This is a genomic window from Synechococcus sp. CS-1332 (assembly GCF_025127995.1).
In the GTDB taxonomy this organism is placed as follows: Bacteria; Cyanobacteriota; Cyanobacteriia; order PCC-6307; family Cyanobiaceae; genus Cyanobium.
Genome location: NZ_JAHLYP010000049.1, coordinates 54,708 through 101,944 on the forward strand (window position 1 = coordinate 54,708; position 47,237 = coordinate 101,944).

Sequence of the window (47,237 nt, forward strand, 5' to 3'; positions counted from 1 at the left end):
ATCACGCCGTCCTCGAGGTCTTGCGCAGCGGCCAGTACATCGGGGGGACCACCATCAGCGGCTTCGAGGCCGCCTTCGCCGACGCCTGCGAGGTCCCGCACTCCATCGGCTGCAACAGCGGCACCGATGCCCTGGTGCTCGCCCTGCGGGCCCTGGGCATCGGTGCCGGTGACGAGGTGATCACCAGTTCCTTCAGCTTCTTCGCCACCGCCGAAGCGATCAGCGCCGTGGGCGCCACTCCGGTGTTCGTGGACGTTGATCCGGACACCTACCTGATCGATCCGGACGCGATCGGGGCCGCCATCACCCCCGCCACCCGCGCCCTGATGCCGGTGCACCTGTTCGGCCGGCCCGTGGACATGGAGCAGATCATGGCCATCGCCGCCGCCCACGAGCTGCGGGTGATCGAGGACTGCGCCCAGGCCAGCGGCGCCAGCTGGGCCGGGCGGCCGGTGGGCGGCTGGGGCGACGCCGGCTGCTTCAGCTTCTTCCCCACCAAGAACCTCGGGGCCGCCGGCGACGGCGGCATGGTGGTCTGCCGCGATCCGGCGCTGGCCCAGCGGATCCGGGAACTGGCGGTGCACGGCATGCCCCGCCGCTACCTGCACACCGACCTCGGCTACAACAGCCGCCTCGATGCCATGCAGGCCGCTGTGCTGATGGTGAAGCTGCCGCACCTGGCCGGCTGGGTGGAACGGCGGCGGGCCATCGCCGAGCGCTACCAGCGGGAACTGGCGGGGCTGCCGGGCCTGCTGCCCGCGGCCCCCGGACCGGACGGCCACAGCTGGAATCAGTTCGTCGTGAGGGTGCCCCACTGCCCGGCCGCCACCATCGCCTGTGGCGGACGCTGCACCCCCGCCGCCGACAGCGCCAGCTACGGGCTGCCCGAGGCCTGCTGCCGCGACTGGCTCAAGCAGCAGCTGCAGGAGGCCGGAGTGACGACGATCATCTACTACCCGATTCCCATCCACCGCCAGCCGGCCTATGCCTCCCTGGGCTACGCCCCCGGCAGCCTGCCGATCACCGAACGGCTCTGCACCGAAGTGCTCAGCCTGCCGATCTTCCCCGAACTCAGTGCCGAGCAACAGGACAGCGTCATCGCCGCGGTGCGCAGCCTGGTGGGGGTCGCAGCGGTCGTCGCCTGAGGCCCTGGCGGCCTAGCCCCTGGGCAGGGCGGCATGCAGGGCCTTGAACCGGGCCTGCTGCACGTTGTGGCTGACGATCGGCGCGGGGTAACCACGTCGTTCCAGAGGCGTGATCTGGCCGCTGATCAGGTCGGCGGTGGCCACATGGGCCAGTTCCGGCAGCCAGTGGCGGATGTACACAGCCTCGGGATCGAAGCGGGCCGCCTGCGTGAAAGGGTTGAAAATGCGCAGCGGCTTCGGATCCATGCCGCTGCTGGCGCTCCACTGCCAGCCGCCGTTGTTGGCCGCCAGATCACCGTCCACCAGGCGGGTCATGAACGCCCGTTCGCCATGGCGCCAGTCGATGATCAGGTCCTTGACCAGGAAGGACGCCACCACCATGCGGCAGCGGTTGTGCATCCAGCCGCTCTCGTTCAGCTGGCGCATGGCGGCATCAATGATCGGCAGTCCGGTGAGGCCCTGCTCCCAGGCCTGCAGCCGGGTCGGGTCGTTTTCCCAGGGGAAGTGGCGCCACTGCGGGCGGTAGGGACCATCGGCCAGCTCGGGGAAATGGAACAGGGCCTGCTGGTAGAACTCGCGCCAGGCCAGCTCCTGTTCCCAGACGCCGATGGAGCCGAGAGTCTCCTCGCTGCGGGCGAGGGCCCGAGCCCCCTGGGCGGCGGCCCAGGCCTGGCGGGGGCTGAGGCTGCCGAAACTGAGGGCGGCGGACAGCCCGGAGGTGCCGACCTCACCAGGAAAATTACGTCCCGGCTCGTAGGCAGCCAGGGGACCGCCGTTCGCCCCGCCGTCGGCGAAAACCTGCAGCTGGGCCAGGGCAGCTGCCTCCCCAGGGCGGCAGGGACAGAGATCAGCCCCAGCGAAGCTGAACCCCAGCGACTCCGCTGTGGGCGCCGCCTCCAGCCTGGGCAGGGCGGCCCAGAGGGCGGACTGTTCCGCCTGCATGGCGGCGAGATCGAGATCCAGCAGCCCGATGGGGGCGTCCACCGGCTCGAGGCTGTCGGCCCGTCGCTCCACCTGGCCGCGCCAGTTGCGCAGGAAGGGCCCATAGACCCGGTAGGGATCCCCGGCTCCGGTGCGGATCGTCTCCGGGGCCACCAGCAGCTGGTCCCAGTCGACCAGCACCCTGGTGCCCTGGCCCTTCAAGGCGGCCGCCACCTGTCGGTCGCGCTCCCGCCCGTAAGGCTCCACCTCACGGTTCCAGGCCACCACGCTGGCGCCCACCGCCCTGGCCGCCAGGGGGATCAGGTCGGCCGGCTCGCCCTCCAGGATCAGCAGCCGGCTGCCGGACGCCCGCCAGCGATCCGACAGCTCCCGCAGGCTCTCGCACAGAAACCAGACCCGGGCCGGCGCCATCAGCGGGTCGGCAAGGATCGCCGGATCGAGCACATACACGCCGGTGACCGCCGGGGTGGCGGCCGCCGCCGCCGCCAAGCCCAGGTTGTCGGCCAGGCGCAGGTCGCGGCGATGCCAGAACAGCCAGCGCTCCTGAGCCATCAGAGTCCCAGCAGCTGACGGGCGCGGTACCAGGCCGTCACGGTTTTGCCGTCCAGGGCCTCATCGCCACTGGCCAGGAGCGCATCCAGCTGGGCCGGCTCCAGCAGCAGCACCTCCATGTCCTCATCGTCGTCACCGGGGGGCCGGTCCTGCAGCAGGGTGAGGTCGCGGGCCAGGAAGAGGTGGATCACCTCGTCGGAGTAGCCGGGGCAGGGGTGCATGGCCCCCAGGGGATCCCAGCGACTGGCGCTGTAGCCGGTCTCCTCCTCCAGCTCCCGCCGCATCGAGCCCAGTGGCTCCTCCCCCTCCTCCAGGGTTCCGGCCGGGAACTCCAGCAGCCTGCCGGCCACGGCGAAGCGGTATTGGCGCAGGATCACCACCCGGCCGTCCTCGAGCACCGGCACCGCCAGGGAGGCGCCCGGATGGCGGATCACGCCATAGGTGCCCTCGATGCCGATCGGCAGCACCACCCGGTTGAGCTCGAAACGCACCTTGCGGGCCTGCAGGGCAGCGGTGGTCTCCAGGTGGGTGCAGGGCTCGGGGGGCGGCAGGGGAGCCATGGGGCAGGCCATTGGGGCCCCCAGTGTGACGGGCGGGGGCCGACGGTAGCAGTTCAGGGACGTGGTTCAGGGGCCCTCGGGCCAGCCCGGGACGCCGGCCAGGGCCAGGGGCGGCAGCTCCCCAGGCCGCACCGGCAGGGCCGCCAGGGCCTCGGCGGCAGCGACGGGCCGGCCGGCGGCCACCGCTGGAAGGAGCAGGTGCGGATCGATGGCCGCCAGGGGAGCCAGCACAAAGGCCCGCTCCCCCAGGCGCGGGTGGGGCAACACCAGCTCCGTGCTGCAGCAGGTGATGGCGCCGCACCAGAGCAGGTCGAGGTCGAGGCGGCGGGGCCCCCAGTGCTCGCGGCGCTCGCGGCCGAACCGGGCTTCGAGCTGCTGCAGTTGTTCCAGCAACGCCACCGGATCGGGCCAGGAGCCTTCCCGCGCAGCTCCCGCGCCACCCTGCACCAGCAGAACGGCATTGAGGTAGGGCGGCTGCCCCGGCGGCCCCCCCACCGGCGCCGTGCGGAACCGGGGCGACCAGTTCAGCTGCAGCGGAGCAACGGCCCAGGCCTCCAGCGCCGCCGCCAGCAGGGGCCGCACGGCCGCGAAGCTGGCGGCCGGATCGCCCAGATTGGCCCCAATGGCGATGGCCAGGCTGGAGCGGGTGCGGCAGGTCATCGCGGTCAGGCCAGGCCTGGCGGGCAGGGTATCGCTGCCGCCTTTCCGCCAGACTGCCCCGACCCCCACCCAGCCTCTGCCCCATGGTCGTCAGCGGGTCCCCTGCCGCGCCCGCCGGTGCCGCCCCCACCGGCAGCTTCCCGCTGGCCGCGATCACCGGCCACGGCACTTTGAAGCTGGCCCTGCTGCTGGCGGCGGTGGATCCCGGCCTGGGCGGCGTGGTGATCGCCGGCGGGCGAGGCACCGGCAAATCGGTGCTGGCCAGGGGGCTCCATGCCCTGCTGCCGCCGATCGACGTGATCGACCTGGCGGACGGTCCGGGGCTGCTGCAGGCCGATCCCAGCCGCCCCGACGAATGGGACGCGGCCACCCGACGCCGCATCACCGAACTGGGCGGCGATGCCAGCGGCGCTGATCCAGGCGCCTTGCTGCCCACCCGGGTGATGCCGGCGCCCTTCATCCAGGTGCCCCTGGGCGTCACCGAGGACCGGCTGATCGGCTCAGTGGACGTGGCCGCCTCCCTAAACGCGGGGGCGCCGGTCTTCCAGCCGGGGCTGCTGGCCGAAGCCCACCGCGGGGTGCTCTACGTCGATGAACTCAACCTGCTGGACGACGGCATCACCAACCTGCTGCTGGCGGCGGTGGGCTCCGGCGAGAACCGCATCGAGCGGGAAGGGCTGAGCCTGTCGCACCCCTGCCGCTGCCTGCTGATCGCCACCTACAACCCGGAAGAGGGGGCGGTGCGCGACCACCTGCTGGATCGCTTCGCCATCGCCCTGTCGGCCAACCAGTTGCTCGACATCGACCAGCGGGTGGCGATCACCCGCTCGGCCCTCGACCACGGCAGCTCCAGCACCGCCTTCAGCGCCCGCTTTCAAGAAGAAACCGAAGCCCTGGCCACCCAGCTGCTGCTGGCCCGCCAGTGGCTGCCGGATGTGGCCATCGACCGTGAACAGATCCTCTATCTGGTCACCGAAGCGATTCGCGGTGGCGTCGAGGGGCACCGGGCCGAGCTGTACGCCGTGCGGGTGGCCCGGGCCCATGCGGCTCTCTCCGGCCGCGACCAGGTGGAGGCGGACGATCTGCAGGTGGCGGTGCGGCTGGTGATCGCCCCGCGGGCCCTGCAACTGCCGCCCCAGGATCCCGACCAGCCCATGGAGCCGCCGCCACCACCGCCGCCGCAGGGGGAACAGCCCCCCGAGGAACCGGAGCCGCCCCAGGAGGAGCAGGAGAACGACGAGCCTGAGGATCAGGACGACGACGACCAGGACGACAGCCCGGAGGACCAGGCCCCGCCCCAGATCCCCGAGGAGTTTCTGCTCGACCCGGAGGCCACCGCCATCGATCCCGACCTGCTGGTGTTTGCCTCGGCGAAGGCTAAGAGCGGCGGCAGCGGCAGCCGGGCGGTGGTGTTCAGCGACAGCCGCGGCCGCTATGTGAAGCCGATGCTGCCCCGGGGTCCCGTGCGCCGCATCGCCATCGACGCCACGCTGCGGGCCGCCGCGCCGTACCAGAAGGCGCGCCGCGCCCGGGAGCCCCACCGCAAGGTGATCGTGGAGGAGGGGGACCTGCGGGCCAAGCAGCTGCAGCGCAAGGCCGGGGCCCTGGTGATCTTCCTGGTGGATGCCAGCGGCTCGATGGCCCTGAACCGCATGCAGAGCGCCAAGGGGGCCGTGATCCGCCTGCTCACCGAGGCCTACGAAAACCGTGACGAGGTGGCCCTGATCACCTTCCGCGGCGAGCAGGCCGACGTGCTGCTGCCGCCCACCCGCTCCATCACCGCCGCCCGCCGGCGGCTGGAATCGATGCCCTGTGGCGGCGGCTCACCCCTAGCCCATGGCCTCGCCCAGGCGGCCCGGGTGGGGGCGAACGCCCTGGCCACCGGCGACCTGGGCCAGGTGGTGGTGGTGGCCATCACCGACGGTCGCGGCAACGTGCCCCTGAGCCGCTCCCTGGGGCAACCGGCACTGGAGGGCGAGGAACCGGTGGATCTCAAGGAGGAGCTGCGGCAGGTGGCCGGCCGCTATAGAAGCCTTGGTCTGAGGCTGCTGGTGATCGACACCGAGCGCAAGTTCATCGGCAGCGGCATGGGCAAGGAGCTGGCCGAGGCGGCCGGCGGCCGCTACGTGCAGCTGCCCAAGGCCAGCGACCAGGCCATCGCCGCCATCGCCCTGGAGGCGATCAACGGTTTCTGACGGTGGGCGCCAGCCGGTCCTGGGCGGCCTGACGGGCCGCCTTGGCTTCCTGCTGGCGGGCGTCCTGACGGGCCTTGCGGTCGCGGGCCGCATCCACCTCGGCCGGATAGAGCTCCTCGAAGAACCTGCCCAGGCCGACCGAGACGCTGCGGATGCCGTCGAGGAATTTCGGATCGCCGGTGAGCTTGCTCATGTCGCCGCCAACGGCCGACCAGCGGTCGGTGAGCTGCTTGGCATTGGTGAGGGTGGCCTGGAGGTCGGCCACGGTCTTCGGGTTGTCGAGCGCCGCCGCCAGGTTGCCGACGTGCTTCGTCACCCTGGCGGCATCGGCACTGGCGACGTTGAGGTTGCTCAGGATGGGATCCACCTTGCCCGCCGAGCGGTTCAGCTGGCTGACCAGGACCTGGGCGTCCCGGAGGAACACCTGGCCGCTCTTGGTGAGCAGCTCGGTCTCCTTGGCGGTCTTGGAGAAGGCGGCGGTGGCCGCCACCATCTGCTGCACGAGCTGCTCCTTCTCGGCCTCGTTGAGCAGACCCTGCACCGTCTCGGTCACGGTGTCGAAGCTGGCCGCCGCGATGCCGCTCACCTGGCCGCCGTTGCAGACCATGCGGGTGTTGTTGCAGCCCCGATCCCGCGGCCCAGGCAGGCTGGCCGGCAGCGGGCCGCCACCGACCAGCAGGGACACCTGGGCGTCTCCCCCCAGCAGGGAGGCGGAGGCCACACGGGCCACCAGGGGCCGGGCCAGCCGCAGGCTCGCGTCATTGATCTCCAGATCGGCCACCACGGCCGCATCGGTGACCGTGACCCTGCGCACATTGCCCACCAGCACCCCCCGGAAGGTGACCGGCGATCGCACGGCCAGACCGGCGGCATCGGCGAAGCTGGCCCGGATCGTCCAGGTGTTGCCGCTCAGGGAGACGCCGCGCAACCAGAACCAGAGGCCCATGCCGCTGGTAACGGCCGCCAGCAGGGAAAAACCAACCAGGGCTTCACGAACACTCCGGCGCATGGGCTCAGTTCTCGGCCGGCTGCATCGGTCCTTGCAGACTACCGCTCCGAAACTGGACCACATAGGGATTGGTGCTGACGCGGAAGTCCTCGACCGCACCGATCCAGCGGAAGCGGCCGTCGTAGAGGAGGGCCACCCGCTCGGCGCAACGGTCGATCGTGCTCATCACGTGGCTCACCACGAGGGTGGAGGCGTGAACGATGCGGGAGGTTCGCACGATCAGGTCCTCAATGCGGGTGCAGGCCACAGGGTCGAGGCCGGCCGTGGGCTCGTCGAAGAGCAACAGGGGGGTGCGGGCCGACGCCAGGGTGGGGTCGTCGATCAGGGCGCGGGCAAAGCTCACCCGCTTCTGCATGCCGCCGCTGAGCTCACCGGGCATGCGATCAGCGGTGCCCCCCAGCCCCACGGCCTGCAGGGCCTGGTCCACCCGCTCGGCGATCTCCTTCTCCCCCAGGCGGCTGAAGCGATAGAGCAGGAAGCCGACGTTCTCCCGTACGGAGAGCGAGGCCAGCAGGGCAGGGTTCTGGAACACCAGGCGCACGTCCGGCGGGTGGCGCTGATCCAGACGCAGGTAGGTCTGGGGTTCACCGTGGATGAACAGACGCCCATCGGTGGGCAGCTGAAGCCCCGCCAGCAGTCGCAGCAGGGTTGACTTGCCCGCGCCCGAGGGTCCTACCACCACGAGGCGCTCACCCGGCGTGAGGCTGAGGTCGACCCGATCGAGGACCATGGTTCCGCCCCAGCCCATGCTGAGGCTCTCCAGCTGGGCCACCGGCGGGGTGGCCGGGGAAACGTTCAGCGCCAGTTGACTGAGGGCCAAGGATCCACGGCAAGGGAACCCCGGGGGCCCGACTCCCATCCTGCCGGTTCAGGAGGGGCTTTTCATCCGTACAGTTCGGTTGGTCTGTGCCGCGTTGCCACGCCCTGCCCTTGACGGTTCGAGGCCCCGCTGCAAACGCCCGTCGGCGCCGAGGCGGTACCCGAGCCGGGCGCCCCCGCTGGGTGGGCCGCGGCGATCTGCGCCAGCAGGATCTGATGAGTCGCTCGCGGCGGGCAGCCCGCTGGCTGCAACCCGGGCTGGTGGTGAAGCGCTGGATGATCACCTCGGGCATCGGGCTGGTGATCGCCCTGCTGGGGGCGGCGGTCTGGGCCGACCTGCAACCCATCTACTGGACCCTGGAAACGATCCGCTGGGGCCTCAATCGCCTCACCCAGGTCATGCCCAGGGGGATCACCGGTCCGCTGGTGCTGCTGATCGGCGCCGCCATGGTCTGGCTGGGCCAGAGCCGCAGCTTCGGCGCCATCCAGCAGGCCCTGGCGCCCGAGAAGGACACCCTGCTGGTGGACGCCCTGCTGGCCCAGCGACGACTGAATCGCGGCCCGAACATTGTGGCGATCGGTGGCGGCACGGGTCTGGCCACCCTGCTCAGCGGCCTGAAGCGCTACAGCAGCAACCTCACTGCCATCGTGACGGTGGCCGACGACGGCGGCAGCAGCGGCGTGCTGCGCCGGGAGCTGGGTGTGCAGCCCCCCGGCGACATCCGCAACTGCCTGGCGGCCCTGGCCCGGGAGGAACCCCTGCTCACCCGGCTGTTCCAGTACCGCTTCAAGGCCGGCAGTGGCCTGGAGGGCCACAGCTTCGGCAACCTGTTCCTCAGCGCCCTGACGGCGATCACGGGCAGCCTGGAATCGGCCATCATCGCCAGCAGCCGCGTGCTGGCGGTGCAGGGCCAGGTGGTGCCCGCCACCAACGCCGACGTGCGCCTCTGGGCCGAGTTGGAGAACGGGGAGCGCATCGAGGGCGAATCCCAGATCGGCCACGCCCCCTGCCCGATCGTGCGCCTCGGCTGCACGCCGGAGCGGCCGCCGGCCCTGCCGCGGGCCCTGGAAGCGATCGCCAATGCCGACCTGATCGTGCTGGGGCCCGGCAGCCTCTACACCTCCCTGCTGCCCAATCTGCTGGTGCCGGAACTGGTCAGCGCCATCAGCGCCAGCAAGGCCCCACGCCTCTACATCTGCAACCTGATGACCCAGCCCGGCGAGACCGACGGCCTGGACGTGGGCGGCCATCTGCGAGCGATCGAGGCCCAGCTCGCCAGCCTCGGGGTGGAGCAGCGCCTCTTCAGCGCCGTGCTGGCCCAGGAGGAACTGGCCGATTCCAGCCTGGTGGACCTCTACCGGCTGCGGGGAGCCGAACCCGTCACCTGCGAAGCCTCACTCCTCAAAGAGCAGGGCTACGAAGTGATCCTGGCGCCGCTGCAGGGAGCCCGGCCCAGTGCCACCCTGCGCCATGAGCCCCGCAGTGTGGCCAAGGAGGTGATTCGGTACTACCGGAAGCATCGAAGGGATTAAGGCCGTAAGCTCCCGTCGCTGCAGCAGTGGAATGCATTCACCGGCTCCGGTGAGCGGATCGACGGGTCGGGGGAGGAACCTGTGCATCTGGACCTTGAGTGTCCTGGCGGATGGGCTGCTGGTGGACGACCAAGGGATTGACTGCACGCTCTCCGAGACGACCACAACCCAACAGGCGCCGATCGCGAATGAATCCTGACGCCATTCTTTTCGGTGCTTTTGAACGGCACAATTTTGGCGATCTCCTGATGGGTTTTGCCTTTGAGAGGCTTCTCAGACAGAAAGGAATCAACGCCATTCACGCCAGCATTCTTGACAACGATCTCACAGCATGTGGCGGCACCAAGGTCCACTCCATCTTCAGCCTGCTGACCAACGGCCTAGACCCGACCATCCCGATTCTGCACGTCGGAGGCGAGACAGCATCCTGTTCCTTCAATGATGCCCTGGCCTGTGACTCTCCCGCAGCTCTGCCCTACCATCTCAAGGACATCATCAGCTCCGAAGTCCATCAGGAGCTGGGCACAGATCGGCCCTTCCCCTATCTGACACCACCGAAGGAGCGGATCACCAGAGCGTCGAAGCTCTGGGGACACAGACTCTTTTACGGTATCGGCCTCACCCAACTGTCAGATGACAGGTCGCACAACGAAAGCTTGAGAGCCACATTGGCAGCGGCCAGCATGGTCAGCTTCAGAGATGCGCATTCCTTAAGCAATGCCAGAAGCCTGGGAATCGATCAGGCCACGTATGCCCCAGACATTGTGTTGTCCATCAGCCGATTGATGCCAGTCGTCAGGCCCGTGAAGCCTCGCTATCTTCTCATGCATTTCAATGGCAACTATCTGAGAAGAAACTCCGCCGCGCTGATCGATGCGCTGTCACAGATTGCCCCGCAATTCGAGGGCGGACTGAAGATCGGGCTGGCAGGCACTGCCAACTATCACGATTCACTGGACGAATTCTACCGATTCAGACAACTAGCCAAAGCATCTTCCGTTTTCATAGACGTTCTTCCTTCGGTTGACATCCTCACCATCTGCCAGCAGATTGCCAATGCCGCAGCGGTCGTATCGACCAGCCTTCACTACCGCATCGTCGCCAGATCCTATGGCGTGCCACGACTGACCATGAACGTGCACAAGGTGAACTGCTGGTCAGACAGCAATGATGCCACCCATCCATACGGAATTGAGGCAGGCGAGCTGGCGATGGCCATCAACGCTGTGATGCAATTGGGAAGCGGGGCGGAGGACAGCGGCCAGACGAAGGATCTGGCCATCATCGACAACCATATCGAGACCATCGCGGGGATCATCCACACCGCTGTGCCCAACCCCGAGAGGCCGGGACTGAGCAACTCCACGCCACTGCCCCCGGCACCATCCCCAGACCTGTGGATCGCCTCCATGGTCCGCTGCCTCGATAACCGGGAGACCGCCATCAGGTCGCAGGCCGAAATCATCAGGGGCCAGGACGCCGTCCTGTCCTCAAAGGCACGGTTGCTCAGGCGTCTGCTGAAGCTACTGATGGCGGCGGTTCTGCCAAAACGCCTGTCGGCGGCCTCCAGCACCAGCGGGGCGGAACGCCACGTCCAGGAAGTTCCTGAGGGATCACACGGAGTCGGTGATCCCCATGACCCGATCCACCCCCAGGGGGGCGTCCAGCGCATGGAGTCCTGAAGATGGCCACGTTGAACTCAGAAAGCTCTCCCCAAAGGAGAGACGTCGGAAGTGCCAGCCATTCGTTTCCCGCGCATTCAGCCAAAGCCATTGCCTTCTACCTTCCCCAATTTCACCCAATACCGGAGAACGATCAGTGGTGGGGCAAGGGATTCACGGAATGGCGAAACGTCACCAAGGCACGATCGCTGTATCCCCATCACTACCAGCCGCACCTACCGGCGGATCTTGGCTTCTATGACCTGCGCCTGCCGGAAGTGCGCCAGGCCCAGGCGGAACTGGCCCAGGCGTTTGGCCTGCATGGCTTCTGCTACTACCACTACTGGTTCAATGGCCGGCGCATTCTGCAGCGTCCGTTTGAAGACGTGCTGGCTTCAGGTGAGCCCGATTTCCCCTTCTGTCTGTGCTGGGCCAATGAAAACTGGACCCGGCGCTGGGACGGATCCGATGATGAGATTCTTCTTGAGCAGATCTACAGCGAACAAGACGACCGCGATCATCTGATTTCCTTGTTGACAGCCTTCCGGGATCCTCGCTACATCAGGATCGAGGGCAAACCGTTGTTTCTGGTCTACCGCACAGGCGCCCTGCCCCACCCGGCCCGGACCGCAGAGATCTGGCGTTCGATTGCCCATGCCCACGGCCTGGGAGATCTTTATCTCGTTTCCGTTGAATCCAAGGAGAGTGAGATCCACAACCCCCACGACTTCGGCTTTGATGCGGCCGTGGAATTTCAGCCCTGCTGGCCGATACTGGCTTCGCTCCGCCACCAGACCCCCAGCCTCCGGGAAAGGGTCAAGGGCCTGATCAAGAAGGAATCACCGGGGAAAAGCATCCACCGGGTTGTCAGCTATGCGGAGGTCTGCCAGGCCGCCCTCTCCAGGCCTGTGCCGTCCTACCCCCGCTTCCCCTGTGTCACGCCCTCCTGGGACAACACGGCCCGCCGGCGCTGGGGAGGGATCATCCTCCAGGATGCGACGCCGGATCGCTATGGCCACTGGCTCAGGCAGACCGTGGAACGCCTCCCTTCCCACGGTCTGCCCGAACCGGTCGTATTCATCAACGCCTGGAACGAGTGGGCGGAGGGCAACCACCTGGAACCCGACCAGCGCTGGGGAACCCGCTACCTAGAAGAAACGCTTGCGGCACTCAGCGGCTGAGGCGTTCAGTAGGCATCCTGCATTTCATAGAAGTCAGGCTGCACGTAATCTTTGCGCAGCGGAAAACCCTTCCAGTCCTCGGGCATCAGCAGGCGCTTGGGGTGGGGATGGCCTTCATAGGTGATGCCGAACATGTCGAAGGTTTCACGCTCCTGCCAGTCGGCGCCGCGGAACAGGCCGTAAAGGCTGGGGATCGTCAGGGCACCGTCGCGGGGCAGGAACACCTTCAGGCGCACTTCCTCCGGACGGGCCTCCGCCGGCAGGGGGGCGTTGCCGCCGGCGAGGGTCGTCAGCTGATCGAGCATCGCGCCCATCTTCACCAGGTGATAGAAGCTCACCAGCCGCCCGCCCGGCCCCTCGTCGTAGCCGCCCTGGCACTGCAGATAATCGAAGCCCGAGGCCTTCAGGGCCGTGGCCACCAGGGGCAAGGCGGAAGGCTCCACCCCCAGCATCTCCACGCCCTCATGGTCGGGGCCCAGGGACAGGGCATCGAATCCCTGGCCGCCCAGCCAGGTCCCCACCGGCCCGATGGCGGGCGCCGCGATGGCAGCGGAGTCTGTGGACCCGGAGGTGACCGGGGTGAGAGCGGACTCCTCAGGCATTGGTGCTGGTGGCGGTGGGAACAGTGACGCCGGTGGCGCTACCTGAGGCAGCCATCGGCAGGCCAGCAGCGGCGGCCAGAGCCGCCTGCTGGGTTTCGGCCCGCAGGTAGGCACCGGTGACGATCGGATCGATCCGCTTCATCTGGTGGGGGATGGTGCAGTAGCGATGGGTGGGGCGCAGGTTGCCGCGCTCGGCGAAAGTTTCGTTGCCCACCTTTTTGCGCAGCTTGATCACCGCATCAAAGATCGCTTCAGGCCGGGGCGGACATCCCGGCAGGTAGAGGTCCACCGGGATCAGCTTGTCGACACCGCGCACCGCCGTGGTGGAGTCGGCGGAGAACATGCCACCGGTGATCGTGCAGGCCCCCATGGCAATCACGTACTTGGGCTCCGGCATCTGTTCGTAGAGCCGCACCAGCGCCGGGCCCATCTTCATCGTGACGGTGCCGGCCACGATCAGCAGATCGGCCTGGCGGGGGCTGGAACGGGGCACCAGGCCGAAACGGTCGAAGTCAAAGCGGGAGCCGATCAGGGCGGCGAACTCGATGAAGCAGCAGGCCGTGCCGTAGAGCAGCGGCCAGAGGCTGCTCAGCCGGGCCCAGTTGTGCAGGTCGTCGAGGCTGGTGAGAATGATGTTCTCGGACAGGTCGGCGGTGACACCGGGGGCGCCCACGGGGCCGCAACTGGCTTCACGAAGATCGCGGAGCGCATCGACGGACAGGGAGGCTGCAGGGGGGGTGAGGGTCATGGTGGGGGGTATTGCTCAGCTCCACTCCAGGGCGCCCTTGCGCCAGGCGTAGGCGAGGGCCAGCACCAGGATGGAGATGAAGATCAGGGCCTCGATGAACGCCAGCAGACCCAGCCGGTGGAAGGCCACCGCCCAGGGATAGAGGAACACAGTCTCGACATCGAAGATGACGAAGACCAGGGCAAACATGTAATAGCGGATGTTGAACTGAATCCAGGCGCCGCCGATCGGCTCCATCCCCGACTCATAGGTGAGCTGGCGCTCCCCCTGGCGGCTCTTGGGGGCCAGAAGCTTGTTGGCCACCAGCGCCAGCACCGGAACGGCCGTCGAAATCAGCAGGAAGCCCAGAAAGGCGTCGTAGCCGGAGAGCACGAACATCGGCAGACCCAACCTGGCGCGCATTCTGCCACCTGTCTCCAGGGGCTGGGGTAGCCGTCGATAGACTCAGCTGGTATGGCCAGGCACGGGATGAGCACGGAACCGCCCACGGAACTGCCAACCGAGGCCCCAACCGAGGCCCCGATCGAGGCGCCCGCCGAGGCGCCCGAAGCCGTCGTTGACGACCCCGCCACCCACCGCTTCGAGTGCCGCAGTTGCGGCTTCGTCTACGACCCGGGTGAAGGGGTCAAGAAGCTGGCGATTCCCGCCGGCACCTCCTTCCTCGACCTCGACCCGGTGGGCTTCCGCTGCCCCGTGTGCCGCAGCCGGGTGGGTGCCTTCAAGGACATCGGCCCCCGCAACAAGCCCAGCGGCTTCGAGGAGAACCTCAACTTCGGCCTGGGGGTGAACCGCCTCACCCCCGGCCAGAAGAACGTGCTGATCTTCGGCGGTTTCGCCCTGGCGTTCGCCTTCTTCCTCTCCCTTTACTCCCTGCGTTGATGCCTGCGCCCTTCCCTGCCCTGCCGGCCATCCTGCGCCCGCTGCGCCCCTTGCTCAGCCTGGTGCTGTCCCTCGTGCTCGCCTTCGGTCTCACGGGCTGCGTCACCACGGGTCTGCCCACGGCGGCCGCCAGCCCCTGGCAGTCGGTGCCCCTGGACACCCGCTCCAACCCCCTCGACGTGGCCTTCACCAGCGCCGACCACGGCTTTCTGGTGGGCAGCAACCGGCTGATCATGGAAACCGACGACGGAGGCGCCAGCTGGCAGGAGCGGGCCCTTGATCTGCCCGAGGAGGAGAACTTCCGCCTGATCAGCATCGATTTCAGAGGCGATGAGGGCTGGATCGTGGGCCAGCCGGGCCTGCTGCTGCACAGCGACGATGCCGGCAAGAGCTGGAGCCGCCTATTGCTCGACACCAAGCTCCCGGGGGAGCCCTATCTGGTCACGGCCCAGGGGCCGAAAAGCGCCGAGCTGGCCACCAACGTGGGTGCCGTGTATCGCACCGCCGATGCCGGCTCCAGTTGGCAGGCCCTGGTGGGTGATGCCGCCGGCGCCATCCGTGACCTGCGCCGCAGCCCCGAGGGCGACTACGTCAGCGTCAGCAGCCTGGGCAACTTCTTCGCCACCTGGGAACCCGGCCAGCCCGCCTGGCAGGTGCATCAGCGGGTCAGCAGCCAGCGGCTGCAGTCGATGGGCTTCCAGCCCGACGGCCATCTCTGGATGGTGGCCCGGGGGGCCCAACTGCGCTTCGACGGTGACCCAAGCACCGCTGAAACAACCGAGAGCGGCGACTGGAGCAAGCCGGTGATCCCGATCACCAACGGCTATGGCTATCTCGACATGGCCTGGGATCCCCGCGGCGCCATCTGGACCGGCGGCGGCAACGGCACCCTGTTGGTGAGCAACGATGCCGGCGCCAGCTGGCAGAGAGATCCAGTGGGCAGCGAGCAGCCAACCAACTTCTCGCGGATCGTTTTTGCCCCCGGCGGCAAGGGCTTCGTCCTGGGCGAGCGGGGCGTGCTGCTGCGCTGGGTGGGCTGAACTGCGTCCCTCTGTAACCAACCCCCCGACCCGCTCCCGCCAGCCGCTGGCCGACCCCTAGGATCTTCGGGCTGAACGCTTGTTGCTATGGCTGCCGGCTCCACAGGGGAACGCCCGTTCTTCGAGATCATCACAAGCATCCGCTACTGGGTCATCCACGCGGTGACATTGCCGGCCATCTTCCTGGCGGGCTTCATGTTCGTGTCCACCGGCTTGGCCTACGACGCCTTCGGCACGCCCCGTCCGGATGCCTACTTCCAGGCCCAGGAAACCAAGGCTCCTGTTGTGAGTCAGCGTTACGAGGGCAAGAGCAGCCTTGATCTGCGCCTCCAGGAACCATGACCCAGTCCACCGCTCCCACCACGCCGCGCAACTATCCGATCTTCACGGTGCGTTGGCTGTCCGTCCACGCCCTCGGCATTCCCACGGTTTTCTTCCTGGGTGCCCTGGCCGCCATGCAGTTCGTCCGTCGCTGAGACATCCATGCAGCGCAATTCCAACCCCAACAACCTGCCGGTCGAACTGAACCGCACCAGCCTTTACCTGGGCCTGCTGTTCGTGTTCGTCATCGGCATCCTCTTCTCCAGCTACTTCTTCAACTGATCGGGAGGCACCCCATCCATGAGCGGCAAAAAATCCTCACTTCCTGACGGCCGTATTCCCGACCGCCTTCCCGATGGCCGCCCGGCCGTGGCCTGGAAGAGTCGTTGGACCGAAGGGGTTCTACCCCTCTGGATGGTGGCTACCGCCGGTGGCATGGCCGTCATCTTCGTGGTCGGCCTGTTCTTCTACGGCGCCTACGTGGGCGTTGGTTCGGCCTGATCCAGCCCAGCAGCAAGCCCCGACTAGTCCCCACTAGTGGTCAGCGCTCTCCCCCGCGAGAGCGCTTTTTTATGTCCAGTGATCTGGCCTCTCTGATCTGGTCTCTCTGCCTTCAGGCGTCCAGCTGATCGATGCTGAGCGCCAGGAAGTCCGTCTCGCTCAGGAGTCGGTCCATCTGTATCTCCCCACCCTCGGCTCGCCGCCCGCCGCCGCCCGCCACCAGGAGCATCAGCCGCACGGTGCCATTGGCGGCCTCCTCATCCCCAAGCAGCAGCGCCCAGCGGGCCCCACTGCGGCGGGCTCGCTTCAGCTGCTTGTCAAAGCCTGCGCCCGAGAGATCCACCTGAACGGCCAGCGGCTCCCCGGGCCGATGGCGACACTGACGGGCCAGCCGCATGGCGTAGGCCTCGCCCTCCACCCCCCGGCTCACCACGTAGAGGTCGGGCGCCGCGGTTGGCCGCTGTTCTGCGCTCTCGTCCTGCAGTGCCTGGCTGAGCAGCAGCACCAGCCGCTCCATGCCCAGGGCCCAGCCAACGGCAGGCGTTGGGGGGCCGCCCAACTGCTCCACCAGGCCGTCGTAACGCCCACCACCGCAGACCGTTGCCTGGGCCCCCAGCTGGCTGCTGGTGATCTCGAAGGCGGTGTGGCCGTAGTAGTCGAGGCCACGTACCAGGCGGGGATTGAGCCGGAAGGGGATGGCGAGGGCCTCGAGGCCCTGCCGCACCCGCAGGAAGCGCTCACGGCTCTCATCACTGAGGGCGTCGGCCAGGGTGGGGGCCCCGGCCAGAAGCGCCTGGGTCTGGGCGTTCTTGGAATCGAGCACCCGCAGGGGGTTGGTGCTGATGCGCTGCTGGGAGTCGGGATCCAGATCCTCGCGATGGGCCTCCAGCCAGGTGACCAGATCGCTGCGGTAGCGCAGGCGGTCGTCGGAACTGCCCAGGGAGTTGAGCTCCAGCGACAGGCCGCCCACCCCCAGATCCATCAACAGATCCCAGGCGATGGCGATGGCCTCCACGTCGCTGCGCGGATCGGCATGGCCGAGAAACTCCAGACCGATCTGGTGAAACTGCCTCTGGCGGCCGGCCTGGGGCCGCTCATAGCGGAACATCGGGCCGCCGTACCAGAGCCGCTGGGGCCCCTGGGCCACCAGGCCATGCTGGATGGCGGCCCGCACCACCGAGGCGGTGCCTTCCGGCCGCAGGGTGCAGTGGCGCTCGCCCCGGTCCTCGAAGCTGTACATCTCCTTGCCCACCACGTCGGTGGCCTCACCGATACCCCGGGCAAACAGCTCGGTCACCTCCAGCAGCGGCGTGCGGATCTCCTCGACAGCGGCCCTGCGGAAGTGGTCCCGGGCCGTGGCTTCGATCCGCTGCCAGAAGGGGGTCTGACCGGGCAGCAGGTCGACCATGCCCCGCAGGCTCTGGAGCGGTTTCAAGACGGTGGAGATCAGCGGAAATTCATTGTGCCCGAAGGGGTCGGCTCAGCCGCCGTGGAAGTCCTTGAACCAGGCAGCGAAGCGGGAGATTCCCGCCTCGATCGGAGTGGAGGGGCGGAACCCCACCCAGGCCGCCAGGGCTGTGGTGTCGGCGGCGGTAGCCGGCACGTCGCCGGGCTGCATGGGCTGCAGATCCATGATCGCGGGGCGTCCGAGGGCCTGCTCCAGCAGCGCGATGAACTGCAGCAGGGGCACCGGCTGGGCATTGCCGATGTTGAAGATCCGGTGGGGGGCGGCGGCGGTGGCCGGGTTGGGATGCAGCGGGTCGAAGCCAGGATCTGCTGTGGCGGGCTTGTCGAGGCAGCGGATCACCCCTTCAACGATGTCATCGATGTAGGTGAAATCCCGCTCCATGCGGCCCTGGTTGAACACCCGGATCGGTTCACCCGCCAGGATCGCCTTGGCGAACAGCATCGGCGCCATGTCGGGCCGCCCCCAGGGGCCGTAGACGGTGAAAAAGCGCAGGCCGGTGGCCGGCAGGCCGTAGAGATGGCTGTAGGTGTGGGCCATCAATTCATTGGCCTTCTTGGTGGCCGCGTACAGGCTCACCGGATGGTTCACCGGATCCTGCTCACAGAAGGGCATGTGGCGATTGCCGCCGTAGATCGAGCTGCTCGACGCATACACCAGATGGTCCACGGCCCCATGGCGGCAGGCCTCAAGGATCGTGGCGAAGCCCACCAGATTGCTCTGGATGTAGAGCGAGGGATTATCAATCGAATGGCGCACACCGGCCTGGGCGGCCAGATGCAGCACCCGCGTGGGCCGCTCGGCGGCGAACAGTGCCGTGACCCCTTCAGAGTCCACTAGGTCGAGCTGATGGAAGCGAAAAGCACCTGGCTGGGCCATCCCCTCAAGCCGCTCCAGCCGGGCCCGCTTCAGGGCCGGGTCGTAGTAGGCGTTGAGATTGTCGAGCCCGATCACCCGATCGCCACGGGCCAGCAACGCCTCAGCCACAGCCCCTCCGATGAAGCCGGCGACCCCGGAGACGAGGATCGGTGCCTTGGCCGTCAACGACCGTCCCGCAAGCGTTCCCGGAAGTAGGCGATGGTGGGCTCCAGTCCCTCGTCCAGGCTCACCTTCGGCTCCCAGCCCAGCAGGTCCCGGGCCAGGTCGATCACGGGCTGACGCTGCAGGGGATCGTCCTGGGGCAACGGCTGGGTGGTGAGCTCCAGACCGGGCTGAATTCTGTCCCGCACCCGTTCGGCCAACTGACGGATGGTGAACTCACCGGGATTGCCGATGTTGATCGGGCCGGTGTGGGCGCCATTCATCAACCGGATCATGCCCTCAATCAGATCATCCACGTAGCAGAAGGAGCGGGTCTGGCTGCCATCGCCATACAGGGTGAGGGAATGACCCTGCAAGGCCTGGACAATGAAGTTGCTCACCACCCGGCCATCGTCGGGGAGCATGCGGGGGCCGTAGGTGTTGAAGATGCGCATGACACGGATTTCGGTTCCATGCATGCGCTGGTAATCGAAACAGAGCGTCTCGGCGATGCGCTTGCCTTCGTCGTAGCAGGAGCGGATGCCGATGGTGTTGACGCAACCGCGGTAGCTCTCGGGCTGGGGGTGCACCTCCGGATCGCCATACACCTCACTGGTGCTGGCCAGCAGCAACCGGGCCCCGACACGGCGCGCCAGGCCGAGCATGTTGTAGGTACCCAGGAAGCTGGTCTTGGCCGTCTTGATCGGATTCGACTGATAGTGCACCGGCGAGGCCGGGCAAGCGAGATGCCAGATCCTGTCCACCTCCAGCCGAATCGGCTCGGTGACGTCGTGGCGAATCAACTCGAAGCTGGGGTGGCCCAACCAGTGGCGGATGTTGTCCTTGCGGCCGGTGTAGAAGTTGTCGAGGCAAATCACCTCCTCACCGGCCTCCATGAGCCGGTCGACCAGGTGGGAGCCAAGGAAACCGGCCCCACCGGTGATCAGATTGCGGCGCGTCACTCAGCCCTCACCCACCCGCCAGACGTTAAGCCCCGCTGCGCGGGCGGCGGCGGCATCGGCGATGGCCCTGGCGTCAAATAGCCAGGCCGGGCGACGCATCACCGCCGCGATGGCACCCCAGTCGAGCGTGGCGTAGTCGCGCCACTCCGTGAGGATCAGCACGGCGTCGGCGCCGCTGGCTGCCTCCAGGGGCGAAGACGCGGCCTGCCAGCCGCCATCGGCATCTGAGGGGGGCTGGCCCAGGTCGGCGCCAATCTGGGAAGGCGACACCTTGGGATCCACAATCACCAACCGGGCCCCTTCCTCAATCAGGTTCTGGCAGATGCGGATGGCGGGCGCTTCGCGGGTGTCGTTGGTGTCCGCCTTGAAAGCGAAGCCCAGCACCGCCAGCCGCTTGCCGGTGACCGTGCCGAACAACCGTTGCACCACCATCCGGGCGATGCGGTCCTGCTGCCAGGTGTTGAGTGTCACCACCTGCTCCCAGTAGGCCGCCACCTCCTCAAGGCCGTAATGCCGGCAGAGATAAACCAAGTTGAGGATGTCCTTCTGGAAGCAGCTGCCGCCAAAACCGGGACCGGCCTTCAGGAACTTGGAACCAATCCTGGAATCGGTGCCGATCGCCCGGCCCACCTCCCGCACGTCAGCACCGGTGGCTTCGCAGAGGGCGGCGATGCTGTTGATCGAGGAAATCCGCTGGGCCAGATAGGCATTGGCCGTGAGCTTGGAGAGCTCGCTGCTCCAGAGATTGGTGCGCAGGATCCGATCATCCGGCACCCAGGTGGCGTAGATGCTCGCCAGGGACTCGATCGCCGCGGCGTCTTCTCCGCCGATCAGCACCCGATCAGGCGCTTCCAGATCACCGATCGCCGTGCCCTCGGCCAGGAACTCGGGGTTGGAGAGCACCGAGAAGGTCTTGGTCTCGCGATCGGCTGGGCCCGGGCCGTTCTGCTGAGCAGCCCCGAGGATGGCCTTCACCGCCTCGGCGGTGCGCACCGGCAGGGTGCTCTTTTCCACCACGATCGTGTGGCCATGGGCGGAGGCGGCCACCTGGCGGGCGGAGGCCTCGATCCAACGCAGGTCGCTGGCCTGGCCCGCACCCACACCCCGGGTCTTGGTGGGGGTGTTCACCGAGAGGAACACCATGTCGGCGGCGGCGATGGCCGCATCCACCTCGGTGGTGAAGTGGAGGTTGCGCCCCCTGGCCCTGGCCACCACCGCGTCCAGCCCGGGTTCGTACACCGGCAGGCGCGAGAGATCGGAATCGTTCCACGCCGCGATCCGCTCGGCATTAAGGTCCACCACCGTGACCTGAATGCCCGGGCATCGATCGGCAATCACCGCCATCGTTGGCCCTCCCACATAGCCGGCACCGATGCAACAGATGGTGCGAATCGGCGAAGGGGCCGGATCCATGGGTGATGTCAATGCTCCGGGGACATTACCGCCAATGCCCAGGTTTGGCTGGAGCTGGGTGTTGAGCCGAAGAAGAGGCCCGGCGGTGGGGAAGGTTAAGGACAGGTAAGTTGAGGGCAACAGCCTGAGACGCCATTCGTTGACCAAGGTGCTGCTCACGGGTGGAGCCGGATTCATCGGCAGCCACACCGGCCTGGCCCTGCTGCAAACCGGCCATCAGGTGGTGGTGGTCGACGACTTCAGCAATGGCAATGCCGAGGCCGTGCGCCGCGTGGCCGAACTGGCTGGGCTGGGGCCCTGGGGGCAGGCTGCAGCGGACCACTGGGCTGAGGCAGGGCCTGGGGGCAGCCGACTCCACCTGATCCAGGGTGACGTGCGCTCCCCCCAGGATCTCGATCGCGCCTTCGCCGTCAGCGGTGGCGGCATCGGCGCCGTGCTCCACTTCGCCGGCCTCAAAGCCGTGGGCGAATCGATGACCCAGCCGTTGCGTTACTGGGACGTGAATGTCACCGGCACGGTCCGGCTGCTCGAAGCCATGGTCCGCCACGGCTGCCAGACGCTCGTGTTCAGCAGCAGCGCCACCCTCTACGGCACCACCGACACAGTGCCGATCCCCGAAACGGCCCCCCTGCAACCGATCAATCCCTATGGCTACACCAAGGCCGCCGTCGAGAGGATGCTGACCGACGTGGCGGCCAGTGCCCCGGGATGGCGCATCGCCCTGCTGCGGTACTTCAACCCAGTGGGTGCCCACCCCAGCGGACGCATCGGCGAAGACCCCAACGGCCTTCCCAATAATCTTTTCCCCTTCCTCTGCCAAGTGGCCGGTGGCCGCCGTCAACGGCTGGACGTGTTCGGCGGCGACTGGCCCACGGGCGATGGCACCGGCGTCCGTGATTACCTGCACGTGATGGATCTGGCCGAAGGCCATGGGAGGGCCCTCGACGTGCTCTTGGCGGAACCGCCCCAGCTGCTCACCCTCAATCTGGGCAGCGGCCAGGGCCATTCGGTGCTCGAGCTGGTGCGGGCCTTCGAAACCACCAACGGCCTGACATTGCCCTACGCCGTCGTGGGGCGCCGGCCTGGGGATTCCGCCGTGAGTGTCGCCGATCCCCGCCAAGCCGAACGGCGCATGGGCTGGCGGACTCGACGCTCGCTGGCGGACATCTGCCGCGATGGCTGGGCCTGGCAGAGCGCCAATCCCCAGGGCTACCGAAGCAACGAGTGGCATCCAACCGGAGAGCTCATCGGGGCGCAACAGGTGTCCTGAGGTAGATCCTCAGCCCCCGCTCCTGCTTCACCAGACGAAAACCCACCCGCTGCAACTGGGCCGTCGTCAGGCTGTTGAGCGAGAGGTCGGCATAGCTGGTGATCAGGTCTGGCTGCCAGTGGTTGCTGGCCTGGGCGATCCGGCTCATGTAGGGCGTGTAGGCCTCGCGCAGCACCACCAGATCGACCCCGTGATCATCGAGCCAGGCCCTGAGGGCGGCGGGAGACCCCAGAGCCAGCCGCAGACCCGGATACTGCCCCGACTCCACCGTGAACGCCGCCAGCTTGGTGATGTCCCTGGCCGCCACAGGGGCCAGGCACTGGCGTGTGCCCACCACGGCGCCGACGTAGGGATCGCTCAGCAGGGTCCTGCCGTTGCCTTCCAGCCGTGGGTTCCGATCACACAGCTCCCGCAACGACCCGAGGATCGGTTCGATGGTGGCCCCGTCCGCCTGCCGCACCTCATCCAGGGGGGTGAGCAGATGGGAGACCTTGGAGACGAAGACATTGGGGCGGCCCCGCAGCTCCAGCGGGAACGCCAGCACGGCAATCAGGCCCGCAAGGGTGGCAATTAACACCCCGCGCGCGCGGGACGGCCCCCCGTGACTGCCCACCCGCCACCTCTGGTCAAGCGCCCAGGCCATCGCGGGGATGCTGATCCAGAACAGACTGGTCCAGACCAGCCGGTAGGCGCTGTCCGGCTCGATCAGCTTGAAGACCAGATCATTGACGAAGGGGGCCCACCACTCCATTAAGACCAGTGGCGCCAGCAGGGCCAGGGCCAGCACCGCTCCAGGGGGTCGCCGCCAGCTCCGCCAGAGCCAGAGGCACACCCCCGAGAACGCCAGCGCGACCAGAAAGACCGGTTCCCAGGTGGCCACCGGCAGGCTGGGCCAGAAATAGAAGAAGCGATGGCCCAGTAACCGGTAGTCGTGAACGAATCGCATCGCCTCCGGCCAGGCGTAGAACGACTCAAGCCTTGGGTGCCAGGGCAGCCGGTTGAGGGCCAGCAGGAGCAGGGCGGCCCCAGCGGCGCAGCCCACAAGGCGCTGCCGTGAGGGCCAGAGCGCCAGGCTGGCAACCGTGGCTGTGATCAGCAGGTTGACCGTGAGAAAGGCGGTCACCCCATGGGCGTGATAAGCGATGTACCCAGCCACCAAGAGCACGGCCGTCGCCTGCCCCACCCGGCGCACCCCTGGCCATGTCGCCCCCTGCAGCACTCCCAGCAAGGGCGTGGCGCCCGCCAGCACCAGGGCCAGCCCGGGCAGGGTGCCATTGAGGGCGATCTGATGAAAGAAGGAAAAGTTCTGATGCCCCATTCCCAGCAGGAACAGCAAGGCCGTGAGCCAGCAGAGGGCCACCTTGCCTGTGAGCCGCAGGCTGAGCTGGCAGCTGGCGAGCAGCACCAGAAAGGTGTTCAGGGCCGCCAGCAGGCTGGCCCGCCCCGGCGCAAGAGCCTCGGGGAAGCCGAACAGGTAGCTGGCCGCGGTGAAGAACCAGTTGGCCGGTGCGCTGTAGCGCAACGGGTCGAGGCGCACCGTATCGAGCAGATCGCTGCCGAAATAGGTCGCGTAGTAGACGAAACCATCCGAAGGAAACTCCAGAATCACCCCACGCCAGGCCAGGGCAACCGCGCAGACAAGGGCTGGTGCCAGGACCGCCAGCAACGGCCGCCCCAGGGATCGGTCCGCCAGCCGCTGGCGCCAGCGGAGCGGCCGGACGACCAGGGCCGCCGCCACCAGGACCAGGTCGAACCCCACCAGAAACCCGTAGGACTGGCGCAGGCTTGGCCCCCCAGGCAGCAGGGACAGCCAGCCGATGGCACCCCAGGAGCCCACGCCCAGCACCAGCACCTGCCAGGTGGGACGCCGCCAGCGCCAGCCCCAAAGCAGCGGCGCCGCGATCGCCAGCAGCAACGGAGCAAAGGGATCGGTCAACGCAGCCATTCGGCGCCGGGGAAGCCGCTGGCTCGAGACCCTAAGGGAGCTTCGCCCACCCGCTGAAACGGTTCAGACCCGCTCCCGCTGAAGCCGCTCTCCCCGCAGTTGGCGTAACCGGTCCCCCAGGGCCGGTCCTGGCCGCAGGCCGGAGGCGATCAAGTCGGCCGCCGCGACCGGGGAGGCCAGATGGCGCCAGCGGCACCACCAGCGCAACAGGGGGCGTCGGGGAAGCGCTCCGCTCACCAGCGACAGGGCGACAGCCTCGGGGGACCAGCCCGGCTGCTCCAGAAAGGTGCTCCAGGCCAGGGCCGTGCTGGGCCTCGCCGCGCAGACTTGCCAGGCCTGGCGCAGCAGGGCCAGCTGGGCCAGCAACCGCTGCTGCCCATGGGGCAGCTGAAGCCGCGTCGCCACGGCGGTGGCCGCCTCACTACTGGCCAGCAGCGCCGCCAGGAGCGGCAAGCCGAAACGCTGAGCCCAGCGGAGGCGGCGCCGCCAGCTGGAGTCGGCCTGAAGGGCCGGATCCACCAACACCAGGGCACCCCAGGCCTGCAGGCAGGCCAGGGCCTCCTCCCAGGGCTCCCGATCGAGCAGCAGCTCCAGTTCCATCCGCAACCGGGTGCCCAGGGCGGGGGGCACCCGGCCGGCGCTGCCTTCCCCCCAGGGCCAACGGGCCAGGGTGGAGCGCAGCTGCTCCAGGCTCGCCGGAGCCAGGCTGAACCCCAGCCGGGCGGCGTAGCGGGCGGCCCGCACGATCCTGGTGGGGTCATCCTCCAGGCTCCGGTCATGCAGAAGCCGCAGCTGCCTGAGGGCCAGGTCGGTGCCACCACCGTGGGGATCCAGCAGGCGCAGCCCCGGCCCGGGGATGGCGAACACCAGGGCCATCGCGTTGATGCTGAAATCCCTGCGGGCCAGATCGTCCTTCAGGGAGCCGTAGGAGACGACGGGGTTCTCCCCAGGGGCTGGGTAGGTCTCGCTGCGGGCGCTGGCCAGGTCCAGCAGGATCCCGTCGAGCTCCAGCTCCACGGTGCCGAAGGCACGGTGGAACTGACAGAAGCCCACCACTTCGGCTGGGGCCTCCTGAAGCAGCGCCTCAGCCAGGCGATGGGCCGCCGGTCGCGGGTCGGCCGGATCGGCCTGCGGGGAAAGCTCCACGACCAGGTCAAGGTCAGGCAGGCCCCGGAGGGGATCAAGGTGCAGCCGATGCAGCAGCAGGTCCCGCACGGCGCCGCCCACCACGGCCAGGACGGCACAGTCACTGGATCGATGGAACGCCTCGAGCAGACGGGGGGGCAGACAGAGATCCTGGGGATCGATCGCGGGGACCGTCATCGCAGCTGCCCCATGGAGCGGTGTCCAGAAGGCGCACGGTACACTCACGCTGCCAACATCGTGCGACATCCTGATACTGAATCTTCTGGCAGGTGTCCGCCACTAATAGCCGTTGGCAACCACCTGGCTATCGCCATCAGGTGAGCGGATAGAACCCCAGCAAAGCCCACCAAAAACATTTCATCCGCATGACTGACAGCGCCAAGAAACTGATCAAAGCGCCCCTGGGAATCTGGAAACGGGTCAAGATCAAGATTTTCATCCTGATCGACTTTGTCTATTCACTTGTTGAGTACTGGCTCGGTCCCAACGGACGGCGCAGCACTCCATCCCAACGCCTGATCCCGATTGGGAATCCTCCCATCAGCGGCACGAATCCAGCCAGAATTGCCATCTTTGTTGCCTACTCCAGACGCTTATCACTTTCCAGCAAGGCCTATCTTGCAGCGCTGCGCAAGGCCGGGTTTGCCATTATCTACATCAACAATGAAACCACAGATACTGACGCCATTGCTTCGATCAGCTCGCTGACTTGGCGCGCTTTCGACAGGAGGAATATCGGCCGGGATTTTGGAGCCTTCAAGGATGGCATTCTACTGCTCCTCAAAGAAGGGTCTCTCCAACATTGCCAGGCCCTCTGCATCGTCAACGACTCGATGCAGTTCATCCCCGGAAGGAACGCCAACGCCTTAATCGATTCAATAGAGGTTTTTCTTAAGTCAAGCAAAAGCGCCCTCTTCAGCCATATCAGTCATCAAATTCAGACCCATTACCAATCCTATTTCCAGATCCTCAAGCCTGAAGTCTTTCTCTCCAGACCGTTCATTGGTTTCTGGACGAACTATTTGCCATTGTCCCATCGAGGACACTGCATTTACAACGGCGAGGTCGCCCTGTCCGAAAAAGTGTATCGACGCTGCAAGTCCACCGAGACGCTCTACACAAGCGACAAGCTCCTCGAGGCTATCGAGCAGTCCTGCGACAAGGGCACTGGCGTCCTGGCTGAAGAGGTCTTTCGGCTGATGCCCTCTCCGGCACGGACTTCACAAATGAAAAAGATAGGCTACTCCTTGAATCAACTGATGTTGAAGAGCGACAAGAATGAGCCACTCTCAAAGGTGGAGCTCTTTAGCATTCCCGATTTGATTGAAAATGGAAACCCCAGCCACATTGCGGCCTTCCTCTACCCTTTTTATCTCTACTGTCCATTTGTAAAGCATGACCTCGGAACCGCTGGAACCTATACGATAGCCCAGGCCATCAGCCTTTTCAAAGAGGCTCTTTGCCTCTCTTTGGGAGAAGGCCAAATACTGGAGATCAATGCTCTCACCGACGAGTTCCGCGATCTAATCTATGACCGTGGTGTTCCGATGAGCTACAGCAACCGACTTCGCGAAGCGGCGTTGAAAGGGATCACCGGCGCCTTCGTCTATCCTTCCACCTATCAGTAATCAGACGACTTAACAATGCAACCATGCCTGACACCAAGGCAAGCACTCTTCAAATTCATTTCATCACCGTCAATTACCATTGCAGTGACTTCGTCGCTGGGCTGATCGAGGAAACACTTGCCTCGGACGACTCTGGTCTTCAGTTCACCGTGGTCAATAATTCTCCAGAGGATCATGCCTTGCGGGACTGGATCCTTTCCTATCCTGAACGCCATCGGGTGACTCTGATCGAGGCGGGCACCAATCTCGGTTTCGGCAGCGGTTGCAATCTTGGGCTTCACCATGTGTGGCAGACCGACAGGCAGGCCCTGGCCTGGCTGATCAATCCCGATGCCCGCCTGGATGCTGGCGCGATCGCTTACGTCAGGCAGTGCCTGCGCGACGACGATCAGATCGCCTTGCTCGGCACCCGAATCCGGGATCCCCGGGGTGAGGTCTGGTTCAGCCACGGCAGCTTCAACCGCTGGAGCGGCCAGCTGCGCCATCGCTTTCCAGGCGACGACTGCCGCCCCTCCCCCGTCCGCACCTGGCCCACCCGCTGGATCTCCGGCTGCAGCATGGTCTTCCGGCTTGGGATCTTCCGGGAGTGCCCCCAGTTCGACCCCCAGTACTTTCTCGACTACGAAGACGCGGACATCTCCGAACGCCACCATCGGCTGGGCTATCGCCTGCGGGTCACCCAGGCCGTGCTGGTAGAGCATCAGGTCTCGGCGATCACCCAGCGGGCCCCACGGGCCAAGTACCAGCACGCCACCTTCAGCAAGCTGTACTTCCTGCACCGCCACGCCACACCGCTGGCCCTGTGGCTCAACTTGCTGTACTACGCCCTCAGGCCCCTGAGTTTCTGCCTCTCCGACCCTGCCCGGGCCCAGGGTCGCTGGTGGGGACTCGGGGACTATCTGCGCTGGTGCTGGCGACGGCTGCTTGGGCGCCCGGGTCTGTCCCATCCCCGCACCACCTTCACGGTTTCATCCTGAGAAAACGGCCCCCAAGGGCCCTCAGGGTGGGCCCTCGCTGGGCGGGGGGGCAGTAGCGCCAGAGGATCGCCGCCACCGCCGGCAGATAGAGGTGGGACTTGGGATGGAAAAAAGTGAACAACAATCCCCGCAGGCTGCCCAGGGGCAAGCGCTTCTGTGCGGCGCCAAAGTCGTTGAGAACCACAATCGCCGGGGTCACCTTGGCGGCGATGCCTCGGCGGACCGCCCGCATCACCCACTCGGAATCAGCGTGGTAGTGGGGCAGCCAGACGGCGTCGTAGAGCCCGATGCGCCGAAAGACGTCCTGGCGGATCAGCACTCCGTTGCCGGGCATCGCCTCGGCCTCGAGCACCTCTGCCTGCGCCACGGCGGGATCCAGCTGGCTGGCCAGTTCGTCTTGATACGCCAGCCGCAGGAAGCGTTCCGTACCCCAGTCGGTGCTGGTGCCCAGCGCCCAGATCCGCCCAGGTTCGCCCAGCAGGTCGATGCGGCTGCCCAGGATGGCGCAGCTGTGCTGCTGGGCCACGGCCACCATCCGGGCCACGTAATCGGCTGAAACGACCGCGTCGTCGTTGATGGTCAGCACATAGTCGGTGCCGGCCGCCAGGGCCTGCCGTACGCCCCGGTTGGTGGCGCCAGCCCAGAAATCCCGATCCCCGGCCGCCACCACGGTCACCTGCGGGTGCTGCTGGCGGATTGCCGCCACCGTGCCGTCGCTGGAGTTGGCATCGACCACCACGATGCGCAGGGCGCCATAACTCTGGGCGGCCATGCGCTCGAGGAAACGCAGGCTGAGCTCGCGGCGGTTGCGGGTGGGCACCACGGCGGTGACCAGCGGCAGGCTCATGCCGGTTCGATCGGGGCCAGGCGCGGATCGAGGATCTTCGGCCCCATGCCCTCGAACTTCACAGCGATGGAGGTCTTCTCACCGCTGCCGAACAGATGGGTGACGTGGCCTACGCCGAAGCTGCTGTGCCGCACCCGATCCCCGACCGCCCAGGCGGGGGCCGCGCTGCGGCGCCTCACCGCATTGGCGGGATTGCCGGCCGCCCCCCCGGCCGCCACCCGCTGGCTGTCGTCGCGATCCACCCGCGTGAGCCGCTCCAACCGCTGCTCCCGTCGCAGGGCTGCACCGCCACTGCGGGGGATATCGCCCTGCAGCAGGGCTTCGGGCAGTTCGGAGAGAAACACCGAGGGCACCGCCGGCTCCCGCATGCCGCCCCAGAGCCGCCGTTCGCTGGCGTGGGAGAGGAACAAGCGTTCCTTGGCCCGGGTGATCCCCACGTAGCAGAGTCGTCGTTCCTCCTCGAGGGCGGCGGGGTCCTCCAAGGAGCGGTAGCTGGGGAACAGCCCCTGCTCCAGCCCCACCAGGAACACCACAGGAAACTCCAGCCCCTTGCTGGCATGCAGGGTCATCAGCGTGACCCGATTGGCCTCGGTGTCCTTGCTGTCGGCATCACTGGCCAGGGCAGCGGAAGCCAGGAACCCCTCCAGGGAGCCCTCCTCGTTCTCCTCCTGGTACTGGAGGGCCGCATTCACCAGTTCCTGCAGGTTGCGCCGCCGTTCCTCCGATTCGTCGTTGGCTTCAGCCAGCAACTCGGCCAGATAGCCGCTCTGCTCCATCACCCGCTGCACCAGCTCGGAGGGGGGAGCATCCTGCAGGCGGCGGCTCAGGTCGGAGATCAGCTCCTGGAACTGCAGCACCCCCCGGGCGGAACGGCCGGCGAGGGAGCGCACCGCCTCCGGATCGCTCACCACTTCCCACAGGGGCAACCCCAGCTGGTTGGCCGCATCGGTGAGCCGCTCGATGGTGGTCTTGCCGATGCCCCGCCGCGGCACGTTCAGCACCCGCAGCAGGCTGACGGTATCGGCCGGATTGACCAGCAGGCGCAGGTAGGCGAGCACATCCTTGATCTCGCGGCGGTCGTAGAAGCGCAGGCCCCCCACCACGATGTAGGGAAGCCCCCAGCGCACCAGCGACTCCTCCATGGCACGGGACTGGGCGTTGGTCCGATACAGCACGGCCATATCGCCCCAGCGCAGGTCGGGGTGAGCTGCCTCCAGCATCCGCATGCGGTGCACCACCGCCTCGGCCTCGGCGATCTCGTCGTCGCAGCGGGTGAGGCTGATGGGCTCGCCTTCGCCGCGGGTGGGGCGCAGCACCTTGTCGATGCGCTCACTGTTGTGGGCGATCAGGGCATTGGCCGCCTCAAGGATCGTGGCCGTGGAGCGGTAGTTCTCCTCCAGCTTCACCATCGTGCCGGTGTCCCCGTCGATGGAGCCGTCGCCGAACTCCCTCTGGAAGCCCATCAGGATCGTGAAGTCGGCGGCTCGGAAGCTGTAGATGCTCTGGTCGGCGTCGCCTACCACGAACACCGAGCGTCCCTCCCAGTCGTCGAAGTTCTCGGGCGCCTGGCCGTTGGCGACCAGCAGCTTGATCAGGTCGTACTGGGTGCGGTTGGTGTCCTGGTATTCGTCCACCAGCACATGGCGGAAACGGCGGTGCCAGTAATGGCGGATCTGCTCGTTCTGCTGCAGCAACTGCACCGGCATCAACAGCAGGTCGTCGAAATCGAGGGCATTGTTGGCCGCCAGGGCACGGCGGTAGCGGCGATAGGCCTCGGCCTCGTGCTTGCCGCGGGGACCAGCGTGCTCCTCCTCGAGGCGCTCCGGCAGCCAGCCCTGGTTCTTGGCACTGCTGATCGCCCAGCGCACCTTCTTGGGCTCGAAACGCTTGGGATCGAGCTGCATCTCCTGGGTGACAATCTCCTTGACCAGGCTCTGGGCGTCGCTCTCGTCGTAGATGGAGAACTGGCGCGTCCAGGTGAGTCCCTCGGGATCGCGGAATTTGTCGATGTCGAAGCGCAGCAGCCGGGCGAACAGGGCGTGGAAGGTGCCGATCCAGAGGTCCTTGATCACCTCGCGGTAGATGCGGCTGCGCAGCTGCTTCTGCTCACGGGCCGGCAGGGTGCTCCAGGGCTGGCCGAACTGGCTCTGGGCCAGACGCTGGGCCAGCAACACCTCCAGGCGCTCCTTCATCTCCCGGGCGGCCTTGTTGGTGAAGGTGACGGCCAGCACCTGGGCCGGATCCACCCCGTGGTGGCCGATCAGGTGGGCGATGCGGTGCGTGAGGGCCCGGGTCTTGCCGCTGCCGGCCCCGGCCACCACCAACAGCGGACCGGTGTGGTGATCGACCGCCCGACGCTGGGCCTCGTTCAGACCGGCCAGAAAACTCACAGACTCCGGCGCAGCAAACTCAATTTTGACGTTAGCAGCCCCGTTCCGTTCGATGTGCTGGCCGGATCAGATGCAGGACCAGTCAATAAAATAAGCAAGCCTCATTGCCTCGTTGAGAGTTCTGCAAAAGAGCCAACAAAGAAGACCCAGATCAATCAACCAAGGGGGCTGGAAAGTCTGCGCTCAAAAGAAGCAAGATCATTGAACGTCTCTGAACGCTGTCGCAGCTGGTCGAAGGTACCGAACGCCTTGATTCGACCGGCTTCGAACTCAAAGATGCAATCGGAGCGCATCACGGTGGAGAGGCGATGGGCGATGACCACCAGGGTGCAGCGGCGTCCGATCACTTCGATGGCATCCATCACCTCGGATTCTGTCCGGTTGTCGAGCGCACTGGTGGCCTCATCCAGCACCAGGAACTTGGAGTTGCGATAGAAGGCGCGGGCCAGGGCCAGCCGTTGCCGCTGCCCCCCCGAAAGCCGGATGCCGTTGTCGCCGATCGGCGTGAAGAGACCAAGGGGAAGCTCGGCAACGATGTCGGCCAGCTGGGCCGCCTGCAGGGCCTCCCAGACCCGCATCTGATCGACCTCATCAACCTCCTCGGCAAAGGCGATGTTCTCGATGATGTTGCTGTTGAGCAGATTGATCGCCTGGGGCACGTAAGCGCAGTTCGCCTGCCAGGCCGGCACATCGGCATCATCCACATCAATGCCATCGAGCTGGAGGGTGCCGGAGGTGGGGCGCAGCAAGCAGAGCAGCTGGTTGGCCGTTGTTGTCTTGCCGCTGCCAGTGGCCCCGACGAAGGCCACGCGGGAACCCACCGGGATCGACATCGAGATGTCACGGAGGACATCAGCTTCGGTGCCGGGATACCGATAACTGATGGCCTTGAGGCGAATCACCCGTTTGGGCATCACGCCATCGGGGGAGGGAACCCCTGGAGAGCGAATGGTGAGCCGGGTCTCGGGAAGTTCGATCAGCTTGAGGGTTTCCTCCAGGTCGGGCAGCCCTGCCCGCAAAGAGGTGATCGCCCGAAAACTATCCTGCAGGGGGGGAGTGAGTTTCAGGGAGGTAACAGCCACGGTGGCCAGAAATGGAATGATCTTCAACAGGGCGCCAGGATCGGGATTGGACAACAGAGGCAGCATCCCGGCCGCAAAAATCATCGTGATCCCGAGGGGTTCAATCAGCGCTCGAGGTGTCTCCGGCAACACGTCAGCCTTCCAGATGAACGGGATGGTCTCCCGGCCAGCTTCCTGATAGTGGCGCTCAAAATAGGGCTCGGAACCGGTGAGTTGAACGTCCAAAACGGTTCGCATCGATTCCGAAAGAATGGTGTTGGTTCGCATCTCAAGCAGGATCCTCTGTCGTGCCGCAAAGCGCAGGAAGGGGGTGATGGCTGTGGAGATCAGCAAGTAGCCGGCCAGAAGACCCAGGATCAACCCCACCGCCAGCAACTTGCCGACGAACAACATGCCTGCAGAAAGCAGCGCAATCACGAACACGCCACTAGCCAACTGCAGCAAAGGCAGCACAACGATGTCGGCGACGCGCGACACATTGATCAGTACCGTGGAGGAGATGTCTGCCTTCGATTCACTCAGAAAATAGACATAGGGCTGGGCGATCAACTTGCGCTGAGCCATGTCGGAAAGATCACGCCAGATCGACGCCTTGAGCCGCAACTGGAAAGCTCGCAGCAGAAGTTTCGAGAGCGAGGAAAACCAGGCAGCCGCAACAAAGGCCACAACCAGAACCACCACCTTGACGCGGGGATCATCCGGTACCAGCCCTTCCCAGGGGATGGAGGGACGATTCTCCCCACCGACGACCACCGTGAACAGGCGCGCCACCAAGGCCACCACCACCAGATCGGCGATTCCGGCCAGAATCGCCAGGGGGATCAGCCGAATCAGCGCCCGCTTACGGCGCTTCGGCAATTGGGCCAGAAGTCGCACCAAACTCTTGAAGGTTTGGCTTTTGCGAAACATCTGGTCAGACTTTTGCCGAAATCGTACCCGTGCTCTCAGATGGGTCGCCCCGACGCCAGCCAGTCAATTCAGTGATCGCCACATGGCCCAAAAACGTCGCCACCACTGGTCGATGCGCAGGGCCAGCCGGGGAGGCGAACGCAAGGGCGGTGTCCCCTCCAGCAGCAGGTGGCTCCAGTGGGCGTCGATGGCCTCCAGGGCCGTGTGCCAGCGTTCCTGAAGCACGGGCTCGCTGCAGGCCTCCAGCAGGTTGGAGAGCCGCGCCGGCGGCGGCAGCCACGCCATCGGATCAGCCACCGCCGCCTGGATCCGCTCCAGGTCGTGCTCCAGGCTGCCGCACCCGATCTGGTGACCCACCACCCCAGGGTCAAGGCTGTCGGCCAGGGCATGGTTGAGACTGCTGAACACCACGCAGCCGCAGGCCAGGGCCTCCAGCGGCGGCAAGCCGAACCCCTCGCTCACCCCCCGCCCGCGCCAGTAGTCGGCGGAGTCGTAAAGCACCACAGCGGCACTGTTGAACAGATCGACCAGATCGTCCACCCAGCCGCTCTGGACCTCCACCCTCAGCCCCCGGCGGCGCAGGGCCGGCACCAGGTGCTGCAGGACATAGCGGCTGCTCTTGCGTTGCTGGACGAGCACGTCGATGGGCCGGCCGCAGCCAACGGGTGCCGCCCGGTTGCCCCGCTCCAGCCACTTGGAGTGCAGCGCATTGGGCACCAGGAACAGGGGGTTGCGGGGAGCCCGGTCGCCCCAGTAGCCGAGGGTGTTGCGGCTGACGGCCAACACCGGCACGCCAGGGGGCAGAGAGAATCCATAGCCGCTGCTGTGGGCGTGATACGCCACCGGCCGCCCCCGCAAGCGACGCAGCTGGCCGGGCACGTCGAAGCCCCAGCTGACGATCCAGAGGGCCCCACCCGGCGCAGGCTCCCTGGCCAGCAGGTCGTCGAGGAAGGGGTGGTCGGGCTCCCGCTGCCGGTAGGTGACCACCTCGGTGGGCACCAGATCGGCCGTCAGCCGCGCCGTCTGCAACTCCACCAGCAACCCGCCGCACCGGAAGCGGCCGGTGGTGCCGGGAAGCAGGAAACGGATCGGGCGCACGCGGATCGGAGTGGCGGCGTCCGCCGCAGGCCTGGGAAACCTAGGCGGGCACGGCCTCGGTGCTGCCCGCGCGGCTGCGGCGGGTGAGGAAGCCGAACAGCACCTTGCCGATCGCGGCCACCAGGTTGCCTTCCAGTTCCTGGAACATCTTCATGTTGCAGTGGAAGGCCTCGTTGGCCTCGGCCACGATCCGGTCGGCCATGGCCTGGTCGATGGGAAGGCTGTCGAGGGTGAGCCGGTAGGTGGCCTTGAAGGCCTTCTCGTCGTCGATGGCGTCGAATTCGTAGAAGCGCAAGCCATCGTGCTCACCCAGATTCATCGCCTTCTGGGCGATGTTCTTGAGGATCTGGCCTCCGGACAGGTCGCCGATGTAGCGGGTGTAATGGTGGCCCACAAGCAGTTCGGGACACTCCCGGCCCACCTGGTGCAGGCGGGCCACATACTCCTGGGCACCAGGAGTGGCGCGGATCTGCTGCCGCCAATCGCCACCGAAATAGAAGGACAGATCCTGCTCTAGCGACTCGCGGCGATTCAGCTCCGGTGAGGCGATCGGACCGACGACGGGGTGGTCTGTGAGCTTGCCGATCTCCTCTTCCATGGCGCTGTAGACGAACCACAGGTCGGCCACCAGGGTGCGGTAGCTGGCCTTGTCGACGACTCCCTTGAGGAAACAGCTCACGAAACCGGTGTTCTCGGCCATCGTGTGGGCTTTCTTTGTTCCCTCACGGAGTTGGGAAGCAAGGGCGACGGGCATGGGATCGGAAGGCTGCGCGGGCAGACGATCCAAGGTAGGTGGGGCCTTCCGGGCTAGGCGCCAAGGTTGCGAAGGATTACGCGGCCCGCGTCCCACGGGCCGACACGTCGCCGAAGAGATCGAACAGCTCACGGCAGATCTGTTGGAGGGCGCCAACCACCTCCACCGAGGGGAGATGGGACCCTGAGGGCTGCCAGTCCCCCACCGTGGCCAGGCGCCAACGCTCCGATTCATAGGTGAGCCCCCTGATCAGCACCCCCAGCAGCCGGGGTCGCTCGCCGGATCCGGCCGGGGCCCGCTCCAGCCGGAGCTGCACCAGCAGCGAGCGGCACTGCAAGCGGGGACTCCAGCCGGGGAAATGGAAGGAGAGATCCACCGTCTCCCGCTCATCGAAGGCGCGGGTGAGGGGATCGTCCCGCCAGGGGGTGAGGTTGGCCCGGGCTGCAGGGAAATGCAGACGGAAGTGACCCACCACCGCGGCAATCGCGGCTGCCAGTTCCACCGATCGGGCCTGGTCGGCCGCATTCATGCCGTTTCCCCTGAGCAGAAAGCCAATGTGGCCGAAACCTAGGCTCATCGGCGCGTTCCGTGCCGACTCCATGGCCACATACGAGAAGCTCACCGTCCCAGCCAGCGGCACGGCCATCCAGTTCGAGGGCGGCCAGCCGATCGTCCCCAACGACCCGATCATTCCCTTCATCCGTGGCGATGGCACCGGCGTGGACATCTGGCCGGCCACCCAGCGGGTGCTGGATGCGGCCGTGGCCAAGGCCTACGGCGGAGAACGCCGCATCGAGTGGTTCAAGGTGTATGCCGGCGACGAGGCCTGTGAGCTCTACGGCACCTACCAGTACCTCCCCCAGGACACCCTGACGGCGATCGAGGAGTTCGGCGTGGCCATCAAGGGCCCCCTCACCACCCCGATCGGCGGCGGCATCCGCTCCCTCAACGTGGCCCTGCGGCAGATCTTCGATCTGTACTGCTGTGTGCGGCCCTGTCGCTACTACGCCGGCACCCCCAGCCCCCACAAGCGGCCCCAGGACCTGGACGTGGTGGTGTACCGGGAGAACACCGAGGACATCTACATGGGGATCGAGTGGGAGGCCAGCGATCCTGTCTGCATCGAGCTGATCGCCCACCTCAACGACACGGTGATCCCCGCCAACGGCAAGCTGGGCAACCGCCGCATTCCCGAGGGGGCCGGCATCGGCATCAAACCGGTGAGCAAGGCCGGCACGCAGCGCCACGTGCGCAAGGCCATCCTCCACGCCCTCGGCCTGGCGGGTGCCAAGCGCCACGTGACCCTGGTGCACAAGGGCAACATCATGAAGTTCACCGAGGGGGCCTTCCGGGACTGGGGCTACGAGCTGGCCACCACGGAATTCCGTGACCAGTGCGTCACCGAGCGGGAGAGCTGGATCCTGGGGAACCTGGAGGAGAAGCCGGGGCTGAGCATCGAGGACAACGCCCGCCTGATCGAGCCCGGCTACGACAGTCTCACCCCCGAGAAGAAGGCGGCCGTGGACACGGAGGTGAAAGGGGTTCTCCAGGCCATCGGCGAAAGCCATGGCGACGGGAAATGGAAGGTGATGGTGATGGTCGACGACCGCATCGCCGACAGTATTTTCCAGCAGATCCAGACCCGGCCCCAGGAGTATTCGGTGCTCTGCACCCTCAACCTCAACGGCGACTACATCTCCGATGCGGCGGCGGCAGTGGTGGGCGGCCTGGGCATGGCGCCGGGGGCCAACATCGGTGACAAAGCCGCCATCTTCGAGGCCACCCACGGCACCGCTCCCAAGCACGCTGGCCTCGACAGGATCAACCCGGGATCGGTGATCCTTTCCGGCGTGATGATGCTCGAATACATGGGCTGGCAGGAAGCAGCCGACCTGATCACCGAGGGGCTCAGCGCCGCGATCGCCAACAAGGAGGTCACCTACGACCTGGCTCGGCTGATGGAACCGCGCGCCGAGGCCGTGAGCTGCTCGGGCTTCGCTGAAGCGGTGGTGCGCCACTTCGGGGGGTGAGGAGACGGGGACATCCGGTGTTCCCAACCAGCGCCCCAATGCACGATTAGCGTCTCATCGACGTACTCCATTCAAAGGATGCTGTCTCCACGGAGCTGGAAGTCCAAGGCGGCAGGAAAGGTGATCAAACTGCTGCCGAGACAAGGGCGTCCTTGTGGGGGAACCGATGACCTACCCGGGGGCCGGTGTGATGCACCAATTGTCGCGCCAGTGGGACGCCTGGTTCGGCGCCTTCTGCGACTGAGGGAAACCTCGCCCCACAATGGATCGCATGAGCCTTCCGTTCATCGCCGCTGACCCCTGCGTCCACTGCGGCTTCTGCCTCCCCACCTGCGCCAGTTACCGGGTGCTGGCGACCGAAATGGACTCCCCCCGGGGACGGATCCATGCCCTCAAGGCGATCGACGCCGGGGAGCTGGTGCTGGACGCCACGGTGGCCAAGCATTTCGACAGCTGCCTGGGCTGCTTCGCCTGCGTCACCGCCTGCCCGGCGGGCGTGCGCTACGACCAGCTGATCGAGACCATGCGGCCGAGGCTGAACGCGCCCGAGCTGCGCAATCCCGCGCAGCGGGCGTTCCGGCGGCTGATCTTCGCCCTGCTCCCCTACCCGCAGCGGCTGCGGGCATTGCTGGCACCCCTGCGGGCCTACGCCGGCACGCCCCTGCAGGCCCTGGCGCGCCGCTGCGGCCTCACCCGCCTGTTCGGGCCACAGGTCGCGGCGATGGAGAAGCTCCTGCCGCCGCTGCCGGCGCAGTCCTTCCGTGACGACTGGCCGGTGCTGGTGCCGGCCGTTGGCCCCCGCCGCCATCGGGTCGGGCTGGTGCTCGGCTGCGTCCAGCGGGTGTTTGAGCCGGGGGTGAACGCCGCCGCCATCCGGGTGCTGGCCGCCAACGGCATCGAGGTGGTGATCCCCCCCGACCAGGGCTGCTGTGGTGCCATGACCCACCACCAGGGGGAACTGGACCAGACCCGGGAGCTGGCCAGCGCCCTGGTGTCCAGTTTCGAGGCGGTGATCGGCCCGGGACGGCCGGCCGGGCCCGAACCCCTTGATGCCGTGCTGGTAGCCGCCTCGGGCTGTGGCCACACCATGAAGTCCTACGGGGAGATCCTCAGCAGCCGCCATCCCCTGCTGGGCACGGTGGCCGACATCCAGGAGTTCCTCGACGCGGTCGGGCTCAGCGACAGCTTCCAGGCGGAATTGCAACCGCTCCCGCACGACGACGGCACCCCCGCCAGTGCCGAGCGCCCCGTGCAGCTGGCCTACCACGATGCCTGCCACCAGCTCCACGGCCAGGGCCTGGCGGCCCAGCCCCGTCGCCTGCTGGGCCGGATCCCCCATGTGCGGATCCGCGAAGCCACCGAAGCCGGCGTCTGCTGCGGCAGTGCCGGCATCTACAACCTCGTGCAGCCCGAGGAGGCCGCCGAACTGGGCCGGATCAAGGCCGCGGATCTGAGCGGCACCGGGGCCCAGCTGGCCGTGAGCGCCAACATCGGCTGCACGCTCCAGATCCGCCAGGCCATGGAGGCTCAGCAGCGGCCGCTGCCGGTGCTCCATCCGATCGAGCTGCTGGATCGCAGCTGGCAAGGTGGGCTGCAGACCGGCACCGGCCTGGGCGGGGATGAACCGCGAGACGTCACTCCAGGCCGTGAGGCTGAATCCGCCTGACGATCAGGTGCCGCGGGCGTCAACGCTGCTGGCCTACCCGATGGCGACCACACGGTTACGGCCTTCCTGCATGGCTGCATACATCGCCTCATCAGCCCGTGCCACCAACACATCCGTCGACTCGCCCGGTTTGAGCAGGGTCACGCCTATCGAGAGGGTGGGCGTCACCACACCCGTGGGCAAGCTCATCGGCACAGCCACCGTCCGGTGAATCTTGGCGGCGAACACCTTGGCTTCCGCCAGGGAGCGGACCCCCTGAATCACCACCAGCAGCTCATCGCCACCGAGCCGGCCCACCAGATCGCCGCTGCGGGTGGTGTCACGCAGCCGCTGCGCGAGAGCCTCCAGGACCGCGTCGCCGCCGGTGTGGCCATGGTGGTCATTGATCTCCTTGAAGTGGTCGACGTCGCAGAACAGCACGGCCAGATTGCCATCGGCCATGCGGCGGCGCAGGCTGAGCGACTGAAGCTGCTCGAGGATTTCCTGCCGGTTGAAGAGACCGGTGAGGGAGTCGAAGCGGGCCCGATGATCGAGTTCAGCCTCCGCGGCCACCTCCTCATCCACAACCTGGAGAGCCCCCGCCAGCCCCATCACTCCTCCTTCGGCATTGGGGTGGGGGCCCGCATGGATCTCCAGCCAGCGCCAGCAACGGTCGGAGTCGTGGACGCGCAGGCGCACGCTGGCACTGCGGCCCTGCTCCACCTGCTGCAGCAGGGTGAGCCATTGCTCCGTGTCGTCGGGGTGGCAGAAATTCTGCAGCCGCTGGCCTTGCCACTCCTCTTGCCCCCAGCCGAGAAGACGCCTCAGCCCCGGGGCGATCCAGACGATCGTGCCGGCCTCGCAGAGAAACACAACATCACTGACGTTCTCGGCCAGCAGGCGGAAGCGTTGCTCGGACGCCGCCAACTGCTGGCTGGCATGGTGCCGGTCGCTCACATCGCGGAAGCTCAAGGCCAACCCGTCGCGCACCCACACAGCCCGCAGGTCCACATGCAGGGGCTCGCATGCACCAGCCAGCTGCAGCGGCCGGTCATCGGCAATCAGGGCCTGGCCCTCCCTCGCCACCCCCACCAGCTCCGCCAGCAACAGGCGGTTGGCGCTGGGCGGCAGCAGTTCCGCCAGGGGCATGCCGATCAGCTGGTCGCTCGAATGGCCCAGCCAGCTGGCCGCCGCCGGGTTGGCCTCAGAGATCCGCAATTGATCGGTGAGGGTAAGGAACAGTTGCGGGTCGACCAGGGCATTGAGGGTGGCCGCCAGCAGGCCCCGCTGCTGGTCGATTTCCAGCTCACGCTGCACCTGGTCGGTGATGTCGTAGTTCACGCCGATCATCCGCAGTGCCTTGCCATCGGCGGCATAGGTGGTGCGGCTGCGAGCCTGCAGGTGATGGATCGAGCCATCGGGCCACACCACCCGGAAGCGCGGTTGATACGGCCGCAAGCCCCGCACGGCCGCCTGGATCTCCGATTCGGCGTAGTGCCGGTCGTCGGGATGGACGGCGTTGGCCCAAGCGTTATAGGCACCGGCGAATTGGTCACCGGTGAGGCCGTAGAGCTTGTACATCACCGGGTCCCAGGTGAGCACATCGCGGTCGACGTCCCAGTCCCAGACCCCCACGATGCCCGCCTCGGCCGCCGCCTCGAGGTAGGCCGACTTCTCCACCAGCTCGGACACGTCGGCGATCTGGAGGATCATCGTGTCGGCAGCGCTGGCGGGGCCGCTGCCCGGGGTCCAGGTCAGGACCAGATCGCCCCAGACACTGGTGCCGTCAGGCCGGCTGAAGCGGAAGCGTCGGCGCTCGCCATCACGATGATGCGGGGGATCCTCCAGCCGCTCGGCGGCATCGCGATCGCCGGGGTGGACGAACTCAACCCAGCTGCGACCCAGCAGGGCGCTCTCGCTGCGACCCAGCAGTTGGCTGAGAGCCCCGTTGACGCTGCGGAAGTTGCCGGTGGCAGGCTCACAGAGCCCCGTGCCGATGCCGGCACTGCGCAATACCGCCTGGAGCTGGTCGGCCAGCTGATGCTCCTCTTCGCGCAACGCATCCAGCCGTTGCTGGGAGAGGGCGATGGTCAGGCTGAAGGCCACCGCAAGCAGGTAGAGGGCGGCCACCAGCACCACACCGACGGGGGAGGCGAGCAAGGCGCCGGCGGAATGGGCACCGGGGGGCGCCTGGAGCACCACCGCAAGCCCGAGCTGTTGGCGACGGGTGTCGAAGATGAACAGACCCTGGCTGTTCCTCACAACACCACGAGACTGTCCCTGCATCTGACGCCACACCCCCGGGAAGCGCTGGGCGAAATTGGGCGTCGCTGCGGCGGCACCAGGGTTCAGAACCTGGCCTCTGTCGTTGAGCAGATAGCCGCGCTGTTGGGCCGGCGAGCCACTGGTCCCGACGTCAAAGTTCTTCACTACCCGCTCAAGGCTGGTGACGTACACCACCACCCCGCGCCTCTGGTTGCCACTGAACAGAGGACGCACCGCCAGCAGGACGGGATCGGCGCCAGTCTTGCCGGAGCTGCTGATCTGCCGGGGCCAGTACACCGGAGAGAGCCAGAACCCCTCCCGATCCAGCATCAGGCCACGGTTCAGGGCGACCCGCAGCGTGGCCGGATCGGCCGGGGCACCGCGTCGCCAGATCGACAACTGCGACTGGCCCGCAGGATTGAACACGAGAATCGCCCCATAGCGCTCGTGCACCTGCAGCTGGGCGCTAAAGAGAGCCTGAAGCTGCCGGCGGCGCTCGCTGTTGCGGCCGATCTCGGCACTGAGCAGGGCTGACGTGGCCGTGTCGGCCTGGACCTCCTGAAGGATCTGCTCAACCTGCAGGCTGGCTCCCTCCTGAGCGGCGGTCAGGCGCGCCAGAAGGGTCTCGCGCCGCGAATGCCCATAGAGCAGCACCATCGGCAGCAGCACCACGGTGATGGCTCCACCCATGAGCAGGAAGAGGCGCAGGGCCTGGCCCAGGGTCCCGCGATGGATGCCCCGCCGTGGCCACCGAAGCCACCCCATCAGACCTGAAGCTGGTGGCGAAGGATGGAGGGACCGCAGACCATGGGCCCGCTGGTCAGCAGCAGCCGCGGCCACTGGGGCTGGCCGGCGTTCCCGTCAGGGGGGCGGGCTGGAGGGGTGATCCAGGGTTGTTCACCCACAGCCCAGTGCGGGCCGAGCTCCTCCCCGGAAGACAACGGGTCAGGCGAAAGGTGTGAAAGATCCTTGCGACGGCCAGCGAAGCGTTGCTGCTGTGGATCCGATCGCGCAGGCATGGTGGCTCCTGCCCTAAGCACGGGTGGATTGGGAGCTCAAGAGGCAAGGCGCTTCAGGAGCTTTGGATCATCATGGCTGATCGGGTTCGAGCCCTGATCACGAGACCGTTTCGGAGACCCGTGCTGGATGGTCGGGGCCACCGTCCATCCAGCGCCAGGCCTTCCTGAGGGTCCCGGCGTCGCCGAGGTTCCCGGGGAAGGTCAGGATCGGCAGGCGCGGTACCGGGGCTGCGTCGGGCGTAAGTACCAGGGAAAGCCCTGGCAGCAGCTGGCCCTGCAGCTCCACCGCGGCCAGCCCGAGACCCTGACGCAAGAACGCGTCGGTGGTGATGCCGCCCTTGCTGATCACATACCCGAGCCGGTACGCCTCGGCAGCCGCCAGGCGGGCCATCAGCGCCGCCAGGGCCTCGCCGAGCCGCCGTCGTTCATTCGCACCGGCGCAGACCAGCTCGCCACGGCTGGTGGTCAGCACCGGGGTGCGGCCGGCATCCAGCACAGCACCCAGCTGGTCTTGCCATTGCCGCTCCAGCGAGGCCAGCAGCAGCCTCGGCTCAGGGCCCTCCAACACCCGCGACAGGCGGGGCACCGGCAGCTCCACCACGGTGCAGGCCGTCTCCCTCAGAAGCTCCTCCAGCTGCGCATCGGCCAGCGGGACATGGGAGCCCACCAGCACCATCCCCGGCAGCGCACCCGTCCCATCGCGTCGCCGCAGGCCGGCCAGGCCGGCCGCATCCAGCGGCTGGGGCGGCAGCTCCACCAAGCCGTTCAACAGGCTGGCGGCGCTCTGGCACAGGAACCGCCTTGGCCGGCCCCAGGGCGCCGCCGATGCCGGTGCCATGAGCTCCCGCATAGCGGCACCCAGGGCCGCCAGCTGCCTAGGGCGCTCCGCATCCACCACCAACAAACGGTTGACCTGGAGCGCCGCCAGACGGCCGCACAGGGCCACGAAGCCTTCCGAGCTGCCGCCATCGGCCCGCTCCGCCCCTGCCTCCATTTCTTGCCACCCGATGCGCTCCACCGCGGCGGCGGGGATGCGGCCGCCGCTCTTCTCCTCCACCCAGTCGGGCAGGTAGCTGCTGGTGTAGCCGAACAGGCCATCGGAGGCGAACGGGCTCTCGTGCACCGGCCGGCCCTGGAGAAGGTGCACCCCATCCACCGTGGTGCGCCCCCCCTCGAGGAAGGCCGGCACCAGCAGGGTGGCGTCGAAGGGGCCGAGCTCCTCGTTGATCACGTCCACCTCCAGGGGGAAGTGGCCCCGCAGGGTGGAATCGCCCCGGCTCACCACGAGCCAGTCAGCGATGCGGCCGCAGGCCACCGCCTCCTCCAGGGCGGGCCGCAGGGCGCGACAGATCTCCCGCACCCGCTCGGCCGCCGCCGCCGGCGCCAGGGCGCGGGTGTTCGCCAGAAGGAACAGCAGTGGCGACGGGTGGGCCAGGCCGGCGGCCAGGGTCCCGGCGTCCCAGCGCAACAGCAGCGGACAGCCGTGCACGGTCTGCGAGCCGGTGGGATCGTCATCGATGACGACGATCTTGAGATCGGGCCCGGAATCGAGGGTCGCCTGCGCCATGGCACCATCGTGCCGTGATGCGACCTGAGCCCAGCGAGCTGCAGGAGCTGGTGCGGGACCTGCACCGGCAGGGTTCAGCCTGGCTGCCTGCTGGCCTGGGCAGCCGACTCGACTGGGGCGCGCCCGTCCAGGACTCCTGCACTGTGCTCAGCTGCGGCGCCCTGCGGGGCGTGCGGGAATTCAATCCCGGCGATTTCACCATCACCGTGGCCGCCGGCACACCACTGGTGGAGGTGCAGGAAACTCTCGGACACCATGGCCAGTGGTTGTCCGTGGATGCCCCCTGGGGGGACGGCCATGGCGCCGCCGCCGGCAGCATCGGCGGCCTGGTGGCCCGGGGCCTGGCGGGCGGCTACCGCCAGCGCTACCTGGGAGTGCGGGACCAGCTGATTGGTATCCAGCTGATGCGGGCCGATGGGGTGACGGCCAGGGCCGGCGGCAAGGTGGTGAAGAACGTGGCCGGCTACGACCTGATGCGGCTGTTCACCGGCAGCTGGGGCTCCCTGGGCCTGATCACCGAGCTGACCCTGCGCACCCTGCCCCAGCCACCCCTGCGCCGCAGCGTCTGCTTCCAGGGCGAGACCGGGGATCTGGCCCTCCTGAGCCGTTGGTTGCTGGGCTCCAGCCTCAGCCCGGAGCGGATCGACTGGTGGAACGACAGTCTCGCCGCCAGCGCCGGCCTGGCGCCGACGCCCCTGCTGCTGATCGGCCTGGCCAGCGTCGATGCCGCCACCTTGGAGGAGCAGGTGCGTTGCCTGCAGGAGCGCAGCACCCTGCAGGCCCGGGTGCTGGACGCCGCCACCACCGAGACCTGGCTGGCCCTGGCCCGGGGGGGAGCTGGCGGTCCCGGCACCATCACCGCCGCCGCTCCTGCGTGGCTACTGCGGCTCGGCGTCAGCCCCGACCAGCTCGAGACCTTGATGCAGGACCCGGGCCTGGCCGGGCTGGCCGTGGACATGGCGGCCGGCAGCGGCCTCGGCCTGGCCTGGACTGGCCCGGCCGAGGCGCAGGCCGCAGTGACCTCAGGTCAGGTGCTGGCGCTGCGTAGCCTCTGCGAGGAGCTGGGGGGCCATCTCACCGTGCTGCGCCAGCCCCCAGGTGCTTCCCTTCCGGCCTGGCTGGATGCCCCCTCCCGGCCGCTGATCGAGGCGATCAAGCGCCGCTTCGATCCGGCCGGTCAGCTGGCGCCGGGCCGGCTGCCCGGCGTTGCTCAGAGCTTTTCGACGCTGTAGCGGCAGCCCAGCTCAAGGGACTCCCCGGCAGGGACCAGCAGGCGCCGCTCACCCGTGCTCAGAGCCCCCCGCGGCCCGCTCCAGGGCTCCAGACAGAGCATCGGCCGGGGCGGGTCGCTCCACACCACTACCAGATCCATCGGCGCCGAGGGGTGCAGCGTCACCACCCGGCCCCCCGCTGGATCCACCAGGCGCACCGGGCCCTCGCTGGTGCAGAGGAAATCCACCCCCTTCTCCAGCCGGGACAGCTGATCAGCGGTGGCGGCGGGAGCCATCGTGAGGTGGTCGACACAGTCCCCCGGCAGGCCTTCGAGCCGCACTTGGGCCAGATCGGCGACGGCGACGTAGGGGTGCAGGCCCAGGCTGAAGGGGAGGGGATCCGTGCCGGCCTCGCCACGGTGGCTGATCCTGGCCGTGATCACCAGGGCCGAGGCCTGCAGCCGCAGCTCCAGTTCCAAGGCGAAGGCGAAGGGGAAATGGGGGCGGCTCTCAGGGCCGTCCTCGAGGCGCAGGAGCACCCCATCGCCCCCCGCCAGCGGGGCGATCGACCAGGGCAGGTCGCGGGCAAAACCATGCTGGGGCAGCGGAAACGTCCCCTGGGGCAACGCGAGGACATCACCCGGCAGGTTGCCGCAGATGGGGAAGAGCACGGGGATCCCGCCCCGCACCGACTTGGCGGGGTCGGCGAAGCGCTCCGCATCGAAGTAGAGGATCTCACTGCCGCCGCAGCACCAGCCGGTGACCAGCCCGCCGCGCTCGGGGACGACCGTGAGGGAATCGCCACTGGCCGGATCGGTGAAGCGCCACTGGGGGGAGGCCCCGGTGGGGGGAGTCAGGGTCATGGGGAGGGGGAGGCGGTGGGCCGGGGGCTGGTGAGTCCCTGCTGTTGCAGGAACCGTTCGAACGGGCCGGCCAGGGACCGGCTCCCAGACACGCTCAGGTGGTGGGAATCGGCGTAGAGCGGCGTGCCGTCGGGCCGGCGGTAGACCACCCGGCCGCTGGCATCCACCAGGAAAGGGGTGGGGTCGAACACATGCACGTTGGACAGCCCGTCAGCCACTTCCCCGAGCAGGTTCTGGAGCGTCGCCCGCATCCGGGCCGTGGTGGCGGGATCACCGGCGCAGCTGCTGCCGGCCGGATCCTGGCAGGCCACCGGCTCCCTGGCCAGGGACGGGTTGTCGACCACCAGCATCAGCTGGATCCCCCTGGTCGCCAGCCGTTCGGCGTAGGCCCGCATGGCGGCCACATGGGCCTGGCGCAACTCGGCAATGCGCAGGCGGCGATCGCCCAGGTAGGTGGGCGGGCCATACCCCCGGCCCTCGATGTCGTTGCTGGCCAGGTAGTTGTGCAGGAAACCCGAGACCAGAACGATGTCACCGGGCTTGAGGCGCTGCAGGGAGCGCTCCATCTCCCCAGCGGAGAACTGGCGGCAGGATTCGTAGCGCCCCTTCTGCCAGGTGACCGTGAGCTGGGGATCGATCAGGCAGGCACCCATGGCGGCAAAGGTGAGGCCCTGGCCGGTGCGGGCGGTGACAACCTCCAGCATCGGCAGCAGGTGCTGGGCATGGGAATCGCCCAGCAGGAAGATCTCCCGCGCTCCTGGGGTGCCCGGCCTGTTGCACTTGTCGAAGTTCGGCCGGGTGGTGGCGTCGTAGGGCTTGCCACTGGCGACGGTGCAATCGCTGGTGATGCCAGTGCCTGGAATCAGGGGATTGAGGGCATGGACCCGCTCGCTGATCGGCACCGGATCGGCATCCACGCCCAGGAACCACTTGCCCCGGAGCTGGTGGTGCAGGGCGTCGATGCCGAGCCACAGGCCCGCCACCGCCAGCAGCGCCAGCAACGTCTCCCACCACCACTTCAGCGGATAGCGCCGCACCGGCTGCTCCACCAGCCCATACGCCGCCACCGCCAGCACCACGCTCCCCGCCACCGCCAGTCCGTACTGCCACCAGGTCTCCATCCCCCACGTCCACCGCAGCAGCACGATCACCGGCCAGTGCCACAGGTACAGCGAATACGACAAGAGGCCGCACGTCAGCAGCCCGCGCTCCAGCCAACGACCCGGCAGAAATCTGCCCCCTTCCCCGGGGCCCGCCTGCAGCACCAGCAGCGTCCCCAGCACCGCCGGCAGCACCCCAGGCACCGGAAAGCCCTCCCGCTCCGATGTCGCCACCACCGCCCACAACAGCAGCGCTCCACCCACCAGCCGCGGCCAGCGGCCC

At 67.3% G+C, this 47,237-nt stretch carries 41 protein-coding genes (1 of these 41 only partly in view); 17 read left to right on the forward strand and 24 right to left on the reverse strand.

What is annotated here, in order from left to right:
* Positions 1 to 1,145, forward strand: the 3' portion of a protein-coding gene (locus KQ305_RS12190) for a DegT/DnrJ/EryC1/StrS aminotransferase family protein (RefSeq protein WP_259725672.1). It extends 58 nt beyond the left edge of the window; the window shows 1,145 of its 1,203 coding nt (coding positions 59-1,203); its start codon lies off the left edge, out of view; it ends in the stop codon at positions 1,143 to 1,145.
* 12 nt (positions 1,146 to 1,157) lie between these two features.
* Here KQ305_RS12190 and KQ305_RS12195 read toward each other — a convergent pair whose 3' ends face one another.
* The 3 genes from KQ305_RS12195 to folK form a co-directional block, all read right to left on the reverse strand.
* Positions 1,158 to 2,639: an FAD-binding domain-containing protein gene (locus tag KQ305_RS12195; protein ID WP_259725673.1), complete on the reverse strand. Its 1,482-nt coding sequence runs from the start codon at positions 2,637 to 2,639 to the stop codon at positions 1,158 to 1,160.
* Complete coding sequence (locus KQ305_RS12200) at positions 2,639 to 3,199, reverse strand: NUDIX hydrolase (protein WP_259725674.1); 561 nt, start codon at positions 3,197 to 3,199, stop codon at positions 2,639 to 2,641. Before KQ305_RS12200 ends, KQ305_RS12195 begins: the two co-directional genes overlap by 1 nt.
* 66 nt (positions 3,200 to 3,265) lie before the next feature.
* The gene (folK, locus tag KQ305_RS12205) at positions 3,266 to 3,859 is read right to left on the reverse strand and encodes a 2-amino-4-hydroxy-6-hydroxymethyldihydropteridine diphosphokinase (RefSeq protein WP_259725675.1); all 594 of its coding nucleotides are present in this window, start codon (positions 3,857 to 3,859) and stop codon (positions 3,266 to 3,268) included.
* Between the two features lie 83 nt (positions 3,860 to 3,942).
* On the opposite strand from folK, the gene bchD reads away from it, so the two are divergent.
* On the forward strand, positions 3,943 to 6,054 hold the full coding sequence (bchD, locus tag KQ305_RS12210; RefSeq protein WP_259725676.1) for a magnesium chelatase ATPase subunit D: 2,112 nt from the start codon (positions 3,943 to 3,945) through the stop codon (positions 6,052 to 6,054).
* Here bchD and KQ305_RS12215 read toward each other — a convergent pair.
* The gene (locus KQ305_RS12215; RefSeq protein WP_259725677.1) at positions 6,041 to 7,063 is read right to left on the reverse strand and encodes an MlaD family protein; all 1,023 of its coding nucleotides are present in this window, start codon (positions 7,061 to 7,063) and stop codon (positions 6,041 to 6,043) included. The two genes, bchD and KQ305_RS12215, sit on opposite strands and share 14 nt — an antisense overlap.
* A gap of 4 nt (positions 7,064 to 7,067) precedes the next feature.
* Positions 7,068 to 7,883, reverse strand: coding sequence for an ABC transporter ATP-binding protein (locus tag KQ305_RS12220; protein ID WP_259725678.1), 816 nt, complete (start codon positions 7,881 to 7,883; stop codon positions 7,068 to 7,070).
* A gap of 215 nt (positions 7,884 to 8,098) precedes the next feature.
* Here KQ305_RS12220 and yvcK point away from each other — a divergent pair, with 215 nt between their 5' ends.
* From yvcK to KQ305_RS12235, 3 genes are all read left to right on the forward strand, one after another.
* On the forward strand, positions 8,099 to 9,415 hold the full coding sequence (gene yvcK / locus KQ305_RS12225) for a gluconeogenesis factor YvcK family protein (RefSeq protein WP_259725711.1): 1,317 nt from the start codon (positions 8,099 to 8,101) through the stop codon (positions 9,413 to 9,415).
* 188 nt (positions 9,416 to 9,603) lie between these two features.
* Positions 9,604 to 11,097 (forward strand): polysaccharide pyruvyl transferase family protein, encoded by a 1,494-nt coding sequence (locus tag KQ305_RS12230; RefSeq protein WP_259725679.1) that lies wholly within the window; start codon positions 9,604 to 9,606, stop codon positions 11,095 to 11,097.
* A gap of 2 nt (positions 11,098 to 11,099) precedes the next feature.
* Positions 11,100 to 12,257 (forward strand): glycoside hydrolase family 99-like domain-containing protein, encoded by a 1,158-nt coding sequence (locus KQ305_RS12235; protein WP_259725680.1) that lies wholly within the window; start codon positions 11,100 to 11,102, stop codon positions 12,255 to 12,257.
* A 5-nt stretch (positions 12,258 to 12,262) separates the two neighbouring features.
* Here the strand turns inward: KQ305_RS12235 and KQ305_RS12240 are convergent, their stop codons facing one another.
* The 3 genes from KQ305_RS12240 to ndhC are packed head-to-tail and all read right to left on the reverse strand — an operon-like array spanning position 12,263 to position 13,985.
* The gene (locus KQ305_RS12240; RefSeq protein WP_259725681.1) at positions 12,263 to 12,859 is read right to left on the reverse strand and encodes an NAD(P)H-quinone oxidoreductase subunit J; all 597 of its coding nucleotides are present in this window, start codon (positions 12,857 to 12,859) and stop codon (positions 12,263 to 12,265) included.
* Entirely contained in the window at positions 12,852 to 13,607 is a 756-nt protein-coding gene (gene nuoB, locus KQ305_RS12245; RefSeq protein ID WP_259725682.1) for an NADH-quinone oxidoreductase subunit NuoB, read from the reverse strand. Before nuoB ends, KQ305_RS12240 begins: the two co-directional genes overlap by 8 nt.
* 15 nt (positions 13,608 to 13,622) lie before the next feature.
* Entirely contained in the window at positions 13,623 to 13,985 is a 363-nt protein-coding gene (gene ndhC, locus KQ305_RS12250) for a photosynthetic/respiratory NAD(P)H-quinone oxidoreductase subunit C (RefSeq protein ID WP_259725683.1), read from the reverse strand.
* Between the two features lie 90 nt (positions 13,986 to 14,075).
* Between ndhC and KQ305_RS12255 the strand changes: the two genes are divergently transcribed.
* The 6 genes from KQ305_RS12255 to KQ305_RS12280 all read left to right on the forward strand — a co-directional run bounded on the left by KQ305_RS12255 (position 14,076) and on the right by KQ305_RS12280 (position 16,348).
* Positions 14,076 to 14,486, forward strand: coding sequence for a rubredoxin (locus KQ305_RS12255; RefSeq protein WP_259725684.1), 411 nt, complete (start codon positions 14,076 to 14,078; stop codon positions 14,484 to 14,486).
* The gene (locus tag KQ305_RS12260; protein ID WP_259725685.1) at positions 14,486 to 15,526 is read left to right on the forward strand and encodes a photosynthesis system II assembly factor Ycf48; all 1,041 of its coding nucleotides are present in this window, start codon (positions 14,486 to 14,488) and stop codon (positions 15,524 to 15,526) included. The genes KQ305_RS12255 and KQ305_RS12260 overlap by 1 nt, the downstream gene beginning before the upstream one ends.
* An 87-nt stretch (positions 15,527 to 15,613) precedes the next feature.
* On the forward strand, positions 15,614 to 15,868 hold the full coding sequence (psbE, locus tag KQ305_RS12265) for a cytochrome b559 subunit alpha (RefSeq protein WP_216907496.1): 255 nt from the start codon (positions 15,614 to 15,616) through the stop codon (positions 15,866 to 15,868).
* Positions 15,865 to 16,002, forward strand: coding sequence for a cytochrome b559 subunit beta (gene psbF, locus KQ305_RS12270; protein ID WP_015109701.1), 138 nt, complete (start codon positions 15,865 to 15,867; stop codon positions 16,000 to 16,002). The genes psbE and psbF overlap by 4 nt, the downstream gene beginning before the upstream one ends.
* A gap of 7 nt (positions 16,003 to 16,009) precedes the next feature.
* On the forward strand, positions 16,010 to 16,129 hold the full coding sequence (locus KQ305_RS12275) for a photosystem II reaction center protein L (protein ID WP_254954152.1): 120 nt from the start codon (positions 16,010 to 16,012) through the stop codon (positions 16,127 to 16,129).
* A gap of 18 nt (positions 16,130 to 16,147) precedes the next feature.
* Positions 16,148 to 16,348: a photosystem II reaction center protein J gene (locus tag KQ305_RS12280; RefSeq protein ID WP_254954153.1), complete on the forward strand. Its 201-nt coding sequence runs from the start codon at positions 16,148 to 16,150 to the stop codon at positions 16,346 to 16,348.
* A gap of 112 nt (positions 16,349 to 16,460) precedes the next feature.
* Here KQ305_RS12280 and hisS read toward each other — a convergent pair whose 3' ends face one another.
* From hisS to KQ305_RS12300, 4 genes are read right to left on the reverse strand one after another with little or no spacing between them, the layout of a single operon-like run.
* Positions 16,461 to 17,783 (reverse strand): histidine--tRNA ligase, encoded by a 1,323-nt coding sequence (hisS, locus tag KQ305_RS12285; RefSeq protein ID WP_259725686.1) that lies wholly within the window; start codon positions 17,781 to 17,783, stop codon positions 16,461 to 16,463.
* A gap of 45 nt (positions 17,784 to 17,828) precedes the next feature.
* Positions 17,829 to 18,857, reverse strand: a complete 1,029-nt coding sequence (locus KQ305_RS12290) for an NAD-dependent epimerase (protein ID WP_259725687.1) — start codon at positions 18,855 to 18,857, stop codon at positions 17,829 to 17,831.
* Positions 18,854 to 19,795 (reverse strand): UDP-glucuronic acid decarboxylase family protein, encoded by a 942-nt coding sequence (locus KQ305_RS12295; RefSeq protein WP_259725688.1) that lies wholly within the window; start codon positions 19,793 to 19,795, stop codon positions 18,854 to 18,856. Before KQ305_RS12295 ends, KQ305_RS12290 begins: the two co-directional genes overlap by 4 nt.
* Positions 19,796 to 21,208, reverse strand: a complete 1,413-nt coding sequence (locus tag KQ305_RS12300; protein ID WP_259725689.1) for a nucleotide sugar dehydrogenase — start codon at positions 21,206 to 21,208, stop codon at positions 19,796 to 19,798.
* Positions 21,209 to 21,347: 139 nt separating this feature from the next.
* Between KQ305_RS12300 and galE the strand changes: the two genes are divergently transcribed.
* Positions 21,348 to 22,478, forward strand: a complete 1,131-nt coding sequence (galE, locus tag KQ305_RS12305) for a UDP-glucose 4-epimerase GalE (protein ID WP_259725690.1) — start codon at positions 21,348 to 21,350, stop codon at positions 22,476 to 22,478.
* Here the strand turns inward: galE and KQ305_RS12310 are convergent.
* Positions 22,453 to 24,414 carry a hypothetical protein gene (locus tag KQ305_RS12310; RefSeq protein ID WP_259725691.1) on the reverse strand — a complete coding sequence of 654 codons (1,962 nt, stop codon included), beginning with the start codon at positions 24,412 to 24,414 and terminating at the stop codon, positions 22,453 to 22,455. The two genes, galE and KQ305_RS12310, sit on opposite strands and share 26 nt — an antisense overlap.
* A gap of 72 nt (positions 24,415 to 24,486) precedes the next feature.
* Positions 24,487 to 25,746 carry a CCA tRNA nucleotidyltransferase gene (locus tag KQ305_RS12315; RefSeq protein ID WP_259725692.1) on the reverse strand — a complete coding sequence of 420 codons (1,260 nt, stop codon included), beginning with the start codon at positions 25,744 to 25,746 and terminating at the stop codon, positions 24,487 to 24,489.
* A 188-nt stretch (positions 25,747 to 25,934) separates the two neighbouring features.
* On the opposite strand from KQ305_RS12315, the gene KQ305_RS12320 reads away from it, so the two are divergent.
* Positions 25,935 to 27,197 carry a hypothetical protein gene (locus KQ305_RS12320; RefSeq protein ID WP_259725693.1) on the forward strand — a complete coding sequence of 421 codons (1,263 nt, stop codon included), beginning with the start codon at positions 25,935 to 25,937 and terminating at the stop codon, positions 27,195 to 27,197.
* Positions 27,198 to 27,220: 23 nt separating this feature from the next.
* Positions 27,221 to 28,174, forward strand: a complete 954-nt coding sequence (locus tag KQ305_RS12325; RefSeq protein ID WP_259725694.1) for a glycosyltransferase family 2 protein — start codon at positions 27,221 to 27,223, stop codon at positions 28,172 to 28,174.
* Here the strand turns inward: KQ305_RS12325 and KQ305_RS12330 are convergent.
* The 6 genes from KQ305_RS12330 to KQ305_RS12355 form a co-directional block, all read right to left on the reverse strand.
* The gene (locus KQ305_RS12330) at positions 28,158 to 29,021 is read right to left on the reverse strand and encodes a glycosyltransferase family 2 protein (protein ID WP_259725695.1); all 864 of its coding nucleotides are present in this window, start codon (positions 29,019 to 29,021) and stop codon (positions 28,158 to 28,160) included. The genes KQ305_RS12325 and KQ305_RS12330 overlap by 17 nt on opposite strands.
* Entirely contained in the window at positions 29,018 to 31,411 is a 2,394-nt protein-coding gene (locus KQ305_RS12335) for a UvrD-helicase domain-containing protein (RefSeq protein WP_259725696.1), read from the reverse strand. Before KQ305_RS12335 ends, KQ305_RS12330 begins: the two co-directional genes overlap by 4 nt.
* Before the next feature lie 155 nt (positions 31,412 to 31,566).
* A complete protein-coding gene (locus KQ305_RS12340; protein WP_311134353.1) occupies positions 31,567 to 33,369 on the reverse strand; it encodes an ABC transporter ATP-binding protein in 1,803 nt (600 codons plus the stop codon).
* Positions 33,370 to 33,465: 96 nt separating this feature from the next.
* The gene (locus KQ305_RS12345) at positions 33,466 to 34,500 is read right to left on the reverse strand and encodes a glycosyltransferase (RefSeq protein ID WP_259725698.1); all 1,035 of its coding nucleotides are present in this window, start codon (positions 34,498 to 34,500) and stop codon (positions 33,466 to 33,468) included.
* Positions 34,501 to 34,540: 40 nt separating this feature from the next.
* Positions 34,541 to 35,254 (reverse strand): heme oxygenase (biliverdin-producing), encoded by a 714-nt coding sequence (locus KQ305_RS12350; RefSeq protein ID WP_259725699.1) that lies wholly within the window; start codon positions 35,252 to 35,254, stop codon positions 34,541 to 34,543.
* A 76-nt stretch (positions 35,255 to 35,330) separates the two neighbouring features.
* Positions 35,331 to 35,783 carry a hypothetical protein gene (locus KQ305_RS12355; RefSeq protein WP_259725712.1) on the reverse strand — a complete coding sequence of 151 codons (453 nt, stop codon included), beginning with the start codon at positions 35,781 to 35,783 and terminating at the stop codon, positions 35,331 to 35,333.
* Between the two features lie 70 nt (positions 35,784 to 35,853).
* Between KQ305_RS12355 and KQ305_RS12360 the strand changes: the two genes are divergently transcribed.
* Both KQ305_RS12360 and KQ305_RS12365 read left to right on the forward strand, forming a co-directional pair.
* Positions 35,854 to 37,284, forward strand: coding sequence for an NADP-dependent isocitrate dehydrogenase (locus tag KQ305_RS12360; protein WP_259725700.1), 1,431 nt, complete (start codon positions 35,854 to 35,856; stop codon positions 37,282 to 37,284).
* 271 nt (positions 37,285 to 37,555) lie between these two features.
* A complete protein-coding gene (locus KQ305_RS12365) occupies positions 37,556 to 38,950 on the forward strand; it encodes a (Fe-S)-binding protein (protein WP_259725701.1) in 1,395 nt (464 codons plus the stop codon).
* A 33-nt stretch (positions 38,951 to 38,983) separates the two neighbouring features.
* Here KQ305_RS12365 and KQ305_RS12370 read toward each other — a convergent pair whose 3' ends face one another.
* Both KQ305_RS12370 and KQ305_RS12375 read right to left on the reverse strand, forming a co-directional pair.
* Positions 38,984 to 41,959 (reverse strand): diguanylate cyclase domain-containing protein, encoded by a 2,976-nt coding sequence (locus KQ305_RS12370; protein WP_259725702.1) that lies wholly within the window; start codon positions 41,957 to 41,959, stop codon positions 38,984 to 38,986.
* Between the two features lie 351 nt (positions 41,960 to 42,310).
* Complete coding sequence (locus KQ305_RS12375) at positions 42,311 to 43,780, reverse strand: four-carbon acid sugar kinase family protein (RefSeq protein ID WP_259725703.1); 1,470 nt, start codon at positions 43,778 to 43,780, stop codon at positions 42,311 to 42,313.
* A gap of 17 nt (positions 43,781 to 43,797) precedes the next feature.
* Here KQ305_RS12375 and KQ305_RS12380 point away from each other — a divergent pair, with 17 nt between their 5' ends.
* Positions 43,798 to 45,012, forward strand: a complete 1,215-nt coding sequence (locus KQ305_RS12380; RefSeq protein WP_259725704.1) for an FAD-binding oxidoreductase — start codon at positions 43,798 to 43,800, stop codon at positions 45,010 to 45,012.
* On the opposite strand, the gene KQ305_RS12385 is transcribed toward KQ305_RS12380, so the two are convergent.
* Both KQ305_RS12385 and KQ305_RS12390 read right to left on the reverse strand, forming a co-directional pair.
* Entirely contained in the window at positions 44,991 to 45,854 is an 864-nt protein-coding gene (locus KQ305_RS12385; RefSeq protein ID WP_259725705.1) for a galactose mutarotase, read from the reverse strand. The genes KQ305_RS12380 and KQ305_RS12385 overlap by 22 nt on opposite strands.
* Positions 45,851 to 47,237, reverse strand: a 1,387-nt coding sequence (locus KQ305_RS12390) for an acyltransferase family protein (protein WP_259725706.1), incomplete at its 5' end; no start/stop codon positions are given. The genes KQ305_RS12385 and KQ305_RS12390, both read right to left, overlap by 4 nt.

Bases quoted from the DNA above. Each gene is read 5' to 3' on its own strand.
- KQ305_RS12325 (WP_259725694.1), top strand. From the start codon at position 27,221: ATGCCTGACACCAAGGCAAGCACTCTTCAAATTCATTTCATCACCGTC.
- KQ305_RS12230 (WP_259725679.1), top strand. From the start codon at position 9,604: ATGAATCCTGACGCCATTCTTTTCGGTGCTTTTGAACGGCACAATTTT.
- KQ305_RS12195 (WP_259725673.1), bottom strand. From the start codon at position 2,639: ATGGCTCAGGAGCGCTGGCTGTTCTGGCATCGCCGCGACCTGCGCCTG.
- KQ305_RS12260 (WP_259725685.1), top strand. From the start codon at position 14,486: ATGCCTGCGCCCTTCCCTGCCCTGCCGGCCATCCTGCGCCCGCTGCGC.
- KQ305_RS12350 (WP_259725699.1), bottom strand. From the start codon at position 35,254: ATGCCCGTCGCCCTTGCTTCCCAACTCCGTGAGGGAACAAAGAAAGCC.
- bchD (WP_259725676.1), top strand. From the start codon at position 3,943: ATGGTCGTCAGCGGGTCCCCTGCCGCGCCCGCCGGTGCCGCCCCCACC.
- psbE (WP_216907496.1), top strand. From the start codon at position 15,614: ATGGCTGCCGGCTCCACAGGGGAACGCCCGTTCTTCGAGATCATCACA.
- KQ305_RS12360 (WP_259725700.1), top strand. From the start codon at position 35,854: ATGGCCACATACGAGAAGCTCACCGTCCCAGCCAGCGGCACGGCCATC.
- KQ305_RS12330 (WP_259725695.1), bottom strand. From the start codon at position 29,021: ATGAGCCTGCCGCTGGTCACCGCCGTGGTGCCCACCCGCAACCGCCGC.
- KQ305_RS12385 (WP_259725705.1), bottom strand. From the start codon at position 45,854: ATGACCCTGACTCCCCCCACCGGGGCCTCCCCCCAGTGGCGCTTCACC.
- KQ305_RS12370 (WP_259725702.1), bottom strand. From the start codon at position 41,959: ATGGGGTGGCTTCGGTGGCCACGGCGGGGCATCCATCGCGGGACCCTG.
- KQ305_RS12355 (WP_259725712.1), bottom strand. From the start codon at position 35,783: ATGAATGCGGCCGACCAGGCCCGATCGGTGGAACTGGCAGCCGCGATT.
- KQ305_RS12365 (WP_259725701.1), top strand. From the start codon at position 37,556: ATGAGCCTTCCGTTCATCGCCGCTGACCCCTGCGTCCACTGCGGCTTC.
- KQ305_RS12275 (WP_254954152.1), top strand. From the start codon at position 16,010: ATGCAGCGCAATTCCAACCCCAACAACCTGCCGGTCGAACTGAACCGC.
- KQ305_RS12255 (WP_259725684.1), top strand. From the start codon at position 14,076: ATGAGCACGGAACCGCCCACGGAACTGCCAACCGAGGCCCCAACCGAG.
- KQ305_RS12200 (WP_259725674.1), bottom strand. From the start codon at position 3,199: ATGGCTCCCCTGCCGCCCCCCGAGCCCTGCACCCACCTGGAGACCACC.
- KQ305_RS12375 (WP_259725703.1), bottom strand. From the start codon at position 43,780: ATGGCGCAGGCGACCCTCGATTCCGGGCCCGATCTCAAGATCGTCGTC.
- KQ305_RS12320 (WP_259725693.1), top strand. From the start codon at position 25,935: ATGACTGACAGCGCCAAGAAACTGATCAAAGCGCCCCTGGGAATCTGG.
- psbF (WP_015109701.1), top strand. From the start codon at position 15,865: ATGACCCAGTCCACCGCTCCCACCACGCCGCGCAACTATCCGATCTTC.
- nuoB (WP_259725682.1), bottom strand. From the start codon at position 13,607: ATGACCCTCACCCCCCCTGCAGCCTCCCTGTCCGTCGATGCGCTCCGC.
- KQ305_RS12215 (WP_259725677.1), bottom strand. From the start codon at position 7,063: ATGCGCCGGAGTGTTCGTGAAGCCCTGGTTGGTTTTTCCCTGCTGGCG.
- KQ305_RS12380 (WP_259725704.1), top strand. From the start codon at position 43,798: ATGCGACCTGAGCCCAGCGAGCTGCAGGAGCTGGTGCGGGACCTGCAC.
- KQ305_RS12240 (WP_259725681.1), bottom strand. From the start codon at position 12,859: ATGCCTGAGGAGTCCGCTCTCACCCCGGTCACCTCCGGGTCCACAGAC.
- folK (WP_259725675.1), bottom strand. From the start codon at position 3,859: ATGACCTGCCGCACCCGCTCCAGCCTGGCCATCGCCATTGGGGCCAAT.
- KQ305_RS12235 (WP_259725680.1), top strand. From the start codon at position 11,100: ATGGCCACGTTGAACTCAGAAAGCTCTCCCCAAAGGAGAGACGTCGGA.
- KQ305_RS12280 (WP_254954153.1), top strand. From the start codon at position 16,148: ATGAGCGGCAAAAAATCCTCACTTCCTGACGGCCGTATTCCCGACCGC.
- yvcK (WP_259725711.1), top strand. From the start codon at position 8,099: ATGAGTCGCTCGCGGCGGGCAGCCCGCTGGCTGCAACCCGGGCTGGTG.
- KQ305_RS12315 (WP_259725692.1), bottom strand. From the start codon at position 25,746: ATGACGGTCCCCGCGATCGATCCCCAGGATCTCTGTCTGCCCCCCCGT.
- ndhC (WP_259725683.1), bottom strand. From the start codon at position 13,985: ATGTTCGTGCTCTCCGGCTACGACGCCTTTCTGGGCTTCCTGCTGATT.
- KQ305_RS12300 (WP_259725689.1), bottom strand. From the start codon at position 21,208: ATGGATCCGGCCCCTTCGCCGATTCGCACCATCTGTTGCATCGGTGCC.